Annotated in this window: 36 protein-coding genes and 1 pseudogene (2 of these 37 running past the window's edge); 21 read left to right on the top strand and 16 right to left on the bottom strand. The window is 55.0% G+C overall.

Translation table 11 applies throughout. The features are described 5' to 3' along the window. A protein-coding gene (locus C5Y83_RS10455) for a PQQ-binding-like beta-propeller repeat protein (protein WP_158262317.1) crosses the window boundary here: on the bottom strand, window positions 1-439 show its beginning. Its footprint begins 896 nt before the window's first position; 439 of the gene's 1,335 nt are visible here — the first part of the coding sequence; its start codon is at window positions 437-439; the stop codon falls past the left edge of the window. A gap of 500 nt (window positions 440-939) precedes the next feature. On the opposite strand from C5Y83_RS10455, the gene C5Y83_RS10450 reads away from it, so the two are divergent. Then, on the top strand, window positions 940-1,977 hold the full coding sequence (locus tag C5Y83_RS10450) for a bile acid:sodium symporter family protein (RefSeq protein ID WP_105329612.1): 1,038 nt from the start codon (window positions 940-942) through the stop codon (window positions 1,975-1,977). Window positions 1,978-2,274: 297 nt separating this feature from the next. After that, window positions 2,275-2,538, top strand: a complete 264-nt coding sequence (locus tag C5Y83_RS10445; protein WP_105329611.1) for a hypothetical protein — start codon at window positions 2,275-2,277, stop codon at window positions 2,536-2,538. A gap of 500 nt (window positions 2,539-3,038) precedes the next feature. On the opposite strand, the gene C5Y83_RS10435 is transcribed toward C5Y83_RS10445, so the two are convergent. Continuing rightward, the gene (locus C5Y83_RS10435) at window positions 3,039-4,268 is read right to left on the bottom strand and encodes an MFS transporter (protein WP_105329609.1); all 1,230 of its coding nucleotides are present in this window, start codon (window positions 4,266-4,268) and stop codon (window positions 3,039-3,041) included. Window positions 4,269-4,294: 26 nt separating this feature from the next. On the opposite strand from C5Y83_RS10435, the gene C5Y83_RS10430 reads away from it, so the two are divergent. Continuing rightward, window positions 4,295-5,062 carry a DeoR/GlpR family DNA-binding transcription regulator gene (locus C5Y83_RS10430; RefSeq protein ID WP_105329608.1) on the top strand — a complete coding sequence of 256 codons (768 nt, stop codon included), beginning with the start codon at window positions 4,295-4,297 and terminating at the stop codon, window positions 5,060-5,062. A gap of 12 nt (window positions 5,063-5,074) precedes the next feature. On the opposite strand, the gene C5Y83_RS10425 is transcribed toward C5Y83_RS10430, so the two are convergent. The 9 genes from C5Y83_RS10425 to C5Y83_RS10385 form a co-directional block, all read right to left on the bottom strand. After that, window positions 5,075-6,367, bottom strand: coding sequence for an aminopeptidase P family protein (locus C5Y83_RS10425; protein WP_105329607.1), 1,293 nt, complete (start codon window positions 6,365-6,367; stop codon window positions 5,075-5,077). 167 nt (window positions 6,368-6,534) lie between these two features. Further along, a complete protein-coding gene (locus tag C5Y83_RS10420; protein WP_146117734.1) occupies window positions 6,535-6,876 on the bottom strand; it encodes a hypothetical protein in 342 nt (113 codons plus the stop codon). A gap of 151 nt (window positions 6,877-7,027) precedes the next feature. Then, entirely contained in the window at window positions 7,028-7,432 is a 405-nt protein-coding gene (locus tag C5Y83_RS10415; RefSeq protein ID WP_105329605.1) for a hypothetical protein, read from the bottom strand. A 56-nt stretch (window positions 7,433-7,488) separates the two neighbouring features. Next, window positions 7,489-7,959, bottom strand: coding sequence for a hypothetical protein (locus C5Y83_RS10410; RefSeq protein ID WP_105329604.1), 471 nt, complete (start codon window positions 7,957-7,959; stop codon window positions 7,489-7,491). Between the two features lie 38 nt (window positions 7,960-7,997). Continuing rightward, the gene (locus C5Y83_RS10405; protein WP_105329603.1) at window positions 7,998-11,135 is read right to left on the bottom strand and encodes a bifunctional serine/threonine-protein kinase/formylglycine-generating enzyme family protein; all 3,138 of its coding nucleotides are present in this window, start codon (window positions 11,133-11,135) and stop codon (window positions 7,998-8,000) included. A 125-nt stretch (window positions 11,136-11,260) separates the two neighbouring features. Further along, window positions 11,261-11,899, bottom strand: coding sequence for a sigma-70 family RNA polymerase sigma factor (locus tag C5Y83_RS10400; RefSeq protein WP_105329602.1), 639 nt, complete (start codon window positions 11,897-11,899; stop codon window positions 11,261-11,263). 144 nt (window positions 11,900-12,043) lie between these two features. After that, window positions 12,044-15,172: a DUF6493 family protein gene (locus tag C5Y83_RS10395; RefSeq protein WP_105329601.1), complete on the bottom strand. Its 3,129-nt coding sequence runs from the start codon at window positions 15,170-15,172 to the stop codon at window positions 12,044-12,046. A 54-nt stretch (window positions 15,173-15,226) separates the two neighbouring features. Further along, a complete protein-coding gene (locus C5Y83_RS10390) occupies window positions 15,227-18,418 on the bottom strand; it encodes a DUF6493 family protein (RefSeq protein WP_105329600.1) in 3,192 nt (1,063 codons plus the stop codon). Further along, window positions 18,418-19,815: an SWIM zinc finger domain-containing protein gene (locus tag C5Y83_RS10385; protein ID WP_105329599.1), complete on the bottom strand. Its 1,398-nt coding sequence runs from the start codon at window positions 19,813-19,815 to the stop codon at window positions 18,418-18,420. Before C5Y83_RS10385 ends, C5Y83_RS10390 begins: the two co-directional genes overlap by 1 nt. A gap of 528 nt (window positions 19,816-20,343) precedes the next feature. On the opposite strand from C5Y83_RS10385, the gene C5Y83_RS10380 reads away from it, so the two are divergent. Both C5Y83_RS10380 and C5Y83_RS10375 read left to right on the top strand, forming a co-directional pair. Beyond that, the gene (locus C5Y83_RS10380; RefSeq protein WP_105329598.1) at window positions 20,344-21,411 is read left to right on the top strand and encodes a DUF1559 domain-containing protein; all 1,068 of its coding nucleotides are present in this window, start codon (window positions 20,344-20,346) and stop codon (window positions 21,409-21,411) included. Window positions 21,412-21,576: 165 nt separating this feature from the next. Continuing rightward, window positions 21,577-22,008, top strand: a complete 432-nt coding sequence (locus tag C5Y83_RS10375) for a hypothetical protein (RefSeq protein WP_146117733.1) — start codon at window positions 21,577-21,579, stop codon at window positions 22,006-22,008. A gap of 55 nt (window positions 22,009-22,063) precedes the next feature. Here C5Y83_RS10375 and C5Y83_RS10370 read toward each other — a convergent pair whose 3' ends face one another. The 3 genes from C5Y83_RS10370 to C5Y83_RS10360 all read right to left on the bottom strand — a co-directional run bounded on the left by C5Y83_RS10370 (window position 22,064) and on the right by C5Y83_RS10360 (window position 25,522). Further along, entirely contained in the window at window positions 22,064-24,217 is a 2,154-nt protein-coding gene (locus tag C5Y83_RS10370; RefSeq protein WP_105329596.1) for a serine/threonine protein kinase, read from the bottom strand. A 3-nt stretch (window positions 24,218-24,220) separates the two neighbouring features. Further along, window positions 24,221-24,859: an RNA polymerase sigma factor gene (locus C5Y83_RS10365; RefSeq protein ID WP_105329595.1), complete on the bottom strand. Its 639-nt coding sequence runs from the start codon at window positions 24,857-24,859 to the stop codon at window positions 24,221-24,223. A gap of 243 nt (window positions 24,860-25,102) precedes the next feature. Next, on the bottom strand, window positions 25,103-25,522 hold the full coding sequence (locus C5Y83_RS10360) for a hypothetical protein (RefSeq protein ID WP_105329594.1): 420 nt from the start codon (window positions 25,520-25,522) through the stop codon (window positions 25,103-25,105). Window positions 25,523-25,847: 325 nt separating this feature from the next. Between C5Y83_RS10360 and C5Y83_RS10355 the strand changes: the two genes are divergently transcribed. From C5Y83_RS10355 to C5Y83_RS10345, 3 genes are read left to right on the top strand one after another with little or no spacing between them, the layout of a single operon-like run. Continuing rightward, entirely contained in the window at window positions 25,848-28,877 is a 3,030-nt protein-coding gene (locus C5Y83_RS10355; protein WP_158262316.1) for a PSD1 and planctomycete cytochrome C domain-containing protein, read from the top strand. 17 nt (window positions 28,878-28,894) lie between these two features. Further along, the gene (locus tag C5Y83_RS10350; RefSeq protein ID WP_105329592.1) at window positions 28,895-30,343 is read left to right on the top strand and encodes a DUF1501 domain-containing protein; all 1,449 of its coding nucleotides are present in this window, start codon (window positions 28,895-28,897) and stop codon (window positions 30,341-30,343) included. Window positions 30,344-30,398: 55 nt separating this feature from the next. Beyond that, on the top strand, window positions 30,399-31,724 hold the full coding sequence (locus tag C5Y83_RS10345) for an alpha/beta hydrolase family protein (RefSeq protein ID WP_105329591.1): 1,326 nt from the start codon (window positions 30,399-30,401) through the stop codon (window positions 31,722-31,724). Between the two features lie 14 nt (window positions 31,725-31,738). On the opposite strand, the gene C5Y83_RS10340 is transcribed toward C5Y83_RS10345, so the two are convergent. Then, the gene (locus tag C5Y83_RS10340; protein WP_105329590.1) at window positions 31,739-33,295 is read right to left on the bottom strand and encodes a sulfatase family protein; all 1,557 of its coding nucleotides are present in this window, start codon (window positions 33,293-33,295) and stop codon (window positions 31,739-31,741) included. A 360-nt stretch (window positions 33,296-33,655) separates the two neighbouring features. Between C5Y83_RS10340 and C5Y83_RS10335 the strand changes: the two genes are divergently transcribed. From C5Y83_RS10335 to C5Y83_RS10280, 12 genes are all read left to right on the top strand, one after another. After that, the gene (locus C5Y83_RS10335) at window positions 33,656-36,472 is read left to right on the top strand and encodes a tetratricopeptide repeat protein (protein ID WP_233207181.1); all 2,817 of its coding nucleotides are present in this window, start codon (window positions 33,656-33,658) and stop codon (window positions 36,470-36,472) included. Further along, window positions 36,469-37,314: a DUF4159 domain-containing protein gene (locus C5Y83_RS10330; protein ID WP_105329589.1), complete on the top strand. Its 846-nt coding sequence runs from the start codon at window positions 36,469-36,471 to the stop codon at window positions 37,312-37,314. Before C5Y83_RS10335 ends, C5Y83_RS10330 begins: the two co-directional genes overlap by 4 nt. Window positions 37,315-37,375: 61 nt before the next feature. After that, window positions 37,376-38,389 carry an AAA family ATPase gene (locus C5Y83_RS10325; protein ID WP_105329588.1) on the top strand — a complete coding sequence of 338 codons (1,014 nt, stop codon included), beginning with the start codon at window positions 37,376-37,378 and terminating at the stop codon, window positions 38,387-38,389. After that, complete coding sequence (locus tag C5Y83_RS10320; protein ID WP_105329587.1) at window positions 38,389-39,369, top strand: DUF58 domain-containing protein; 981 nt, start codon at window positions 38,389-38,391, stop codon at window positions 39,367-39,369. The genes C5Y83_RS10325 and C5Y83_RS10320 overlap by 1 nt, the downstream gene beginning before the upstream one ends. Further along, window positions 39,366-41,474, top strand: a complete 2,109-nt coding sequence (locus tag C5Y83_RS10315; RefSeq protein WP_105329586.1) for a BatA domain-containing protein — start codon at window positions 39,366-39,368, stop codon at window positions 41,472-41,474. The genes C5Y83_RS10320 and C5Y83_RS10315 overlap by 4 nt, the downstream gene beginning before the upstream one ends. Continuing rightward, window positions 41,471-44,842 carry a hypothetical protein gene (locus C5Y83_RS29390; RefSeq protein WP_158262315.1) on the top strand — a complete coding sequence of 1,124 codons (3,372 nt, stop codon included), beginning with the start codon at window positions 41,471-41,473 and terminating at the stop codon, window positions 44,840-44,842. The genes C5Y83_RS10315 and C5Y83_RS29390 overlap by 4 nt, the downstream gene beginning before the upstream one ends. 20 nt (window positions 44,843-44,862) lie before the next feature. Continuing rightward, a complete protein-coding gene (locus C5Y83_RS10305) occupies window positions 44,863-45,255 on the top strand; it encodes a hypothetical protein (RefSeq protein ID WP_105329585.1) in 393 nt (130 codons plus the stop codon). Beyond that, window positions 45,252-47,630 carry a glutamine amidotransferase gene (locus C5Y83_RS10300; protein WP_105329584.1) on the top strand — a complete coding sequence of 793 codons (2,379 nt, stop codon included), beginning with the start codon at window positions 45,252-45,254 and terminating at the stop codon, window positions 47,628-47,630. The genes C5Y83_RS10305 and C5Y83_RS10300 overlap by 4 nt, the downstream gene beginning before the upstream one ends. A 1-nt stretch (window position 47,631) precedes the next feature. Next, window positions 47,632-48,693 carry a hypothetical protein gene (locus C5Y83_RS10295; RefSeq protein WP_199195016.1) on the top strand — a complete coding sequence of 354 codons (1,062 nt, stop codon included), beginning with the start codon at window positions 47,632-47,634 and terminating at the stop codon, window positions 48,691-48,693. Between the two features lie 118 nt (window positions 48,694-48,811). Further along, window positions 48,812-49,420 (top strand): sigma-70 family RNA polymerase sigma factor, encoded by a 609-nt coding sequence (locus C5Y83_RS10290; RefSeq protein ID WP_105329583.1) that lies wholly within the window; start codon window positions 48,812-48,814, stop codon window positions 49,418-49,420. A gap of 4 nt (window positions 49,421-49,424) precedes the next feature. After that, a complete protein-coding gene (locus C5Y83_RS10285) occupies window positions 49,425-55,526 on the top strand; it encodes a serine/threonine protein kinase (protein ID WP_105329582.1) in 6,102 nt (2,033 codons plus the stop codon). A gap of 47 nt (window positions 55,527-55,573) precedes the next feature. Further along, window positions 55,574-56,383: an SDR family NAD(P)-dependent oxidoreductase gene (locus tag C5Y83_RS10280; RefSeq protein WP_105329581.1), complete on the top strand. Its 810-nt coding sequence runs from the start codon at window positions 55,574-55,576 to the stop codon at window positions 56,381-56,383. A gap of 3 nt (window positions 56,384-56,386) precedes the next feature. On the opposite strand, the gene C5Y83_RS10275 is transcribed toward C5Y83_RS10280, so the two are convergent. Then, complete coding sequence (locus C5Y83_RS10275; RefSeq protein ID WP_105329580.1) at window positions 56,387-57,400, bottom strand: zinc-dependent alcohol dehydrogenase family protein; 1,014 nt, start codon at window positions 57,398-57,400, stop codon at window positions 56,387-56,389. Window positions 57,401-57,600: 200 nt separating this feature from the next. Here C5Y83_RS10275 and C5Y83_RS30065 point away from each other — a divergent pair. Then, window positions 57,601-57,671: pseudogene (locus C5Y83_RS30065) on the top strand (N,N-dimethylformamidase beta subunit family domain-containing protein); it runs 1,471 nt beyond the window's last position.

The raw sequence follows: 57,671 nt of genomic DNA, 5'->3' as shown, positions 1-57,671 counted from the left end.
CCAGCCCTCCTTCAAAGTAGGTGACAAATCCAGCGGCATCGGCCACGCCCGTTGGGGCGGCTCGACTGACGTACGACGTGTTTTCGACAGGGCTGGGATTCTTCAGTTCGACCTGCCACAGCTTCTCGCCGCTGGCCAGATTGAGCGACGTCACAAAGTACGCTTCCTTATTCGGTCCGCTGGTCGAAGTGACGACGATTTGCCCGCCTGAAACGATTGGTGTCGATTGACCGTAGCCTTCGATTTTCGCCTTCCAAGCCAGGTTGGCGTCGGCCGACCACTCTTGGGGCAGCGCCGCGCCGGTGATCACACATTGGCCACCGTTTTGGAAAGTGGGCCAACCGCTGCCGGACGTCAGCTCCGCAGCCGAAACGGTAACGCTAAGGCCGCAGAGCATGACAAGGGAGAACGCAAATGAAGTCAGTCGAATGGTATTCATGGATTTAAAGCCTTGGGCTGGTGTTCTTAGTCGATCCGATGGCGGCGCTGGCAAAGCGAGATGCCAATGCACTAATCGTACGAAACTTCCCAGGATGGGAGGTAGAAAACACGGCGGCCTTAGGTGGAATGCGAGGACAGGGCGAAGCAAATCACTCAATCTGCCCGTGGCAGGGAGTACGCCCGAATGCTGGCAGAGAAGGCTGGCCGGCGCGGAAATGGAATTGAGATTAAATCTCATTACTAGCTCAGGATACCAATCTAACTTGGTTTTGCAAGGTGAACGGTGTGAATTTCCGAAACTTCGCGCACAAACGGTCTCGCCACGGCGCGAATCGCCGCAAGGAACGAACGCTACCTGGCAGCGGCTTTCTAATCAGGAAATAGAATTCTGGGGCAACCCTTTGAAATATCAGGGTTTACGTCACTACCTAAGAATTCGTAGATTTATTTTGGCCGCTCGCTGCGTCGGCGCTCGCTGGGTAATTTGGACAACACCCTGTGACACACACGCAAGGACCTTTCGTCATTAATCATTCCACCGTGATCTCGACTCCCACCCAACCTCTGGCCAGCCTGGCTCGCAAGCTCGACGCCTACCTGTTGGCCTTGCTGTTGGTGGTGTACGCCTTGGCGGCATTTCTGCCGGGGCCTGGGATGGTCATTCGCACGCAAGAAGTCTTCCACTGCCCGGTGACTGTGCTGATGCTCAGCGTGATGCTGTTTTTAGCCGGTCTGGGAATCGAAGCTCGTGAAGTGCGTCAGGCCATGCGATCGTGGTGGCACGTGTTGATTGGTTGCGTTTTGCTAGTAGCTGCTCCGTGGGGGATCGTGGCAGCGCTGGGGGCCTTGCCGTTGTTGTTGCCAGTTGGGTTGTTGGCCGGGCTGGGGTTGGTCGCCCTGATGCCTTCGGCAGCATCGTCGGTCGCGTGGACGCAGCTTTCCCGAGGCAATGTGGCGATCAATGTTGCGTTGATCTTGCTCAGTACGATCCTGACACCGGTCTTGCTGGGCGTGATCACGCAACAAACTCACGCGAGTTTTGGTGAAGCAGGCACGTCGATTTTGGAAATTGGCATGTGGATCGTGCCGTCGGTTTTGCTGGGAGCCCTGGTGCGACACTTGGTCGGCGAGGCCCGCGTTCATGCCGCCAAGCCGATGTTGAAGGTCGGAAGTGCTTCGATCTTGCTGCTCTTGAATTATGCCAACGCTTCGGCTGCGTTGCCGAAGATCGTCGGCGACTTCCAACCGATGGTGCTGCTGGTCTTGGTGCTGACCGTGTGGGGCATGTGCGGGGGGATCTTCGTGTTGAGCTGGTTTCTGACCCGTTGGTTGAACGTTGGTGATTCCGAAGCTCGCTCGCTGGTGTTCGGCATCGGGATGAAGAACACCGGCATGGCGTTGGTCTTGGCCGGCTTGTGGCTCGAACAGTTTCCCTTGGCTTTGGTGGCGATCATCATCTACACGTTCAGCCAACACTTGTTCGCCGCTGGCTTCCACCAATGGAACCTCCGAACCGGTGCCGTCTCTGCCGACTAGCAGAGAACAAGCTTCCAATTTCAGATGCTCGTCGGCACTAACTTCTTTTGACGGTTGCCAGCCGCCTCCTTCATCAACCAAGTCTCGGTGTGCCCCGGACCTCTGGTCCGTGTCTTCCGTCGTGAAATATTGGTGATCGTATGCTTCGATCACATCGCTGGACTGGTAGGTCGCACTTTTCGAAGACGCGGTCAGGATGCCTGGGGCACACAGATTTTCTGCTTCGGCCAGGTTGATTGAAGGGCTGATTCCTTCGACCAAATCATTCGGCGTCTCGAGGTTCACTTGTGGAGGGGAATGCGAGCGACGTTGCTTGGGCCCCGGTGTTGGGCCTGGCGGGCGCCACGACCAGAGGTCTTTCTCTTCCTGCTCGCGTTGTGCTTGATAACGTTGGCGGCGATCTTTCTCTTGGCGGGCATCTTCCTGTTCGTCGTTGACGCGTTGGATCATCCGGCGCAGCCGCTTGCCGATTCTCGACCAGGAGAACTTGCTACGCGTGACCGGTCGGGTGACGCACAGCTGGATGTCGTCAAGAATCTCTTTTGGTGTTTGTGGGGGTAGGGGTTGATCGTTGCCCGTTTGTTTAAGCTGTTTCTCTTTCAACGAAGCGTCCAAGGCTCGCAAACGTCCCGACACGTCGACCAGCGTTTGATCGACATGCGAGATCAGCTCGCGGACCGAATGTTTGATCTCGTCTCCTGTTGGAGGCTTCGACCGGCGCAACGGCGGCAAAACGCCTGCGGTGTACGCGTCGAGTTCGGCAGCGAGTTGGAGATACGTGTCGGACATGAAATCGGAACGAGTGCTGGCACCGCATGAAATGTTGACTTGTGGCTTCGGTTATCCAGAGATCGTGTAAACCTAGCAAGCAATATTTTGGTGAGTCACCGCATGGGACACGATAGAGACGCTGTTTGCCCAGCGATGGGACGCATCGAGACTCGCACGCAAAGCGGAATCGGTAAGCGCGATCGTCGTGGAAATTCGCGGAGATTTCCTTGACGCGTCCGATCAATGTCCGACAACGTCTTGCGCGTGTCCGGCAAGAGAAGTGCCGATTGTTACGCTTCGGTAGAGGGAGCCATCGACATCTCGGAGGGCGATGGCTGATTCGCGGCGGTTCTGGCTTCGACCTTGCGGGCCAGGCCGACGATTGCCAAGCCGGCGAGGAGAACCAAGCCAAGGGCCCAGCGTAAGGTAATCACTTCCGAAGCGAAGCCGATCAGGGGTGGGCCGACCAGGAAGCCGAAATAACCGACCGTGGAAACCGTGGCGATGGCGACCGCAGGCGTAATGCCGCGAATCTTGGCGGCGGCACTGAAGATCGTTGGGACCATGGCCGAGGTGCCTGCTCCGACGAAGCTGAAGCCAACAATCGCGACGGCCATGTGTGGCACGAGCACCGCGAGAGCGATGCCCAGGATGGTCAGCGTGCCGCCGAGGCGAACCGTGTTGATCGCTCCGATCGCGGTGGTCACGTGATCGCCAGCCAAGCGGCCGATCGTCATCATCGTGGAAAATGCTGCGAAGCCCATCGCCGCGTAAAAGTCTGGGGCGGCGGAAACCTGGCGGAGGAATACGGCACTCCAGTCGGCCATCGCCCCTTCGCTGAGCATCGCACAGAACGCCAACAGACCGAGCAGCAGGCAGCGGCTTTTGTGTCCTTCGCTGTCGATGAAACTGAGCGTCGGTTCTTCGACCAAATCAGAAGCCAACGCGCGGGACAATAACAGCGTGAGGATCACCGCCAGCGTGCCGACTAACGAGAAGTGAACCAGCGGCGAGATCGACTGCGAAGCGGCCACGCCTCCCAGCAATGCGCCGGCGATGCCGCCCAAGCTAAACGCTGCGTGGAACGACGACATGATCTTGCGGCGATAATGTCGCTCGACCGAAACGGCCTGGGTATTGATGGCAACGTTCATCGCTCCGAAGCCAGCCCCGAAGACGAACAGCACCAGCGAAAGCAGAATCACACCACCTGGCAAGGCGAGCAAAGGAAGCGACAAGCCGAACAAAAGGGTTGCCAACAGCACACCCCAGCGACTACCCAGGTGAGCCACCAGCCAGCCGGCCAGCGGCATCGCGACGAGCCCGCCGACGCTCATCATCAGCAATGCCATCCCCAGGGCAGCGTTGTCGAGTTGGAGCTTCTCCTGGATTTGAGGGATGCGCGTCACCCACGAGGCAAAGATCAGCCCGTCCAGCAAAAAGAAGGTCTTTGCGGCGAATCGTGCAAAACGAAGCTGAAAATGTGGCGAATTCGGCGTCATGCGAGGTATATTATGCATGATTCGTCATATCGACAAGTGCGGAAATGGGCAATCGAATGAGCGTCGACGAGCGAAAAAACGAGATTCTCCGGATCTTGGAGGAGAACAACGCCATCCGAGCGGGGGAGATGGCTGCACGATTCGGCGTGTCGGAGGACACCATCCGGCGTGATCTACGCAGCTTGGCGGATGAAGGGCTGATTCGCCGGGTTTACGGCGGAGCGGTCTCGCCGACGCATACTTCCCAGGTTTTCGCCGATCGCTTGAACGAATCGGTCGGAGCGAAGTCGGCCATTGTCGAGGCCGCGGTCCAGCTTGTTCAGCCGCGGCAAACTCTCTTTCTCGATGCCGGCACCACGGCGGCTGCCTTGGCGGCGAGCTTACCCAACAATATTCCGCTGACGGTGCTGACCCACAGCTTGCCGGCAGCGATGGCGCTGGTCGGTAAACCGATGATCGAAGTGGTAGTACTCGGAGGGAAGCTGTTGCAGATTTCGGCGGCCATGGTCGGGACCGAAGTCGTATCGGGTTACACGCAGTGCCGGGCCGATCTGTGCTTCTTAGGGGTGACCAGCGTGAGCGCGGAAACCGGCGTCAGTGTCTTCGACTTTGAGAATGCCGAGGTGAAGCGAGCGATGATCGGTGCGGCGCAGCAAGTCGCCGTGCTGGCCGCGGCAGATAAGCTGGGGACGAACGCGCCGTTTCTGGTCGGCGCGCCGTCGGCAATCGATTGGCTGATCACCGACGCCCCCTCGAATTCGTCGCAAGTGGAAGCGATTCGAGGCGCAGGCGTGGAAGTGATTACCGCCTAGGCCGTGGCCGACTTACTTGCCGGCCGCCATCAGCGCTTCGATCTCTTCGACTTCGACTGGGATGTCGGCCATCAGATCGACCGGTCCGTTCTCGGTAACCAGGATGTCGTTCTCCAGGCGAACGGCGAAACCTTCGTCGGGCAGGTAGATGCCCGGTTCGACGGTTAGCACCCAGCCTGGGGCAAACGGGGCATCGACCGGGGCAACATCGTGCACGTCGAGACCGAGCGGGTGGCCCAGGCCGTGCATGAAGTACTTTTTGCAGGCCGGCTGGTCGCGGGTATGCTTGGCGACGTCTTCCTTGGTGAGCAAACCTAAGCCGACCAGTTCTTCGTTGATCATCTCTTGGGCTTCATGCTGCCAGTCGCGATGCAGCTTGCCGACAACAGCCCCTTCGATCGAGGCTCGCATGGTGCGGAGGACGGCGTTGTAGACATCGCGCTGCCGCTCGGTGAACTTGCCGTTGACCGGAATGGTGCGCGTCATATCGGCGTTGTAGTTGGCGTAGTTCGAGCCGACATCCAACAGCAGCATGTCGCCATCATTACAGACTTGATCGTTGTCAATGTAATGCAGGCCGCAGGCATTCTTACCGGAAGCAACGATCGGCGTGTAAGCGAAACCGCCTCGGTTGCTGATGAACTCGTGCGCGAGTTCGGCTTCGACTTGATGTTCGGTCACGCCTGGTTTAACAAACTTGAGAAGACGCTCGAAACCTTTCTTGGTGATGCTGACCGCTTCGCGAATCAGATCGACCTCGGGCCCGGATTTGACCGCTCGCAGTTGATGCAGCAGTGGAGCCAGGCGGCGATAGGTATGCAGCGGGTATTGCTGTTGGCACTCGAGTAAGAAGCGATCGTCGCGGGTTTGCACGACGGCAGCGGCTCGACGATGTTCGTTCCGGTTGAGGAAGACCTGATCCGCGCCGAGCATGCAATCTCGCAGCACTTGCGGGAAGTCTTTGAGCCACTTCACGGTGGTGACGCCAGATGCGGCGGTGGCGGCTTCCTGGGTCAGCTTTTGCCCTTCCCAGATTTGCAGCAGTTCGGTCGGTTCGCGGAGGAAGAGGATTTCGCGATGTTTGGGCTCGAACGCGTCGGGGTAGATCAGGAGGATCGATTCTTCTTGTTCGACTCCTGAAAGATAGAACAGGTCGGTGTTCGGGCAGATCTTCAGGCTTCCGTCCGCGTTGGTTGGCAGCACATCGTTGGCATGAACAATCGCCAACGAGTTGGGGGGAAGCATCTTGGCCAGCTTGGCACGGTTTTCGACAAAGAGGTCAGAGCTTATGGGCAAGTGTCGCATCGAATGGCTTTCCTACGAAATGAAGGGGGTGCGGCATCATTCTATTCGCGGGATCGATCTTATCCCGCCAGCACCCAGCAACACAATTGTAGCAAATCGCGCACGTTGCGACCTCCCTCCCCACGCCGAGATTCTCGGCGTGGGGGAGGACGAATGTTCATTGGATATTAGTCGAGCACCATACGGACGACGATCGGAGTCTTCTTGCCAGAGAGTAAGTTTTTATGAGTGCCTTGCCATAGTTTGGGTTCTTTCCCTACCAGGACGAATTCCCAGATGCCGTTAGAGGCGACATGAGCCGGGTTTGTGATCTTATCGATTTCGAGTTTGACCTCTTCCTCGGTTCCTTTCCATTTGCCCAGTACCTTTGGCTTTCCTTCCGAAGGTACGTCCCAAATGTTGCCGTTCGGTGTAGCCCGAAATTTTCCATACCAGGCTAATTTCCCCTTTTTGTTTTTCATGCCCCATTGCCAAATGATGCCAACAACTTTGTCCTCGGCCTGAGTCATTTGAAAATCCACAGAACAAACGATCAACGCAAGGCTGAAGATGAGGATTCGTAAGGGATAAGCCATAGTGCTCTCATTAAAAAAGGATGTATCCGATTAATCTATCTCGCCTTACCATTAGTTCGGCGATAACGTGACTTGCTTCTATTCGCTAGTCTTCTATTAAGCGAATGACGATTGGAATTTTGACGCCACTTTGATGCTTGAATGTGCCTTCCCAGACCTTGGGTACTTTCTTGACCAGGACGAACTCGTACTCACCAATAAATCTCTGCATCCTCGGGTCTGAATGTGGAGGGACCTTCGCATTCGTTTTCTCTTCGTCACCGCTCCATTCGCCAACCACTTCTGGGGCATCCGCCTTTCCCATGGACCAAAGTTTTTTATCCGGCGTAGCGCGGAACCTTGCCTCCCATTTCACTTTGCCATTCTTCTGTTTGCGGCCGATTTCCCAGATGATTCCCACAACGTTGTCTTCGGCCTCGGCGGGCTTTAAGGAGAGGCAGATGGTGGAAAGAGCAAAAGCAACGATTAGCAGGCGAGACCAAGTTTTCATGATGTTTTCCTTACAGTGCTGTGAATAAACGAAACAATTGATGGGATACGGCAGCTTTATTCACGCACGCGGTGGCATGTGAATTTCCAATGTCGACCGTCGCCCGCGATCAGCAGGCCTGACCAATGTCCGGGCTTTTCCATCTTCATGAATACACTGCCCTGGATTCCTTCAGTGGGAGTGTGTTTGCCATTGACGTTTTTCTTCGGTGTGAATGCTCTAAGATCGGTGAAATTCAGTCGGGTACGTGGCGAACCATTGCGAGTTTTTCCACCGACGTGGATCTCGTTGCCCGCAACTTTCTCTTCATGATTATCCGGACCTGGCGTTACCTTTTGGTAGATGACTTTATTGTTCACGCGAAAAGCACCAGACAATTCGCCCAGGTTAGGATTCTTAGGAGTCATCGTGAATCGCCAGATCGCGCCCTCAAAGGCTCCCAGATCCTCGGCCCGGGCATCGCTGACGGTAAACGACGCGACAGATATCATCAGCAGTGCGAGTGTCAAAGGTCGTATCAAGATCATTTAAGAAACTCCGATTCATGAAGGTTGTGGATTATTTCTTACTGGCCGAAGGCTCCAGGATCACGTTGAGGCGGAGGCGGGGCTTGATCGGCGGTTGCCAGTTTTTCCCAAGCCACCAGGTAGTTAGCGATACCATCCTGCATGTAGGAACCAACACAGGTCGGATACCAGCCAGCAAAACGACGTCGGATGAGTTCTTGTTCGTACTGCGATTGGGTCAGTTCGAACGATACGTCCCAAGCAAGCTGGTCGAGGTTCTCGCGAAAGACGCACGAGACCTTTGGCTCGCTGGTCCCGACTTGCATTTGGAAGACATGAAGGCGCCATTTGCGGTCACGGAACTGCGGGACTTTCTGTTGAAATTGTGCAAGCGTGAGACCGACGAAACTTTGATTACCAATGCCTGGGAAGTGATGGTGGACGTAGGCACTGTTTTTACCTCCACCTGACTCGGTGTAGGCGAGTGACATTGGTAACCAGCCATCGCGTTTCGATTGATCGACGGCTGGCTGTAGTTCACGCTGCATCACGTTCCAGGTAGCTGAGTCTTGCAAGGTTCGCCACCAGATTTTCAGGCCTGGGCCTTGAAGCGGTGGTGTGTCAGCCGACGGGAAAAGTACCTTCCAATAAATGTCGTGCGTGCGTCGCATTTGGTTGAAGTTGCGTCCGGCACCACGATCGTCGTCGAAGAAGTCGACTTGCCACCGAGGGTTTCCCGAATCGTTGATCGCGACGGCATCGAATTTCGTTTCTGGCGACCCCCAGCGAACATTGATCCGCTGCGGAACGAACTTGCCATGCAGCGAATCGAGCCATGTTTTCAGTTGATCGAGCGACGCTGCATGGAGCTCAGAGAAGTCGGTCACAGGGGCCGTAGCAATCGTCGGTTTCACCACAGCAGGGTAAGCTTCGATGTCGCAAGCCAGGCGAAAACCGATGGTGTAACCAGAGCGTTCTTTTTCATCGACATAGATGCGGTAGGCGGAACGGGAGTGATAGGCCCACCACCAGAAATCACCTCCGCGGGCAACACGATTGGTCAGATTCTCGTTTGTAGGACCAAGCGGATCGATCGTTGTGGGCCCGTCCGGCGCAATGTCGTAACGTGAATCCCAACGATCTTGGACGTATTCGTGAACATTGCCAGACATGTCGTACAGTCCGAAGGGATTCGATTGAAAGGATCCGACATCGGTAATGCCGCCGGCGTAATTGGAATGATTTTCTTGGTCGAACAGCGAGTCAATTTGATCTCCGGTCCAATAAGTCGTTTGGGTACCGCCTCGACAGGCGAATTCCCATTCTGCTTCGGTGGGGAGTCGATAGGTGGGCTGATCTGGCGTGATGCCAAGTCGCCTTGCCAGTCTCCGGAGGAACTGCTGCGTTTGCTGCCAAGTGATGCCCTCGACCGGAAAGTTGAGGGTCACCGCTGCGGGATTGGACAGAAGTTCCTGCTTCTCGCCCCCGGCTTGAAAGTAGGAAGGATTCTGCGACATGATCGACTCGAACTGATTCTGCGTGACCTCGGTGGTGGCGAGGTAGAATGGTTTCGTCAGGGCGACGTGATGCTGCGGTGCTTCGCTGAGCAAGCAGGCCTTCCAGAACACTTCGTCCTCGACATGATGACGGCGACTTTGAATGTCTTGAGCCGACGTTCCCATCATAAACTCGCCGGGCGGGATCAAGCGGAATTTGATTCCGAGGGCGTCGGTGAACTCGACCGGCACGCCCAGGTACTCGGCCCATTCGGTTTGGTGCTTTAAGGCCGCTTCACGGTCGAAAGGTGTGATGGCCGGAGTAGGCGCATCGGCAGCAAGATGTTGCCAGTGGGCTGCCAGCGGTTCTTTCTTTTGTGGCGAAGGTTCAGGGGTGGCTGCGGCGACGACAGCTTCCGGCGGATCAGGCGGTTGGGTTGAAGAGGCCTCCGCGGGATCTTGTCGGTTAAAGGCCAGCAGGCCAATCGTCAAAGCCAGAATCGACATCGCAGCGATCCCACCACCAATGAGCAGCTTGTGGTGCGAGCTTGGTGTGGCTTGTTCCACGGGCGAGGAAACTGGCTGCGGTGTTGGTCGAGGCGTCGATGACTTGCCGCGGCTTTCGATGATCTGGCGAAGCTCGGTGGCAGACTGAATGCGATTGTCGCGTGACTTTTCATGCAAGCGATTGACGAGTTGTTCGAGCCAGGGCGGGCAATCGGGAGCGAGCTCGGAGATTGGCCGGGCCTGATTTTGGACGACGCGCTGTAAGACACCGACGGTACTGCGCGAACGGAACGGCATCCGTCCGGTAATCATTACGTAGAACACACTGCCAAGGCTGAACAAGTCCGAGCGATAGTCGAGTGTCTGGCCTTGGGCTTGTTCGGGGGACATAAAGATCGGTGTGCCAGCCAGGACGCCAGATTGCGTTAAGCTGGCATCATCCACCGCGCGAGCGAGACCGAAGTCGGTGAGCACTACGCGGAGCTTGATCCGATTCTCGATCAGGATGTTGCTGGGTTTGATGTCGCGGTGGATGAGGCCGACGGCGTGGGCCGCTTCCAAGCCAGAGGCGAGTTGTTCCGCGATTTCGATAACTTCGGCGATCTCCAGCGGACCGGCGTCATCGATCCGATCTTGCAAGGTCTGTCCTTCGATTAGCTCCATCGCGATGAACGGAGTGGGCTTGCCGGTGATATCGTACAGATGTACCACGTTGGGATGACGCACCTTCGCACAAGATTGCGCCTCGCGAATAAAGCGTTTGCGCGGAGGCGACGTGGTCGCGAGTTGCGGGGCGAGAACTTTGATGGCGACTTGCCGATGGAGTCGCCGATCGAACGCTTTTAGTACGATGCCGAACGCCCCGTGGCCAAGCAAACTGATAATGTCGTAATACCCCAGCTTGCCGATGAACTGCTTACTGGTAGGTGGTTCCAAAAAGTCGAGCGAAACCGAGGGACTCGCTGGATTGGCACGTACGTTCGTTTTCTGAGCGGAGCCTCCTTTCTCGGCCGATGCCGCTTCGGAAGAAAGGGCGGGCTCAAGGAAGTTGCCGATGCTGTCGGCTGCGGCTAACAACGCATCGATTCGTCGACGGAGCTCGCTGTTTCCTTGGCATGCTTGGCGCAGAAAGCTGGCCCGCCGCGCAGGATCGGCGATGTCGATTGCCTCGAAAAAGAGCTTCTTCTCACGCATGTGGAAGGTCCCTAGGTCGCTATCGCGCCAAACGCACCTCGGCCGCTCGCCAGAGCATCGAACCGTTCGATGCCACAGAACCTAAGCGCCAGTCGCGAATGGGGACTGCCAAAGTTTTCTAAGAATTATGGTTCTTTTCCCGAAATCCTGTCGTACAGCCAAGCTTTCGCGAAATTCCAAGTCCGATGAGCCGTTCGCTCGGATATTCCCAAGGCCGTCGCGGCCTGTTGAACCGATAGGCCTGCGAAGTAACGCAGGTGTACCAGTTCAGCCGCGGTCGGATCGACTCCGGCAAGTTTGGTCAGGGCTTCGTCGAGCGAAAGCAAATAGTCGGGCGTATCGAGCCGATCGGTTTCCGCTGGCAACTGATTCAGGTCGATTGGAACGCGCGACCACGCAGCGCCTCGTTTTAGACGCTTCTTGTGTCGTGCGTGATCGACCAAGATTCGCCGCATGGCTTGGGATGCGGCCGCGAAGAAATGCGATTGATCGGCCAGTGGGGCATTGAGATAGCGTATCGCGGGATCTTGCGGCTGAGACGAGGAATGCCCATTTCCATTCTGGCTGTTTCGTTCCGGTCGGATTAGCCGAAGGTACGCTTCATGGACAAGGGCAGTTGGTTGGAGCGTGTGAGCTGATGATTCCCCTTGCAAATGTTTCGCTGCCAGCGCTCGAAGTTGATCGTAGACCAACGGGAATAATTGGTCGCCTGCCTTTTGGTCCCCTGCGTTGATCCTCTCCAGCAACTCGGTGGCGTCGGCCATGTACGGAATCCATTAACTCTGTCCGTTTGCCGAGACTTTCCAGGGTAAGACTGTTACGGCGGGTCGGTCGATTACTGATCAAAAGACTCCGTTTTATAGTCATTCTGGGTGAAAGTCAAAGGTTCCCGCATCGGTGTACGCAGGTTACCGTTCGCCAAATCTCTCCGCACGGGCCAGGCGAGCTTCGAGGGCCTGAGAAAGAGCTTCCGTTCGCTGCGGAGTGGGTAGGTCTTCACGGCCGAGAAGCGATTTGGCGAACGATTTTGCCTTTCCGCTTTTTACGGTGAGAAGCTTCTCGCGGAGCGAATCGTCGATGGCCAGACCGAGGCGTTGGTGGCATTCGTCGAGAAGTTCCAAGAGCTTGGCGGACTCTCGGGGGAGATTTGTTTGTCGAGCGAGGAAGGTGGCGATCAACTTGGCCGAGATCCACGCCGGCAGCGGCCCGGCAGAGGTGGCCTCAGTAAGGACGTCAACCACGCGGCTGAGCTTCATCCACCCGCCAGCGTAGACATCGTTCCAGGCATCGACGAGCAATTGGATGTGGCATCGATCGCTGTTCATCAGCTCGACCCAGGCTTCGATTGCCATGGCCTTGGCGTTGGTGTCTTTGCTGGCGGTGGCAATCCACAAGGCCCGCGCAGCCATCGTCGTAACGCAGCGATCGGGCTCGAACAAGGGAAGCAGGAACTGGGCATATCGTTCTTCGACGCTACTGCCGCTTTCGATTCGATCGACCAGGCAGAGCGTGCTGCGACTCCAGTACCAGTCGAGCTTCATAGGCCAGATGGTAGCGAGATAAGCGTAGACGTACATCGGCGCATGGGCGACTTTCAGATCGTTGAGCTTTGCGGTGAGAAATCCGAAGTGGCGCCCAAGTTGGCTTTCCGCGTTGCTGATCTCCATGATGGTCTGAATGTTCTCGGGGCTGATCGCCTCTCCGCTGAGCGATTCTTTGAGTTGGTTGATTTCGTCTTCGAGAGGATTACGATCTTCTTCTGCCATCGCCGACCATTTGATCGGACGGAGGTAACGTGCGCCCCCTTTGGTCGCTTCGACCGCTTTCCACTGGTAGTTGGCTGGCTTCAAGACGTCGGGAAGTCGCCAAAGTTCAACGGGCACTTGAGCGATCTCTTCAGCAGGAAGATGGTTCTTAAGATCAATCCACGGATCACGGGCTCGAATCGCGGCAATCCAAACTTGAATCGACCAGCGATCGTCGAGCTTGAGATCGTCGAAGGTATCGGTCGGTTTGATCGCAACGTTGACCAACTGTTTCATGCGTGGCGATAAGGGACTGGCATCGTCGTCAACCAACTGCCAGGCCTCATCTCGACGGTCGGGGGCCAGGCGTAGGAGGGAACGAACCATGTCGCTGTCCATGATGTCGGCTTCGCTCGCTTCGACGGTTTCCAGCCGGCGAACCCATGCCACCGGATCGATCCAGCCGCCGCGGTGCGTGGGCGTTGAGAGGAGCGGATAAATCGTGTTCTGGCGAAGCCGCTCGGAGACTTCCCACAAAAACTCAGCCGGCGGGAAGCCATTGGGTTCCATCAATTCACTGAGTACCCCTTTCTCTTTCAGCCAGGCGACGATCAACCGCGTCATCGACTCACCGCTGTAACCTCCCAGCATGCCGCGTAAAGGGCGTGACATGATTGGTTGGCAGGCCCGATTGCGAAGCGACTTGGTAAGGGCAGGGAAGTGCTTCGGTTTCTCTTTGTGTAAACGAATGATGCCATCAACGATTCGATCGAGTGTGTCGGGGCATTCCAAGGCTTCAACTGCGGCCGAAGTAACTTGCACCAACTCGTCGACCGTTTCAATCGGCGGGATCGCTTCGTAGTGATCGAGTACGCGGATTTCGTTCATCCGCCACTGGCCTGGCTCGGCCAGCTGATGCGAGTCGAGGGCTGCCACGGCTTGGGGCAGCGCGAACCGTTGGGCTGAGGTCTCATCGACGGCAGCGATTCGCTCCGCTTGATCTCCCAGGTCTTCTGTGGAAGGTGCCTCGAGTGTGCTGGTGCCCACCGTTTCCGTGCTCGGCAAAAGAGTTTCGAGGCGAGCGCGAAGTGTGGGGGCGACCGTTTCGAGATGCAAGCGAATTGCGTCGAGGGCATCTTCGTCGGAGTTCTCCAGGTGCACGGCCAACCCTGCGATGGCATCCTCTTGCACTTCCTTGGCTGGGTGAGCCAAGGCGAACGTTAAGCCACGTACGGCCTCGACACGTAGATCGGCCTGCTTCGCCAAGCGATCCAAGAGGGCGACGGCCTTTCGAGCGTGCCCCTTGGGTTTGTGTTGGAAGATGTTGGGAAGCTCGACGACGACTTCCGCGCCGTTGAGCTTCTTCTCCTTCTCGATTTGCAGCAGTTGATCGAGTGCAAAGCCAGCGACCACCGCTTGGGCGTCGGAAAGAAGTCCGATCCACTGCGGCTGGAAGAGAAGCGAATCCTTGCGGCTTTTGGGGTTTGGTTTGCCCATTGCCGATTTGGCAAAGATGATGCAACTGTTGCGTTCGGTTTTGTTGAGTGGTTCGTTGAGTGCTTCCAAGCAGGCCGTCGTCATTCGAGGGCGATCGAGCAAGCCTTCTTCGTTAAGCCAGTGAATGAGTGGTTCCCAAGTTTTCGGCACCGAAAGAGCCCATCGACTGCTGGGGACTTCGTAGAGGTGATCGATGACGTCTGGGACTTCACGTAGCAGTTTCTGGGTTGCTTCTGGTTGCTTCTCGAAAGCATGTGGCAAACTGTTATCGGTCCAGTCCATGACGAGGAACTTCCGATCGACGCGGGACAGCAAGCCATGCTGATAGAGAAGTACCCAATAGGAAGCGCTGACGGTTCTCCCTTTATCGCGGCCTGACGGACTGGTGACTTCTTCAGTCCACTGCTCAAGCCACGGGGGCTGTCGATCGGCCATGATCTGGGCGGACTCGGCCTCGTAATCGGGAACCGACGAATAGATGCTACAGTGCGCTTGATCTGCTACTCCAAACCAGGCCAGCCACGCAATGTACCCGAGTTGGTAATCGTAGTTGCGGCTACGCTTGTCCATCGGCGTGAGCTTGTATTGCGCACGTTTCTTGAGAACATCGGGATGCTCTTCGTTCAGATCGGTATGCACACTACGAAGAATGTAAGTGTCGATTCCCTTGGCTAACCACAATGTCTTAAGGGGACGCTGCGCCTCGGCTCGTTCTTCTTCCCTGGCCGTAGAAAGGATCTCGACAATCTTCTGAGGATCTTTGTTTAGAACAGCAGTTTCCAGGGCTTCGATCATAGTAAGGCGTCTCTGACGAGGATTTAATTAAGGGAAGATGTGCAAGCATTGGTCCTAAAGGATGTTTCGTTCGGCACGTGCTAAGCGAGCATCCAAGACTTGGAGGAGTGCGTCGGCTTGATCAACGCTTGGTTGGTTCTCGCGAGCCATTAACGTTTGCACGCTTTGCTTCGCTTTACCGCTTTTGATGGCGGATAGCTTTTCATGGAGCGTATCGGTCACGGCCAAGCCAAGTTTCTCGTGGCATTCGTTGAGAGCGATCAAGACTTGATCGACATCACGAGGAAATTTTGCTTGTCGCACAAGGAATTCGGCTAGCAGGTGCGCGATTCGCCAGGCAGCGAGTGTACTGGTGGCGGCCACTTGCTGCAGCACTTCGGACAAGTGGTTGAGATTCATCCAGCCACCGGCTAACACATCTTCCCAGGCATCGATCAACGTCTGGGTTTCGCAGCGATCGCTGGCAATCAGTTCGAGCCAAACTTCGATGGCGATGGCCTGGTTACCAGAATCTTTGTTGGCGGTGGCGATCCACAGAGCCCGAGCCGCCATCGGTGTGACGCAGCGATCGACCTCAAGCAGCGGAAGCAGAAACTGCGAGTAGGCTTCTTCCGGCTTTCCATTACAGGAGATGTGGCGAGCCAAAGCGATGGTTGCGGCAGACCAATACCAATCGAGCTTCATTGGCCACTCGCCGGCCTGGGACGCGTAGAAGTGAGAAGGAGCCGCCGCGTAACGGACGTAGTTCAGCTGCGCCGTGAGGAAGCCATGTTGATGAAAGAATTCTTTCTCTGCTTGAACGACTTCTCGAAACGCACGCGACGCTTCCTTAATGTCGGTCGATTGTTCGCGGATACGCGCTTGGAGGTCGCCATGAACTTCGGAGAGTCGCGTCAGTTCGGTTTCGCGGGAATCGCGATCCTCCGTGCGAACGGGGCTGCTTTCAATACGGTTGGCTCTCGTACCACCTCTTGTCACGGGAATAGCCTGCCAGTGGTAGTTCGCCGGTCGCCAGGCGTCAGGCAGTTTCCAAAGTTCGGTGGGAACTTCCGCAATTTGCTCGGAAGAAAGAACGTCGGCCATGTCCATCCACGGATCACGGGCACGAATTGCTGCTATCCAAACGGTCAACGGCCAAGTGTCATCCGCATGATAAGCCGCCAAAGACTTGCCTGGCTCCAGCACGAAGCTGGCCAACTTTGTCATTCGTGATGAAACTTGGCACGTATCTTTGACGACCAACTGCCATGCTTCGTCTCGGCGGTCAGGTGCCAGACGCAGCATACTTCGGCATAGGTCTTGTTCCAGAATGTCGGCTTGATCGCCTTCGAGCGTTTCCAGACGTTGCACCCAAACACGTGGATCGATCCAGCCACCATGGTGCGTCGCCGCTGAGAGAAGCGGATAGGCGGTATTGGACGCCAGTCGCTCGGATATTGCCCACCATAACTGAGCCAAAGGGAACTCGGTGCTGGAAGTGACGTCGGACGAATCTCGCGTGGCGTTAAAGCTCAGCTTCAGTCTTCCCCCTAACCAAGCCGCAATCAGACGTCCGAGTGCCTGGCAGGCGTAGTTTCCGGTGATGCCTTGTTTGGGCCGGAGGGTGTTTCCCTGGCAAACGCGATCACGTAGGGAGGCTGTTAACGCAGAGAAATGCGCCGGTCGATCGTCACGTAGACGTGTGATTGCTTCGACGATGCGATCTGCCAAGTCTGGATCGTCATACGTCTCAACGGCGGCGGAGGTAATTCGCACCAATTCTTCAAGTGACTCAATCGGTGCCAGCCGCGGATATTGATCCAGAACGCGAACGTGCGTCATCCGCCACGTACCTGGTTCGGCCAGTTTTCCAGATTCCAGGGCCGCGAGAGCTTCATTGAGGCGGAACCGCTGAGCAACGGCTGGAGGTAAGGCTCGGATACGTGCCGCACGATCTCCCAGGCCAAGCGATGACTTTTTTGCTGCCGCACAGGTAGTCGCCGACGAGGCGATTGCAGATACGGGAGCCACGGGAAGTATTTCTTCCAATTGTTTTTGCAGCGTCGGTGGAATCGTTTCTTGCTGTCGACGGATCGCTTCGATCGTTTCGGTATCGCAGTCACCGAGCAGATTCCCCAAGAGTTGGCTCGCGGCCTCTTGGACTTCGCGGGCAGGATGCGTCAAGGCGAAGGTAAGCCCGCGGACTGCGTCGTTCCTAAACGGTACTTTCCTGGCAAGACGCCCCAGGAAGGAGACCGCCTTCTTGGCTAACGGCTTGGACTTATGGTGGAAGATCTGGGGTAATTCCAGGACGGCATTGGCGTCATCGAGTTTGTCATTCTTTTCCAGTAGGAGAAGTTGTTCGAGCGCCCAGCTCGATGTGGCTGCTTGCGCGTCGGCCAGCAAGGTAAACCACTGAGGCTGACAAGCAGCAAGGACCGCAATGCTTTCCGCGTTGGAAGGACGGATCGCGGCGTTGACGAAATAGAAGCAGTGTTGCCGATGTGCTCTGCGAAATGGGGTGGAGAGCATGGCATTCAAAGCGTTGGTGACGATCCGTTTTCGATCCAGCAAATTCTCTTCGACGAGCCAATCGATAATCGGCTCCCATTCCTCACGCCGCATCCATTCTTCCGAGTCGCCAGGTACGTCGTAAACTTGCTCCAAGACTTGAGGTAGCTCACGAAAGATGCGCTCGGTTGCCTCACGGTTCTCGGCGTAGGCAGGCGTCAGGCCCAACCGATGATCTTCGCGTCCGACAAATCGTCGATCGAGTTGTTTGAGGAAGCCTTGTTCGTACAGCGCGACCCAATAGGTCGTCGGAACAGGCGTAATCTTGTAAGGTGCCTTCGTCCGTTCGACTTCCTTGATCCATTGGTCGAGCCACGGAGGACTGCGGTCGGCCAAGATCTGGGCACACTCCTTTTCAAAGCGAAGAATGTACGGCTCCTGCGTACAGTGTTTCAGATCGGTCAGACCGAACCAAGTGAGTTGTACCAAGCCGCTGGCCGAATCGCCTTGACGAGGATTGCGATCGAAGACTTTCTTAGCCTCGAATTCGCCTCGTTTCGTCACAACTTCCGGATCATCGGAGTTCAAATTGAAGTCGCAGTATTGCGAAGCGTTCAAGGTTTGGTTGAGGGCCAACCAGCGTATCATGACCGGACGCAACGCCGCGGCTCGCTCCTCTTCACTGGCTGAGGCGAGAACCTGGACGACTTGTTGTCGATCGCCGCTGAGGATGGCTGTTTCTAACGCATCGATCATTAGGGAACTTGTTCTCGATGCGTCAGGATACGGGCAGCGAGGACATGTTTGCATGGGCCGCGGTCTCCCTGATGGCGGCTGAACCACGGGCACGTGCAGGTGTCCCCAGTTGAGGTTAGGCGAACGAAGTAGGTCAGATCGCCACTATCGACCTCGGCGCTCCGCACATTGTTGGCCGGATCGCCGGTGATGCGAACGGCTCCGTCGGCAACCAGCTTGGCGGCGTGCTTGAGCCGTGGTTGATCCTTCTCGATGCGTGAAAGATCGATGGGGAGTTTACGTTGAAAGTAGTAGCCAGTTGCCGCGTCAAAGCCGGCCAGGCCACTGGAAGCCAATGCGGCCAGGGTCGCTTCCGAATCGGCGACGCTCCAGCCTAAGGTGCTGGCGATTTCCGCAGGGTCGATCGTCTCGGCGGGGCCTGCTGTACTGATCGAATTTGTACTGCGACCGGCGAGCCAATCTTCAAGCGTCGCGACACGATCTTCCCAATCACCGGTCGCCAAGAGGGAAAGCGTCTGTCCTTCGCCTGAGAAACCACGATAAAGCTCGGGGGAAAGCACTAGCCAGTAACGCAGCGCCTCGGCTTCGCCAAGCCAGGCATGGACGCCGGAATCGGGATCGGCGTACAGATGGACTTCGCGCAGCAGCGGCAAGATCGAACGGAGCGTATCGAGCCGCTGCATGCCGCCGACCTGGATCGAGCCAGGCGTTTCTCGTGGTGACAAACGTGGTTTGCCGGCGGTAACAGTCAGGTAGGCGGGATGCTTCGCGTTACGGCTGACTTGCTGCAACAACGGCATGATCAGCCCCGGAGAGAATCGATGGGCGAGCCGCAGCCGAGATTGATAGACCTGAACCTCGCACAGTCCCTTGATCCACCGCCGGGGAAGAGTGACCTGTTTTTCGACCACGCGCTTGTTGTCGTGTTCGACGGCCAAACTTTCGGGTGAGATGTCGAGTGCAACGTCACTGGCCTGACCAATTTGATCGAGATGACCAATCATCTGAGCATTGAAATCGACATTGGTGGTGCCGAATCGAATCTCTTCGGCATTTAGTGCGGCTCGGTCGAGATCGAGACGAACGTAGGCTCCACAGCAGCCGCTGAAGCCCTCGAAGCGAAGTGTATTGGTACTCGCGGTCGCGATCGGATCGAGCTGGGGAGGGCGGGCATCGAAGTAGTGCGTCCGAACCACGCGACTTAAAGCTCGCAGCATTCGAGCCGTTTGCCGGGGATAGACCAGCTTGCTTTGCAGGAAGAGACCATGTTTAGCTGCCGTAGCGGATGAAATCTTAGCTTGCGCCATCTGATCGCATGCAGCTAATTGAATCCCGGCGTCGGTTGCGGCGGACGCGAAAGGATAGTGGTAGCCAAATTGATCGAGGTCCGCAGTCATGCTGGTAGGGGCTTCGTTGCATCAGGCAGGCGTTGCCCGGAGGAGAATGAGGGAGGAAGAGTTGTCGGGAGAAGTTGTTGGATTCAATTTGTAACAACTAGATTTTCGGTTTGCCAGAAATTTCCTGAGGCCTTCCTTATGCCAAAAGCGTTGAGTCGATTCGGCGAGCTCTGGGATGCAGCGATTCAGGTTGCCAATTGGGCCTCTGCCGCAGTTCGGGCGGCACCTAAATGGGTTGCGGTTTCCCGTTGTGCGGGCTTGCGGCGGTGTGCTTTTCATTATCAGCAGTTAAGGGGTAAATGCCGGGAAATTCCGATGTTTTGCCATCAATAAAGTGAAGATGTCTTGAGGTCTGTGGCGAGATTCAAGGCAAATTTCCCGGGGCTAATTTGCAATTTGTCATCCGCAGATTTCTTGTTTCTGCCAATTGAACTTGACTCCGTTGAGCAAATGAGCGCTGCTATCTAGGATTCGAAGAGTTGTCTTATTTCTTCTAGATTCTTTGCCTAGGTTTTTTCGGTTTTTACCATGACATCACGAGTTGCCCGGAAGGGATTTACGTTGGTGGAACTGTTGGTGGTTATCGCCATTATTGGGGTTCTGATTGCTTTGTTATTGCCAGCCGTGCAGCAGGCCCGTGAGGCCGCACGACGTATGAGCTGCTCGAACAATCTGAAGCAACTCGGCCTGGCGATGCACAACTTCCACGATACCTACGGCGCCTTCCCAGTCGGTACGACCGACGACGATATGAACAACTGGGGTTGGGGTGTTTACTTGCTGCCGTACATCGAGCAGGACAACCTCTACACCGCGATGACGACTCGCTCGTCGGCTGGTTTCCCACCGGCGTTCCTAGTTTACAAGTCGGGTACGCACGTCAACGTTGATACTTACGACAGCACGAGCAGCACCTCGAACCCAACAGCCGTAGTGAACGCCAACACCGGCGGAACGGTCGCAGGTCAGGGTGGGGCAACGGTCAAGCTGGAAGCGTTCATCTGCCCAAGCGATGTTCTGCCGGCTGAAGAAGATCAGGGTTTTGCCAAGAGCAACTACCTGGGATGCATGGGATCGAACTACGGTGGTAACGCCCCAAACATGCCGAACGCTTACTCGTGGAACACGGGTGTCGAAGGTGGTCAATCGCCAGGTTCGCTCGGACGTAACTACTGGGGTTCGTCGATGAATGGTGTCTTCGGTGCTGACAATAACAACACCGAAACGTGGATGCGTCGCTTTGCTGATATTACCGACGGTACCAGTAACACGATCGCGATTGGCGAAGTGACCGTTTCCGAACACGTGACCACTTCGAGCGTCAGCGATACGCGTTTCCCGATCTGGGCTGGTGGTAACGGCTTCTGCTGTGCAATGCGTCGTCTGGGTGGCGTACTTCGCATGGCGAACAGCCAGTTCTACATCAATCGTCGTGTGGGCGATGCTTCTGATCAGAGCTTCGGTAGCCAACACCCAGGTGGTGCTCAGTTTGTGTATTGCGATGGTTCGGTTTCGTTCCTGAGCGAGAACATCAACACCAACGCCTACAGCTACTTGGCTGGTCGTAACGACGGCAACGTCATCTCGAACAACTAGGTCAGGCTGACTTGAGCCCACAGTTCAAGTCGTTGGAATGACGTTTCGGTGGCATCGCCTTGATCGGCCGTGCCACCTACTTGATTGAACGATCACGCAGGGCAAGATTGTCGGATCGTTTTTCTGCATCATTTGTTTTCGCTCTCCTACTTGGGGTGTTTTAAGGTGTATCGTCCATTATTCGCCGGTTTGTTTTTGTTAGTCGTCACGGTTTCGATGGGGTGCGGTTCGCAGGGTGCGTACGACACCTCGCCCGTTCACGGCACCGTGACCTTTGAAGGCGAACCTGTCATCGAAGGAACCATCGACTTTCTGCCGATTCCGGGTCCCGGTTCGGAGGAAATGGGCAAGCCAGGTGCAGCTTCGATTGCTGAAGATGGCACCTACACGGCCAGCACTTATGGCGACAGCGATGGCATTGTTCCTGGTCGCAAACGCGTTCAGTACAGTGCCCCGCTGCCGGAAGACACGCGTGAGAACGCCAACAAGAAGCCAAGTCCTTACGTCGGTTTTGAGATCGAGCCTGCCGAGATCGACGTGAAAGATGGCGACAACCAGATCGACTTCGTGCTTACCAAGCCGAAGAAGACTCGTTAACGCGATGGTTTCATCAGGGCTGGTGTGCGTAGCTCGATCCCAGCGAGCACGCACACTACTGCCCGACTTTCTCTTGGACCATCACGGCCCAGCCCGGTGTTCGGTTCGGACCCCGGCGTCCCTCGACAACCAGCTTTTCGATCGCCACATTCCAATGTTCTTTGGTGATCGGGTCGAGGTAGTCGATCAGCCGTAGCGAAGTTTCTTCGGCGTCGACTTTCTGGAGCGTGTCTTGATCGATCCGCGTACTGCGGCGTTGTCCGGCAAGCGATTCAAACGCTGGATGATGCAAGATAAGTCCTCGCTGTGATACGTCGTCGATCGTATCAGGACGAAGATCGATCAGCACGACCATCTGGTTTCCGCTGATATCGGTATCGAGAATGCCAAAGTCACCCAGTTCGACCGACATGCCGAGCACGCCGATGACTTTGCGTTGGGCTCCGGTACCGGCGAAGATTGGCACCGAGAATGCGACTTTCAGCGTATCACTTGTATCGCTGGAATACGTCGCCGAGAGGTTCGCTTGTTGTATCGGAGCGACGTCCATGCTTGATTCTTCAAGGTCGTGCCCTTTGCCGTGGAAATAATCGCGGAACGCGTACAAGTTACCAATCGTGTTGCTCATCGGAGCACGAGCAACTTGTCGGCCGTCCACATCCAACAAGAACAGACTGTTCACATCGAGGGCGTTCTCTTCCTGCAGTTGAATGAACTGTTGGTTTAGCCAGGCCTGGGCTCCTTCCCAGCGAGCTACGTCGTCTGGTTCTTCATTGATGGTTGCCATGGCCTCTTTGATTTGCGAATCACGAACGGCCGCTTCCAAAATTCGCCAGCGTAGGTCGATCTGGCCAGCGATTGTTTTCGCCGCGAACTTCGCAGAAGTCTGCAAGCTTTGCTGTTTCGCGAGTTCAGCGGTCAAACGCGCATCATGCTCGCTACGGGCCATGTAACCCAGCCACAGCGCGGATCCGGTAATGATGGCCATCAGGATGGCCGTGCTGATAAGCATGGTGCCCACCAACGATCGGTGTCGCCGCGACCAGCGAGCCACACGACGGGTCGAAGGTTCGGCATATGCTTGGACAGGTTCGTCGGCCAGGTAGCTTTCGATGTCGTTGGCCAGATCGAGCGCTGTGGCATATCGTTTGTTGGGATCGAGCGCCATCGCCTTGAGGCAAATTGCTTCGATCGCCTTCGACAAGCGGCGTTGGTGTTGTGTCGGAGGAGGAAAGTCACCACTGAGAATCTGTTGGCGAATCTGTGGGAAGCTGCTCCCGTTGAAGGGAGCTACGCCAGTCAGGATTTTGTAGAGCGTACCACCGAGGCTATAGATATCGGTCGCGGGACTGAGCACGAGCGCTTTCTCGGCGACTTCCGGACTCATGTATGCAGGCGTACCAGCCCCATGGTCGGAACCTTGGCTCGAATCGCTGTCGCTGGGCATAAGGGTCTCTTCACCAGTCTGGCGAAACTGTTCGTCACGACCAAACGGCTGCGCCAATCCCCAGTCGACGACCAGCGTTTCTCCATACTTGCCGAGCATGATGTTCGACGGTTTGATGTCGCGATGGATGATGCCGCGATTGTGGGCGTAGGCAATTGTTTTGCAGACCGTTACAAACTGCCCCAGCAGTTTGTGGAGCTGCGATTGATTGAAGTTGCTGCCACCTTGATGCAAGCGAGCGATCGCTTCGTCGAGCGTTTCGCCTTGAATGTAACGCATCACATAGAAGATACGTCCATCGAAGCTTTCGCCCAGGCCGTACACCGGTACGACGCCAGGGTGGTCCAAGCGGCTGGTGACTTCCGCTTCGCGACGGAAGACGCTGCGATGCTCTTCGCTCTCGCTAATGTGGCGATGAATGAACTTGAGAACCACTTCGCGATGCAGCATGTCATCTTGAGCGCGATAGACTGCACCGAGGCCTCCTTGGGCGAGCCAACGGAGTTCTCCGAAACGGGACGAAGTGAAATACTCAGGCTCTTCCCGAGGTGTGCCCGCTTTCGTGCGACACTGAGTGGTTTCTTCTGAGTTTTGCAGACGCTGGTTCATCGCCTTGAGGGCCTCGATCTGCCGCTCGAGATCTTCCTTAAGTTCAGGTGCGTCAGCGCAAAGCGAGGCAGCGTCGAGATCTTCACCTCGTTCGGCGGCCTCCTCCCATTGATCAAGCATCTGAGCCAGGCGGCTTTGTGATGTCTCGCTCATCGCTTACACATCCTCTTCATGGTTGTCCACTGCTGTTCCTAACAGCACGTCATGCAGCATCAACCTCGCCGAACGCCACCGTCGGCGAATGGTGCGAACACTGGTATCAAGGACATGAGCCGCTTGTTCCTGGGAAAGATCGTGATACCAAAGTAAGTCAAAGACTTCCTTTTCTTCCGTAGGAAGCTGATCTACGCGGCTATGAAACTCTTGCCATTCGGCTAAGTGACCCGGGTCGTTGGTCACTTCGGCATGTTCGTAGCCTTGCGGACGCTCGTTGTCTTGTTGGTCGACGAATTGCGTTTGATGGTTGGCTCCCATCCCTTGGGGACCTTGGTAACGCCGCGCCATGTCGACCAATTCGCGGCGGATCTGCAAGGCAGCCAGGCGAAAGTAATGACGGGCGTCGGTTAGCTGTGTTTCTCGCAGCGCCTGAAAGAAGCGAAGCGAGGCATTTTGGAAGACGTCATCGGTTTGTTCCCAGCGAGCCACATTCGGAAAGTTCTTTAGCATACTACGCGTTAGCCGCGTTAAGCGTTCGCAAGTGATATTCAAAAGTTCCGATGCAGCGGTCGGGTCTCCCTCGTTCAAACGGTTGATGCATGCATCGATCGTTTGCCCAGGATCGTGGTGGTCGGTCATGGCAATCTTGTTCCCATGTAGGAACTCTCCCCCTATTTGTGTTGCAATGTCAGTCTACTGAGACAACCAGAGTGTCGCAATCAAGAACCCGCTGAGGGTGGGGCTTCGGAGGGCGACTTTTGGCAGATTGCTAGATGCTGGTCTCGCGGTCGATTCATTCGAGGGAGTCGCATACCGATGGAGATATAAAAAAAGCGGCATGATTCAGTTCATGCCGCTTGATTTGATCTCGACTTTTTGGCGTTAGATACGCTGGACCGAAACGCGTCCCGCTTTGACGTACTGCTTATTCAGGCCCAAGATTTTGAACTTCGGCTTGTAACGATCGGCGGCCGAGTAGCTGCTGAACTGCTTGGAATGGGTGGGTTCGCCGATGCCGTTGTACTTCCAGATCTTCCAGTGCTGACGGCGGTAAGTATCGGAAATGCGGTCGGCGTCACGCTGCGAGTTGGCGACCGAGGACCAAACCACGCCACCACTGAGTGGATGGTACAAGGTGACGCGATAGCGATGATGCGGAACTGGACGTGGTTTGGGCTTGGGTGGGCACCAGCCAGGAACGTCGATTTGGATCGGACCGACCTGGAAATCTTTGGCACTGACTTGGTTGGTAACAGCGGCGAATGCGACGGCCACGAGCAGGAGGGCGGTGAGTCGTTTCATGGGACTGGCTCCGGACTTCGGTAGGATGGTTGTGGCCGTTGTTGATGGCCGGTGAGTGTCTTGCTTATTGAGCTCAGCGAATGCCAGCAGCAATAGCGGCCACAATTTCGGAAAGTTTTTCTGGTAGCCGCCGAGAATGCCGACATTTGGGCGTTTTCATCCCCAGTTCCGCAAAGCTGGAAGTTTGCCGAGAGGGGCGGCGGAGAGTACCATGAGGGTGACTAAAAGCGTCTTGGTCTGCCGAGCGAAAATGGTCAATTCCTGCCTAATCGATACCATCCCACCTCCTTGGTTCCGTCCCCCTGCGTGCGAGGAATTCCTGAAGATGCGAATTGGCCTGTTTGCCATTCTGCTGATCCTGTCTCCCTTGGCTGTGACCGCCTCCATGGTTCAAGCCGAGGAACCGGTCGATTTCAATCGCGACATTCGTCCAATCTTGGCTGGCAAGTGTTTTGCTTGTCATGGTCCGGACGAAGGGCATCGGGAAGCGGACTTGCGGCTCGACGACCGTGACGCGGCAATTGATCACGGCGCGATTGTGCCGGAATCGGCCGAAGAGAGTAGTCTGATCGAGCGGATCATGACCGATGACCCAGACATGGTGATGCCGCCTCCGAAAGCGAAAGATACGCTCAAGCCGGAACAAAAAGAACTGCTGCGTCGCTGGATCGAACAAGGAGCGGAGTACGCCAAGCATTGGGCGTTCGTCGCACCCACTAAGCCAACGCCTCCAACGGTTGATAACAAGGCCTGGCCACGCAATCCGATCGATCACTTTGTGCTGGCAAAGCTCGAGGCCGCAAAGCTCTCGCCATCGCCGGAGGCGGATAAGTACGCCTTGGTGCGTCGTATTTACCTTGACTTGATTGGCCTACCACCGACTCCGGAAGAAGCCGATGCGTTCGTGCAGAGTGATGATCCGGCGGCCTACGAAAAGCTGGTCGACAAGCTGCTTGCTTCGCCACGCTACGGCGAACGCTGGGGACGCGAATGGCTCGACCTGGCACGTTACTCTGATACCAATGGCTATGAGAAAGATCGTGAACGATCGATCTGGCCGTATCGCGACTGGGTAATCCGAGCGATCAACGATGACATGCCGTTCGATCAGTTCACCATCGAGCAGATCGCTGGGGACATGCTTCCTGATCCGACTCCCAGTCAACGAATTGCGACCGGGTTTCATCGCAATACGATGCTAAATGAAGAAGGGGGTATCGATCCGCTGGAGTATCGCTTTTATGCAATGGTCGATCGGGTTGCCACTACAGGAACGGTCTGGTTAGGCATGACCACCGGCTGTGCGCAATGTCACACACACAAATACGATCCGATAACCCACACCGATTACTACGCACTGATGGCGTTGATGAATAACGCCGACGAGCCTGACTTGGTGCTCAAGCCGGAAGAGCTGGTCGAACGCACCAAAAAGCTGGAGCAGGAAATTCGTTCGCTGGAGGACTCCTTAGTTAACGATTTTCCTCCTGAGGAAGGGGAAGGAGCCGAGGAAGAGCGTCGAACCCAAAACTTCGAGAAGCACTTCCAAGCCTGGCTGCTAAAGCTTCAGGATGAGGCGGTTGATTGGAAGTCGCTGAAGGCCACTCATTTAAAAACCAATTTGCCACTGTTGGAACAGTTGCCCGATAATTCGATTTTCTCGACCGGCGATATTACCAAGAGAGACGTTTTCACGCTGTTTTTCCAATTGCCCGAACAATCAGAACCCGTCACGGCGATTCGCTTGGAAGTACTGCCTGACGAGCGTCTTCCCGCCGGCGGACCGGGAAGGGCTTTCTATGAAGGACGCAAAGGAGACTTCTTTCTAAGCGAGTTCTCGATGCGAATTGATGGGAAATCGATTCCGCTGAAAGATGCGTCGCACGACTACGGCAAGATTGCCGTGGGCAGTGGCTCGGCCGATGCGGCGAATGTGATCGACGGCGAAGGTTCTACTGGTTGGTCGACTGCGCAGGCAGAAGGGCAGCCGCATCAATTGGTGCTGAATCTGGCCGAGCCAGTTACTGGCGGACGGGAGCTACGTGTTGAGCTTCTGTTTGAACGCCACTTCGCGGCTAGTCTCGGTCGTTTTCGAATCTCGGTGGCTCATGCGGACAAGACGGTGGCCGCCAAGCAGATTCCTATGCAGCTGGAAGAGATCCTGGCTCGCAATGCCACGTCCTGGACCGAGGAAGAGAAAGATCGCTTGAAGCGTCAATTCATCCAAGACTCTCCTGAGTTGGCGGAAGCTCGCAAACCGATCGACGCCCTCAGAAAGAAACTGCCCGACTACCCGACCACGATGGTGCTGGAGGAACGCCCCGAGGAAAACCCGCGGGTTACCCATTTGCATCACCGCGGCGAGTACCTGAGTCCTAAACAGGAGGTCGATCCGAACATTCCTGCTTTCCTTCGGGAGGGGGAGGAGGCTGGTCCGAAGAACCGACTAGAGTTCGCTCGCTGGCTGGTCAGTTCCGAGAATCCCTTGGTCGCTCGTGTCACCGTAAACCGTGCCTGGCAAGCAATCTTTGGAAAAGGATTGGTCGAATCAAGTGGTGACTTCGGGACGCAATCTGAGCCCCCTTCGCACCCAGGCCTGCTCGACTATCTTTCCGTCAAGTTCATGGAAGAAGGCTGGTCACGCAAGGAGTTGCATCGTGCGATCGTGACCAGTGCAACCTATCGGCAAAGTTCGGTGACCACGCCTGAGCTGAAAGAGCGTGATCCCTCCAATCGATTACTGGCACGGGGTCCCCGTTTCCGGGTCGATGCCGAACTGGTCCGCGATACGATGCTCAAGTCGAGCGGGCTGCTTTCCGACAAAATGTTTGGCCACGGCGTTTACCCTCCCCAGCCCAAAAGTGTGACAGCACTGGCTTATGGCAATGTTCCTTGGAAGCCATCGACGGGTGAGGATCGTTATCGTCGTTCGATCTATACGTTCAGCAAGCGAACCGCTCCGTTTGCTTCGTATACCGTGTTCGATGCTCCGACCGGTGAAGTTTGTACCGCGGGCCGTGACCGCAGCAACACACCGCTGCAAGCGCTGACGCTACTGAACGATGAGATGTACCTAGAACTGGCGCAACACTTGGCAGAAGTTTCGATCACGACCAAGGCTACCGAAGAGGAAATCGTCACGGCCATATTCCGCCGGTTGCTGACGCGTCCTCCTGAACCGGCGGAGGTTGAAACGTTGCTTGATTACTATCACACGCAGCTGGAACGTATCGAACGTGGCGAGTTGGAAGCGTCGCTGGTCGCCGGTAGCGATCAAGCCTCGCAGCAGCAAGCGGCTTGGGCGATGGTGGCCAGAGTGCTGATGAATGTCGACGAAGCGATTGCAAAACCATAGAGACGGAACCGAGAAACATGAGTTTGAATCCTCTACAGCGGCAAACGCGACGTCACTTCTTTCAGAACTGCGGCGTCGGTATCGGTAAGATTGCCTTGGCATCACTGTTGGCTCAATCGTCTTCTCCCAGCCAGGCTGTGGCGAGCGAGGCGGCGGCGAGTCCGTTCGCGCCGAAGGAAGGTCACTTTCCAGCGAAGGCGAAACGGGTGATCTACTTGTTCATGGCTGGTGCGCCGAGCCAGTTGGATATGTTTGATTACAAGCCGAAGCTGGCCGAACTTGCCGGAAAACCGATTCCTCCGTCAGTCATTCAAGGCCAACGGTATGCGTTTATCCAGCCAGATGCCGCCGTGCTAGGTCCGCAGTTCAAGTTCGCCAAACATGGGCAGTCGGGGGCGGCAATCTCGGAGGTGCTGCCTCACTTGGCGAACGTCGTAGACGACATCGCGATGGTTCGATCGGTCCACACGGACTTATTCAACCATTCGCCCGCCCAGCTCTTTTGTAACACGGGCAGCGGTGTCCCCGGCCGGCCAAGTATGGGTTCCTGGCTGAGTTACGGGATTGGTAGCGAAGCGAATGACTTACCTTCGTTTGTGGTGCTGAAAAGCGGCGGTAGTTTGAGTGGTGGAGCCGCGATGTGGAACGCGGGCTTCTTGCCGTCGGTTCATCAGGGAGTTCCCTTTCGGGGGCAAGGCGATCCGATTTTGCATGTCTCGAATCCGGCCGGTTACGACAAGCAAGCCCAGCGTGAATCGATCGATGTCATTCGCCAGTTGAACCAACGCCGCTTCAGCGAAGTTGGCGATCCTGAAATTCAAACGCGGATGGATGCCTATGAAATGGCCTTCAAAATGCAAACCCGCGCGCCTGAACTGATGGACTTCTCGCAGGAGTCGCAAGAGACGCTCAATTTGTACGGAGCGAATCCCAGCGATCCTGGTCAGGCGTTTGCCAACAATTGCTTGCTTGCCCGTCGCTTGGCAGAACGTGGCGTCCGCTTCATTCAGGTGTATCACGCCGGATGGGATCATCACAGCAATGTGAAAGGTGGCGTTCAAGGGCAATGTAAGCAGACCGATCAGGCATGTGCGGCGCTGATTCAAGACCTGAAGCGTCGCGGCTTGTTGGATGACACGCTGGTCGTCTGGGGTGGTGAATTTGGCCGAACGCCGATGGTCGAAGCCAGTGCCGCCCTAGGTCGAAGCCAAGGACGTGACCATCATCCGCAAGCATTCACCATGTGGTTCGCCGGTGGCGGGATCAAGCCGGGTATCACGTTGGGGCAAACCGATGAGCTGGGCTTCCATCCGGTCGAACAACCCGTGCATGTACATGATGTTCAAGCTACGATCCTTCGTTGTTTGGGGATCGATCATGAACAGCTCACGTTCCGGTTTCGCGGTCTTAATTTCCGACTGACGGGTGTCGAGGAACATCACCCGGTTGATGACTTGTTGGTCTAACCATACCCTGCCTGTTTATTCCCTCCTTTCCCCATCCCACCTTCAGGATCTACTAATGCGCACTTTGCTTTTGCTATTGGCGATGGCTGCGACGACCGTCGCCCAAGATGCCCCTTACGACGTCATGCCTTCGGTCGAGTCTCCGTATTATCGCGTGCGTTACGAAGCGAATACCGAGGAAGGAAAACTGATCTATCCGGTGAGCTACACGATGTGGTTGCCACCGGGTGTCGATAAGCTGCGTGGTGTGATTGTGCATCAACATGGCTGCGGGGTTGGCTCGTGTCGCTCGGGTCAGACTGGAGCGTTCGATTTACATTGGCAGGCCTTGGCCAAACAGCACGATTGTGCCCTTGTCTCGCCGGTATACGAACAGCCTGACATGGCCGATTGTCAGAAGTGGTGTGATCCTCGCAACGGATCGGACGAGGCGTTTCAGGCAGGCCTAAGTGATCTGGCGAAGCTTTCTGGGCATCCTGAACTTACCAGCGTTCCGTGGGCCTTGTGGGGACATAGTGGCGGAGGACATTGGGCTGGCGGCATGTTACTGCTGCACCCGGATCGCGTAGCCGCCGTTTGGCTGCGTTCGGGTGTGCCGATGATGAAAGAGAAGGAGGGACGCCCTAAACCGTACGAAGTGAACGAAGCTGCTTGTGGCGTGCCAACGATGTGCAATCTGGGCACGAAGGAGGGGTTCACGGTCACCGATGGCCGTTTCTCGGGGGTGTGGCCCGGAGTGGAAACCTTCTTTACGGCGATGCGAAATGCGGGAGGCCTCGTGGGTATCGCAGTCGATCCGCTCACTAGTCACGAATGTGGCAACCAGCGTTATTTGGCCATTGTCTGGTTGGATGCTTGCTTGACGCTTCGTTTGCCGGAGAATTCGGGCGAGCCACTTCGTCCGATCGCCGCGAATAGTGGTTGGTTGACGCCACGCTACGAACCAGGTGAAACACCCGCCGAGCCAGTCAACGTCAGCAAATTTTCACAGGAGGTCGCCAACTCGATTTGGCTACCAACCAAGAAGATTGCCACCGCTTGGCAGCAGTATGTGAAAGACACGAACATCGACGACACTACGCCGCCGCCAGCACCTTCGAGGCTGCGTGTCGAGGGTAATGTGTTGACCTGGGACGCCGAAGCGGATCTCGAAAGTGGGCTCGCTAAGTTCGAGATCGAACGGGATGGCAAAGTGATCGGTCAGGTTCCTGCGAAACTGAAAAATCCATTTGGCCGACCAATCTTTCAGGGGCTACAGTACAGCGATACACCCGCTCAGCCGTTGGTCGAAATGCGATTTATCGACGAGTCGGCTGAACCGAGTAAGTTGTATTCGTATCGCGTAATCGCCGAGAACACCGTGGGCTTGAAGTCAAAATAACGGAATGTCGCTGATTACTTCGTCGTCGGACGAGTGATTGAAGCAGCTTTCAATTGAGCAAGTCGCTTTCGCAAGCGATCGGCGATATCAGGTTGCTCGCGGACAAGATTGGTACTCTGCGAGCGATCTTTCTGAAGGTTATAGAGCTGCGAATTCGGGGCATCGGGTTTGAACTTGCCGTTCTCGATGTCACTGTTTTCTTCACCAGCAAAAAGCAGAGCAGGGGGACCGCCGAGGCCATGGCCGGCTCGGGCCGTGAATCCGCCACCTCCCTTGGCACTGATATAGACCCAGTCGCCTTCCCTTAGCGTTAAGTGGTTGCGATTGCTGGCCGCCAGAACCAAATGATCGCGAATCGGTTCGCTTGACTCTTCTAGCAGGGCTGGCAAAATGTTGTAGCTATCGGGGCCTTGTGTTTCGCCCAGCGACTGCGAAGTCAGCGCGGCGAGCGTGCTCAGCAGGTCGACGTTCGAGATCAATTGATCCGATTGGCTACCGGCTTTGATTTTGCCAGGCCAACGCGCAAGAAACGGGACACGGTGTCCACCCTCCCAGGCATCGAATTTGAAACCAAGGAGTTCTCCGTTTAAGCGGTGACCACTTTTCACCGCGTGCTGTCCGCCGGCGTTGAGCATGCCACCGTTGTCGCTTGTTAAGATCACCAGCGTGTTCTCTTCGAGTCCTTCCTCTTTCAAGGTCTTCATTAACTCACCCACGATCCAGTCAAGCTCGTGGACGAAATCTCCGTACGGTCCCGTCTCGCTGGTACCTTGAAAACGACGTGCCGGTGTGAAGGGGTGGTGAATGTTGGTGGTCGCATGATAAAGGAAGAATGGTTCGTCCTTGTGGCTTTTGATCCATGCTTGTGATTTTTCGAGAAGCTTGGTGCCGACCGATTCGTCCTGGTAAAGAGCATGTGCTGCTTTTGCTCCACCGATCTGGTTCAATCCAAACTTCTCAGGAAAGGCTTTTGTTTCGGCTTTCTGGTTGTAGACCAACGGATCGTCTGCGACCAAACCGACTACGTGATGATCCTCCACGAAAACAAACGGCGGGTGGCTGTTTACCACCGGCACGCCAAAGTAATAGTCAAAACCAAGTTCCAGCGGGCCAGGCTTCAGTTCGCCATTCCAGTCAGGCGTCTTCTCGCCGAAGCCAAGGTGCCACTTGCCAATGCAGGCCGTCGCATAGCCAGCTCGCTTCATGACATCTGCGATCGTGGTGCGATCAGGATCGACGATCAGCTTCGAGCGTAGAAAGACCGGGTTATAGACATCGGCTCGGAATGGATATTGCCCCGTCAGCAAAGCATAACGCGAAGCCGAACAGGTTGCCGAAGCTGAATGGGCATCGGTAAAGCGACGCCCCTCTTGGGCCAAGCGGTCGATGTTCGGCGTCACATGTTTAGTGGCTCCGTAGCACCCAATGTCTCCATAACCCAAGTCGTCGACAAAAATCAGGACCACATTGGGGGGCGAGTCCGCGGCTTGGGAGGGTGACGTACAACAGGCGAGAGCGAACGCACAAACCAGGCAGGCCTGCCAAGCAAGGGGAAATGGATTAAAAGGCATCGGAGGGAATTCCCCTGGAGGTCGATTGCGGAACAAAGAACAGCGGGCGGGGTACTTATAAGGAGTGGAACTAGGAGAAATGTGTTTGTAATCGACACAGCCTGTCAGGATCAAGTTTTCTGACGGAAAAGCACCGATTAAGCTTGTTTGTCTTTTCTAGTTAAGGACGGATCGTCCCCATTGTTGATAAATAATTCTTGTCTATTGCGAATCAAGCTCTCTACAATGGCGTGTGCGCGGAACCTCGGTTGTCGATCTAAGAAGGAGCCGGTTTTGCCAGAATTGCGCCGTAGGCAGAGGTCGCGATCCACTATTTCTCGTTCAGTACTTACTCAAACGTTGGTTGGGGTAATTGTCTGCGTGGGAGTTCTTTGCGGCATCCGCTCAACCGCCGCGGCCACCTTGTTGGAAACACGCGAACTGTTTCGTACCGGGCAATACGCCGAGTGTGCCGAACTATCCGGGCAAGAGATTGAAAAAGGTTCGTATTCGCTCGAATGGCGTTTTCTGAAACTGGAAAGCGAGATGGCCCTTGGCCGTTACGCCGACGCTGCTGTCACGTTGGAAGAAGCGAAGAAGGTTTCCTCCTCCAACATGAAGCTCATGTGGATCGAACGGGATGTCCGTCGCTTTAATGGGCAGTCCGCCAAAGCGGATGAGGTTCTCGCTGATATCGGAGCACGCGTCGAACGATCGAGCGGAACCTATCGCGACCTGGAAACGATGATTGTCATCGGCAAGTTCTTTCTCGAGATCGGTGCCGATCCTAAGCAAATTCGTATCGACGTTTACAAACAACTACAAAAGCGTGCTCCCAGTTTTGTCGGCTCGTACTTGGCATCGGCTGAATTGGCTTTGTCCAAAAACGATTATGCCCTTGCTGCGGAAGACTATTTAAAAGCGCTTGAAGCGGACGACGACAATCCAGAAGTGATGTATGGTCTGGCGCGTTCGTTTGAATCAAGCGACGCGGAGAAAGCCGAGGCTTATCTTAAGCAAGCCCTTGAGATCAATCCGAATCATGTGCCCAGCTTACTGCTCGTTGCCGAGAATCATCTGCTTTCCGAGAGCTACGACAAGACGGAGGAGGTGCTTGAGCAAATCTTTAAGGTCAATCCAGCCGAGCCGCGTGCTTGGGCGATGCAGGCGGTGCTCGCTCACTTGGCCAATGATCATGAGAAGGAAAGTTATAGTCGAGCGAAAGCGTTAAGTCACTGGACGGACAACCCGGAGGTGGACTATCTGATCGGCAAGTACCTTGCGCAGAAGTATCGTTTCGCTGAGGCGGCTGAATCTCAGCGAAAAGCGTTGGCGTTCGACAGCGATTACCTGCCGGCCAAGATGGAGCTGGCAAACGATTTGTTACGTCTTGGTGAAGTCGACACCGGTTGGCGGTTGGCAGAGGAAGTGTTCGACCGCGACAACTACAACGTGGTCGCCCACAACCTTTCGACCCTGCATGAACACATGCAGAAGTTCCGCACACTTCAAAGTGACGGCTTTGTTGTACGAATGGATGCCAAAGAAGCCGAGATCTATGGACCACGTGTACTGGACTTGCTTCGTGAAGCGAAAAAGGTTTTGTGCGAAAAGTACGATGTCGAGTTAAACGAAACGATTGCTGTCGAGATCTTTCCGAAGCAGCAAGACTTCGCGATTCGGACGTTTGGCTTGCCTGGCGGAGCTGGCTTTCTGGGCGTCTGTTTTGGCAACGTCATTACGATGAACTCGCCAGCGTCGCGCGGCGATAATCCTTCCAATTGGGAAGCGGTGTTGTGGCATGAGTTTTGTCATGTGGTCACGCTGACCAAGACACGCAACAAGATGCCACGCTGGCTCAGCGAAGGAATCTCGGTCTACGAGGAAGGACTCAAGAATCCAGCTTGGGGTCAATCCATTTCGCCCGCGTATCGCCAGATGATCTTAGGTGACGACCTGACACCGGTCAGCGAACTAAGCAGTGCGTTCCGGCGGCCTCCCAGTTCCCAGCATTTGATGTTCGCTTACTACGAATCGGCGGTCGTGGTTGAGTTTATTGTTGAGCAGTTTGGGATCGAGTCGTTGCGTGCCATCTTGGTGGACCTAGGTAAGGGATTGCAGATCAACGACGCCTTAGCACGCCATGCGGCTCCCTTGGACGGGCTGGACGCGGTCTTCGAAAAATACATCCGCGAGCGTGCCAATGAGTTCGCATCGGACGCCAGCTTCGAATCCGAAGAGCTTCCCCCGTTTACCAAGTCAGCGGACTGGAAGGAGTGGATCGGTGAGCATCCAGACAACTTCCTTGCGCTGCAACAGTACGCGATGACCCTTTTGCGGGAAGAACAGTGGGAAGCTGCGCAAGAGCCGATAGATAAGCTGCTGGAATTTGCGCCAAATTACGCAGGAGAGGGGAACGCGCTGCGGATGAAAGCGAAGATCCATCAAGAATTAGGCGAAACCGAGCCCGAGATCGAGGTGTTAGAACAACTAGCCGATTTGAGTTCCGATGCGCTGGACGTCTATCGCCGCCTCGCAGAATTGCATTCGGCAGAGAAGAACTGGGCATCGGTGGTAACCAATGCTCAGCGAATTTTGGCGGTCAATCCGTTAACGTCTGAACCTTATCAGTTGTTAGCGACCGCTGGCGAGCGGTTAGACGACCGCGAAGTAGCCCTGTCTGGTTTGCAAATATTAACGCTGATGGATCCCTACGATCCCGCGGATATCCACTATCGCGTGGCGTTGATGTTGAAAGAGACCGGCAAGCTGGAAGAAGCTCGCAAGCACGTCCTATTCGCATTGGAGGAAGCCCCTCGTTATCGAGACGCTCACAAGTTACTCCTTTCACTGGCTGATTCACCAGTTTCTAAGCCGGAAGATGCCACGAGCGACACCCCCATGACGCCAGGCGAAGGAAAGGAAGCTGAGAACAAGGCGGAATCCATTAGCCCCGAGATGGCATCCTCAGAATCGAAAACATCGGAGACTCCATCTACTGACAAGCCGTCCTCTCCTGAAAAGGAGAGCCTCAAGGACGAAGTACCAAGTACAAAGACGATGAATCCCACGCCTCTGGGAACTGGGGCGGAAAAAGCCGCTCCCAACCAAGGCCCCGCCCCGGACAATAACCCATCTGCCGACACTCCTGATTCCGCTATTCCCGCTTCCTCGCCGCTTCCGGACGACAACGAATGATCTTGAAATCGAAACCGGCAAGGTTACTGCTTTTGGTTGCCTGTCTCACGCTGATTACTGGGGTCGTCTTCGCTCAATTTGGTGGAGGGGGCCGACGCATGCGCGATAACTTCGGTGGTCGCGGATATCGCAGTAGTCCGGAACGGGGCGCGAAGAATGACTGGGAGATCGACGAGCGTTTTCAGCACGATGCATTTCGCTTTGCGCGAGTTAAGTACACCTCGTACGGTTGGCGAGATAAGTGGGCAATCGACTTTCCGGAAAGTGATTTGAATTTACCGCATCGCTTGCGGGAGCTAACTTCGATGGAAGTCCACCCAGAGAGTGTCATTGTCGAATTGACCGACGATGATCTTTCTGACTATCCATTCCTATACATCGTTGAACCGGGCGATATGAATCTCTCGCAAGGCGAAGTTGAAGGGCTGCGACGTTATTTGCTCAACGGTGGTTTTCTGATGGTCGACGACTTCTGGGGCGAGGACGAGTGGTATACGTTCTACCAGAATATTAAGCGGGTTTTTCCCGATCGTGAACCGCAAGAGTTGCCGCTCGAGCACGATATCTTCCACTTGGTGTACGACCTCCAAGAGAAGCCGATGATTGTGAGTATCGGCACTTGGATGCGGGGCAGTTCCACCGAACGCTCTGACGCCCAAGAACCGCATTACCGAGGCATCTTCGACGACGACGGCCGCATGATGGCAATTATTTGTCATAACACCGATCTGGGTGATGGATGGGAAGAGGAAGGGGTCGATCCTACCTACTTCAAGCAATACTCCGAGCGATTCGCTTACCCCCTGGGAATCAACATTATTACCTATGCCATGACCCACTAAGACTTGCCCTGACGCCGTTTGGCCAATCCTCCGTTAGCACCAGCGAGAAAGATCAACCATCGTGAGTACTGAGACTGAAGGCCATGATGCCGAGCAACAAGTTGTCGAACAAATCCGTGTCGGCCGCGAACAGATTCTAAGCGAACTCTCCAAGTCTGTGATCGGTCAGCACGAAGTGATCGAACAACTTCTCCTGTGCTTGTTTGCTGGCGGGCACTGCCTGATCACTGGTGCCCCTGGCCTCGCAAAAACGTTGCTGGTCAATTCGATCTCGCAGATTTTCGATCTTGAGTTTCGTCGTATCCAGTTTACGCCCGACCTGATGCCAGCCGACATCACCGGTACCGAAATCTTAGAAGAAACCGAAGAGGGGCGTCGTAAGCTGCAATTCGCCAAAGGGCCAATCTTTGCCAACGTAATTTTGGCCGACGAAATCAACCGTACTCCGCCGAAAACGCAAGCTGCCTTGCTGGAGGCGATGCAGGAACATCAGGTCACCGCCGCCGGGGTTCGCTACAAACTGGAAGAGCCGTTCTTTGTGCTCGCGACCCAAAACCCGATCGAAATGGAAGGGACCTACCCGCTTCCAGAAGCACAACTCGACCGGTTCATGTTTAACATCTGGATGGACTACCTGCCCGAGGATGACGAAGTTGCGGTCGTTAATCAAACGACCTCTCGCTCCAACGAGCCGATTAACTCTCTGTTCTCGGGTGAAGATGTTTTGCGTTTCCACGGTATTGTCAAGAAGGTGCCGATCGCCGAGTCACTGGTGCGCTACGCGGTCCGCATCGCCGATGCCTCACGGCCAGGTCGGGCAAACACGCCTGATTTTGTCAACGAATGGGTCACTTGGGGAGCCGGGCTGCGCGCGGCTCAGTACTTAGTACTGGGGGCGAAAGCTCGTGCCTTGCTGCAAGGTCGGCCTCATGTTGCAGCGGAAGACATCAAGGCGTTGGCTCATGTCACACTGCGACATCGAATCTTGGTTGGTTATCGCGCGGAAGCGGAAGGCGTAACCGTCGAGAAGGTGATTGATCGCTTGCTGAAGACTATTCCGGTACCGGGGGCCTGATGAGTAACGGATCGACTTCTTCAGCCAAAACTGCCGCCGGTAAACGAGGTTCGGCCGCGTTGATCGACCCCGGTTCGCTCATGCGCATCAAGAACTTGGAATTGCGGGCCAGCGCGATCGTAGAAGGTTTTCTCACTGGATTGCATCGCTCGCCGTACCACGGGTTCTCGGTTGAATTTACTGAGTATCGCCAATATTCTACCGGCGACGATACACGTTTTCTCGATTGGAAACTGTATGCCCGGTCCGATCGCTACTTCATCAAATGCTTCGAGGACGAAACCAATCTACGATGTCACTTGCTAGTCGATCTCAGTCGCTCGATGAGCTTCGGTACGGTCGGCTACGACAAAGCCGAATATGCCAAAACGGCTGCTGCCACGATTGCTTACTTTCTTTCGCTGCAGCGTGATGCCGTCGGTTTGCTGACGTTTGATGAAGCAATTACCGACCGCATACCGGCCCGCTTTCGGCCTGGCCACGTGCATCAATTGATGATGAGTCTCGAACGAGCACCAGCGGGCAAAGCAACCGACATTGAAAAGCCGCTTGAGCAGATCGCGGCGACGGTTGCCAAACGAGGCGTCGTGGTGTTGATCTCGGATCTCCTGACTCCCATTGGTTCGCTCAAGAAAAACCTCAGCTATCTTCGAGCTCGTGGGCACGAGGTGGTCGTCCTGCGTGTCCTTGATCCTCGTGAGATTGATTTCAAATTCGATCAACCGGCGATGTTTCATGATGTCGAATCGGGACGAAACTTGTACATCGACCCGGACGCAGCCCGCGAAAACTATCTTGGCCAGTTCCAAGAGCACGCCAATGCCTTGCAGACGATCTGCAATAATCTGGGAGTTGACTTACATCAGATTTCAATCGATCGACCTCTGGAATTGATACTGTTCGATCTGCTTGCGGATCGAATGAAGCGGGGCCGCGGGACGGTTCGCCAACGGACACCCATTGCAGGAAGTGGCTCATGAGTGTTCTTTCCGGATTCTTTTTATTGGGAGCGGCTGCGATCGCAGCGCCGATCTTGTTTCACTTGATCCGGCGAACGCCAAAAGCCCATTACGAATTCAGTTCATTGATGTTCCTTAAACCATCTCCGCCGAAATTGACGCGACGGAGTCGGCTCGATCAGTGGTTCCTTCTCTTGCTTCGTTCGCTGGTGATTTTATTGCTGGTGATTGCCTTCATGCGGCCCTATTTCCGCAGCGAAGCACAACTATCCCCTGAGGATGTGGCCCAGCGGCACATTGCGATTCTTGTCGATCAAAGTGCCAGCATGCGAAGGGGTGATTTGTGGCAGCAAACAATCGACGAAGCCAAGTCTACCGTCGACAATTTGGAACCGACCGATGAGGTGTCGTTGTTTACTTTCGACGAAACACTTCACACCGTGGTCACCCCGGAAGAGACTGGCCAACTCACACGCAGCCAACGGCGTGAATTGGTGCGTGAGAAGCTCGACGAATTGTCGCCTACGTGGGGAGCGAGTAACCTGGGCGGCGCCTTGTTGAGCGTGGCCGAGCGTTTGGAAGCGACCGACGACCTTCGTCAGACGCACGCGGCACTACAAATTGTGCTGGTAAGTGACGTTCAATCAGGCTCGCAGTTAGATGCCCTGCAAACCAGCCAGTGGCCGGAGTCGGTCCGGTTAGACGTTCGCACGATGGCTCCGACCGATGGATCGAACGCCCGTGTTCGAATTCTCGCCAGTGAAGAGGATTCCATTGATGAACAACGGGCCCCGCGAGTACGTGTACGGAACGTTGCCGATGCCAAGATCGAACAATTTGAAGTCGCATGGAGCGATGGTTCAACCGATCAGTCCCGCTCGGTGGCGTTTTATGTTCCCCCTGGCGAAAGCTTGGTCCTGGACGTTCCCTACGATGTTGGCGGGGCGAAACCAGATCGGCTGCTACTTCGCGGCGATGGTGAAGGAATGGAGTTCGACAATACGTTCTTCGTAGTTCCGCCGCTTCAAGAGCAGATTCAAATTGCTTATTTCGGATCGGAAGCAGAAGACGATGCGAACGAAATGCGGTTCTATCTGACACGGGCATTCGGCGAGACACCGGCCCGCAAAGTCGAAGTACAAGCTTACGACGCGGAAACGGGTCCCAAGTGGGAATTTGACGCCGCGCCACGTTTCGTGGTGATCACACAAGCACCAAGCACAGAGCAGCAAGCCGAGATCGATCGCTATCTGAATCACGGCGGACATGCGTTGGTCGTCTTGAAGAGCGATGAGATGGTCAACCAGGTCAGTGAATGGTTGGGGGGAATCAGTTTGTTTCCCAGCCAACAGGCAGATGACGATTCCCAAGAGGACTACGCGATGCTGGGGCACATCGACTTCCGGCATCCGCTTTTCGTACCGTTCGCAGCGGCACGTTACAACGATTTCACCAAAATTCGATTCTGGGATCATCGTAGGGTGAACTTGGATGGAGTTGACGGTGCGAATGTAATAGCTCAATTCGAAGATGGCACACCTGCCCTCTGGTCGATGCAACGTGGCGTGGGCAATCTATACGTCATGACCGCTGGCTGGAATCGCAGTGATAGTCAGTTAGCTCTTTCGACCAAATTTCTCCCGCTGTTGTCCCGTTGGTTGGAACTGGGGGCCCGTGGTCAATTAGCGTCGCAGTCCTATGTTGTGAATCAGGCCGTGCCTCTGCCGGATGCCAACGGAAAACAAAGTGTGCGAACGCCAGATCGTAAGACATTAGAACTGACGGACGCTGCGGAAACCTTCGCCGAAACAACTGTGCCTGGCATTTACACGCTAATCCACGATGGTCATGAGTCGTCATTTGCGGTGAACCTGGCCGACGCGGAAAGTGAGACTGATTCGCTACCGCTCGAACGATTGGAACAGTTCGACATCGCCATGGGGACGACCCCCACCCAAGCCGAGCAGTTAGAGCAGATGCGACAACTGCGCGACGTCGAGCTAGAGAGCCGCCAGAAAATTTGGAAGTGGCTGGTCGTGGCAGTCTTGGTGCTCTTGGCTGTGGAAACTTTGCTCGCCGCTCGGCGAACGCATCAACCCGCTCAGGAATTGGGAGACCTCGCATGATTGATCGCGAACTCACCCGTCAGCTCGACCGTGTCGCTCGGCGATTACGGACATTCCGTTTCTGGAGCGGTATGGGCATTGTCTGGATCTTGGGAGCGATCGCCGTTGGCTTGCTCTACTTCGCCAGCAAGTCGACCGGTTACATCGTCGAAGGAGGCATCTATTGGGCGACCGGGATTGCCCTGGTGGGTTCGTTGGCCGTTTACGTGATCAGTATGCGATCGGCCCGCAATGTGCGCAACGTGGCTCATCGGATCGAAACCTTCTACCCTCAATTAGATTCCGCTTTGGTAACGGCCGTTGAGCAACAACCCGATAAGGAGACTGGCCGGGTAGGGTATCTTCAGCGAGAAGTCATCAATAAAGCGGTGTATCACGCGCTAAGTCATAACTGGGAGATGATCGTTTCCCGCGGGAAAATGGGTCTGGCCCGGTTCTCAGCTTACCTTGGTGTGGCATTAATGGCCCTGGCCGCGATTGCGCTCGGATCGCTCAATTCGGAGCTTGCCGCCAACCTACCCGACTCCGACCTTAGCTTCGACGACGTCGTTCTCAGTGGAACGCAGTACGAAGCGACGATCGAGCCGGGGGATACCGAAATCGAGCGAGGTACTAGTTTGCTGGTGTTGGCTCGCTTCGCCGATCGTCTCCCTCCCGACGCAACGTTGACCTATACGACGGAGGAGGGTCAGGAACATAACGTCAGCATGTCGCAGTCGCTCGACGATCCTTTGTTTGGCGGAAGGATTGCGTCCGTGACGCAACCACTCAGTTATCGTGTGGCCTTCGCCAATCAGATGACACGCGATTTCGAGGTGACCGTCTTCGAGTATCCTTTGCTTCTACAAACGGATGCCAAGCTGGTGTTCCCGAATTACACCGATCAGGAAGACAAGTTTATCCAAGACGTCCGTCGCGTTTCGGCCGTAGAAGGATCCGAGCTAACTCTGTTTTGCAAGGTCAATAAACCACTAGCCAGTGCTAAATTCGTCGAACAAACGAAAGAGGGCGAACAGACAATCGAGTTAGCCGTCGATACTACCGATCCGCTGACGTACAGCACCACGTTTGTGGTCGATCGATCGCGTGAACTTACGCTGCACCTGACCGACGATGCTGGCCGAACCAATAAGCATCCGCCCGAATTGCGGATCACAATGATCGCCAATTTGCCACCTGATATCAAATTGGCTCAACCGACTCGCGATATTGAAGTGTCACCGATTGAAGAAGTCGACTTGGCTGCTTCTGCCTGGGATGACTTTGGCTTGAAACGCGTCGGCATTAGCTACTCAATCCCCGGCAAGCTCGATCGCGAAGTCCCGCTCGGCGACACTTTCCCCACGAAAGAACGGATTGAGACGGCCCACCTCTTGGCGTTTGAAGAACTCGCAGCCGAGCCGGACGAATTGCTTTCTTGGTATTTCTGGGCCGAAGATATCGGGCCAACCGGCGAAGTACGACGAACGTCCAGCGATATGTTCTTTGCCGAAGTACGACCCTTCGAGGAAATCTTTCGCCAGGGGCAACAACCACCTGATGGCTCGCAGCAACAGCAACAACAGCAGCAACAACAAGGCGGCGAGAACGCTCAGCAAGCTCAGCAGTTGGCCGAGCTTCAGAAGCAAATCATCAATGCGACCTGGAAGATCATCCGTCGTGAAACACGAGCGGAACCGACTGATACATTTGCGGACGATGTCACCCTCATCGCTCAGTCGCAAATTGATGCCCTGACGCAGTTGGAAGAACTGGAGCAGAACCTGCAAGATGTCGAATCGATCGAACACGCGATGTCGGTACGCAAGAATATGTCCGAGGCCCAAATCACCTTGGAAGATGCTGTCACAGAAACGGCAATCGAGAAGCTGAAGCCTGCCTTGCAATTGGAGCAAGCCGCCTACCAAGGTCTGCTTCGGCTTAGAGCCCGCGAGCATGAAGTTGTTCAATCGCAGCAATCCCAGCAGCAGTCTCAACAGTCTCAGCAATCGCAGAACAGTCGCTCGCAGCAGCAACTTCAGCAGTTGCAACTCAACGAGGACGAGAATCGCTATGCCCAGGAACAGCAAGCCCAAACCGAAGAGCAGCAAGAGGCACGTGAAGATCGCCAGATTCTTAACCGCCTGCGGGAACTCGCCCAGCGACAGGAGGACCTAAACGATCGGATCAAAGAACTGCAAGGAGCCCTGGAAGCCGCTGAGACCGAAGAAGAGCGGGCGGAAGCCGAGCGGCAACTTAAGCGCCTGCGCGAAGAGCAAGAAGAAATTCTTCGCGATACGGATGAACTGCAAGAGCGGATGGAGCGGCCTGAAAACCAGGAACGCATGGCCGAGCAGCGTCAACAATTGGAAGAAGCTCGCGAGAATACCCGCCGTTCTTCGGAAGCATTGGAACAACAGATGGTCACCCAAGCCGCCAACGAGGGAACGCGTGCCCAACGTGGCCTAGATGAACTAAAAGAAGAGTTCCAAAAACGTGCCTCCGGCGAGTTTGAAGAGCAAGTCCGTGAGATGCGTCAGCAAGCCCAAGACTTGGTCCAGGAAGAAGAGAAATTGGCCGAGCAACTTGAGAATTTAAACAGCGGCTCGAACGAGAACAACAACTCGCTTCGAGAATCAGACGGTCAAGACGAGACCGAGCAACAACTGGCTCAACAACAAGAGCGACTTGAACAGCTGCTAGAACGGATGCGAGAAACGATCGAGCAAGCAGAAGATTCACAGCCTCTCTTGGCGGAGAAATTATACGAGTCGATTCGTAACACACGTAAAGCCGATCCCAAAGAAGCGTTAGAAAACACCGAGATGCTGCTGGATCGCGGTTTCCTGAACGAGGCGGCTCAACAGGAACGCCAGGCCCGTGAAGGGATTAATCAATTGGCAGAAGGGGTCGAAGAGGCGGCGGAACAGATCTTGGGTGACGAGACCGATACCTTGCGTCGCGCCTTAAGTGAACTGGAACGCTTAAACGATGATCTGGAAGGAGAGTTGGCTCGCGCCGAAGGTCGCCAATCGAATCGACAATCAGGCCAGTCGTCTGATAATGAGCAAAACGGTGAGCAAGACCCTGACGGCACGCCCCGTCAGTCAGCTCAGCAGCAGGGTCAGCAGCAGGGTCAGCAGCAGGGTCAGCAGCAGGGTCAGCAGCTCAGCAGGGTGAGCAGCAGCAGGGTCAGCAGCAGCAGGGTCAGCAGCAGCAGGGTCAGCAGCAGCAGGGTCAGCAGCAACAGGGTCAACAGCAACAGGGTCAACAGCAACAGGGTCAACAGCAACAGGGTCAACAACAACAGGGTCAACAACAACAGGGTCAACAACAACAGGGTCAACAACAACAAGGCCAACAACAACAAGGCCAGCAGCAGGGTGTAAGTCGTGGTGGACTGAATGATATGGCGGGTGGTGGACTCGATCGGTTCCTCAACCAAGGCGGCCTAGATCCAACGGCGCCGTTCTCTGGCAACGACTTTGTCGACTGGTCTGATCGTTTGCGAGATGTCGAAGAGATCGTCGACGATCCTGAGCTTCGTGCGGAAGCAGCGCGTATTCGTGACGAGGCCCGGGAGATTCGCCGAGAAATTCTTGATACGTCGGCACCACCTCAATGGGATATCATCAAACAGCGGATTGCTCGCCCATTGACGCAACTGCAAAATCGCGTTGCCGAAGAACTTCTAAAACGTACCAAGGATGACGCCAGAGTACCGATCGATAAGGATCCGGTGCCTGTCCAGTACGAGAATGCCGTCCGTCGCTATTACGAACGTTTGGGGAGCAGTGAATGAGCGACTGGATCCAGGAGCAACTAATCCTTGAATGGCCCAATGTCTGGGCGGCTCGCAACTGGATTGTTCCCGCCTGTTTACTCGGTGGGAGCGTCTTCCTGCTCGTGCTATGGGCCTACCGAAGCATCGAGGCACCTTTGTGGTTGAAGGCCTGCTGCGCCACATTTAAGTCGCTGGCAATTGTTCTTCTGGCCATGATGTTGGTCGAGCCGATGCGTAGCGACTCGAAGCCAGTCCCTGGGGCAAATCTGTTTGCTGTAGTGGCTGATCGTTCGCAAAGTCTGCAAGTCGCCGATCAAGACGAGGCAAATACTCGGGCTGAATTACTGAAAGAACAACTCGAGCGAAGCCAACCATGGCAAGTTCGTCTCGGTCAGGAATTCGATGTTCGTCGCTACGAGTTTGATCAGCAGCTTGTTCCGGTAGGTGAATTTGAGGAATATGCGGCGGAAGGAAGTGGTTCCGCGATTGTCAATTCGTTGACCTCGATGGCCGAGCGGTACGCGGAACGTCCCATTGCTGGGATCTTACTCTTCACCGATGGCAATGCAACCGACTTTCCCGAAGTGGACATCGATTGGAGCAGCTATCCACCCATCTTTCCTGTGATGCTTGGCAGCGAAGACACGGCCAGTGATATTGGTGTGCAGCGCGTGACGGCCAGTCAAACCAACTTCGAAGCCGCCCCTGTTACAGTCACCGCAGAGATTGAAGGGAAGGGCTTCGCAGGGCAATCAGTAGTGGCGGAGCTTCTCGATGAAAAGGGGGAACTACTGCAAACGCAAACGGTAACCGATATCCGTGACGACCAAGCTTTCTCGGTTCGTTTTCAGGTCAAACCTGAGCAGCGTGGTGTGTTGTTTTATCAGGTTCGTGCCTACGCCCAATCGCAGAAAGGACTTTTCACCGATGCGACCAAGAGTACCGAGTCGACGCTGCTGAACAACAGCCGGATGGTGATGGTCAATCGCGGGCAGGGACCGTACAACGTGCTTTACGTGTCAGGACGGCCGAACTGGGAATTCAAGTTTCTCAATCGCTCGTTGGCCGACGATATCGAAGTGGAACTACACGGTTTGATTCGAATTGCTAAGAAAGAACCAAAGTTCCAGTTCCGAGAAAAGGACTCAAACGCGAATCGTATCTTTACTAACACGGATGACGAAGATAAAGAACAAGTCGAACAATACGACGAAGCTGTTCTGCTGCGGGTCGGTAATTTAGAAGAAGGAGAGCTGTCTGGGGGCTTCCCCAAGTCGGCCGACGAGTTGTTCGAATACCATGCGATCATCCTGGATGACCTGGAAGCCGATTTTTTCACACAGCAGCAAAAGTCGCTTGTGCAGCAATTCGTCAGCTTGCGTGGAGGCGGGCTGTTGATGCTAGGTGGAATGGAATCTTTCGCGGAAGGTGACTACCACCGATCCCCGATCGGCGAATTGTTGCCAATCTACTTAAGCAGCGTGAAGTCACCACCACAACAACAAGAGTTCGGATTGTCACTCACCCGCGAGGGGCTACTGGAACCTTGGGTCCGCGTGCGAACGACGCAAGAGGAAGAATTACAGCGGCTCATTGAAATGCCAAAACTACGAACGCTGAACTCGGTCGGTTCGCTGAAGCCCGGGGCAAGTGAACTGCTGTCGGTGAAGACCTCCCAGGGAGAACAGCGACCAGCCTTGGTAACGCAACGGTTCGGTAAAGGACGCACTGGCGCGCTATTCGTGGGTGACTTGTGGCGGTGGAAGCTGCATCAAGCTTCGCCCGATAATGAAGATCTGGAAAAAGCTTGGCGGCAGACGATTCGCTGGTTGGTGGGCGATGTCCCGCAGCGCGTGCGGGTGGAGGCAATTCGTCAGCAAGACGATCCCAATCATCCCCTGGAAATTGCTGTCGAGGTCAACGACGAGAACTTCAAACCGCTTGATAATGCCAGCGTTTCGATCGAGGTCAGCACGCCGACAGGGGAAACGTTGACGCTGACGGCTGAACCGAAGGATGCGGTCTCGGGGCAGTATGCCGCGAACTATGTTCCGCGGACGCCAGGTGCTTATCGGGCGAAGGTAACAGCACGGAATCCAGATGGAAGCGAAATTAAACAAACCGAGACCGGTTGGGTTTCCGAGCCGGCCGGTGATGAATTCTTTACCTTGAAACCGAATCGTGACTTTCTCGAAACGATGGCCCGCGAATCGGGTGGCGAGATGGTCTCGCTCAGCGGTCTCGAATCATTTGTGCGAACCCTCTCTAATCGCGACATCCCTGTGGTTGAGCCGAAGATTCATTCGGTGTGGCACACTTGGGCTGTGTTTCTATTGGCGGTTGGTCTGCTGGTATTCGAGTGGGGACTGCGGCGCTGGAAAGGACTTGCCTAAGATGTTGTGGCTGGTTGCCTGTTTCGCCCTGATGGCCGAAGTAGAATCACAAGCGGAAGTTGCGGCCTCTTCCACGGCGGTGATTGTTGTCGTGGGAGAACCTGGCGAAGCGAAATATGGCGAGATGTTTACCGAGTGGGCTGCTCGCTGGAAAGAAGCTTCAACGAAGGCCAAGAGTCGCCATGTCGAAATTGGATTGGCTGAGCGAACGGAAGGGGCAAAAACAGATCGAGAGATTCTTTTTGAAACTCTGGCGTCTCTCACCGAAGAGCCGCCTGAGACGATTTGGCTCGTATTAATCGGACACGGAACCTTTGACGGTAAGAAGGCGAAGTTCAACCTCCGTGGGACTGATATTACCTCTGCCGAACTGGCCGAACAACTTCAGCCGATTTCTGCTCGAACGGCAATTGTCAACTGTGCGTCGGCCAGTGGACCGTTTGTCAGCGCGATTGCGGGCCCGAACCGGGTAGTCGTGACGGCGACTCAAAGCGGTTACGAATACAACTTCGCGCGCTTTGGCGATTACCTTTCGCGAACGATCGGCGACGCTTCCGGTGACCTCGATAAGGATGGGCACACCTCGTTGTTGGAAGCGTGGCTTGCAGCTGCAAAACAGACCCAGCAGTATTACGAATCAGAATCGCAATTAGCGACTGAACATTCGTTGCTGGATGACAACGGCGACGGCAAGGGAACGCCGTTTGATTGGTTCCGTGGAATTCACATTACTAAGACCGCCAAAGATGGGACGCTGCCTGACGGTACGTTCGCGAATCAGTTCATTCTGGTCCCAGGCGAAGATGCGACCATCCTTTCGGATGTGCTCCGCGAAAAAAGGGACGAGTTGGAACGCCAACTGGCTGAGCTTCGCCAGCAAAGGCAAGACTACTCGGAAGAAGACTATCTGAAGCGGCTGGAAGAGATTCTAATCCCGCTGGCCAAACTCTATGAATCGGCCGACGAGTCAGCTACGCAACCCACTGAATCCGAGCCTGCTAGTAAGGAAGAAACGGCAGGGGAAGGGGACAGTGAAACGAAGGGTGACCAAGAGGAATCGTAGTCGCTAACTTTTCTTTGGTGGCGAATCTTCGGGCATTGCTTGAAGTTTCTGGCTAAAATCTGCTTGCCTGCTGTAACACATGTCCATCGCGTGTGTGTAAACGGGTAGGAGAAAGCTTGTGCAAGGACCAGAAACGCGAAGATCACTGCTCGTACAGATTCAAGACACATCGCAACAAGCGGCGTGGCAAGAGTTTGTGACGATCTACGAGCCGCTCGTTTATCGCTTGGCTCGTGGAAAGGGGATTCAGCATGCCGATGCCGAAGACCTGGTGCAGGACGTGTTCGCTGCGGTTCAAGGAGCGATCGAACGTTTCGACCCCGAATCAGGAAAAGGCAGCTTTCGTGGCTGGCTGTTTCGGATTTCGCGAAATCTGATGATCAACTTTCTGACCCGTCAGAAGGAGCCCCAGGGTAGCGGTGACACGCGCATGTTGCAGTTGCTGCATGAACATGCCGCTGAAGATACCGAATCGGCCACGCTATTCGATCTAGAATATCGCCGTGAGGTTTTTACTTGGGCCGCCAACCAGGCTCGTGAGTATTTTACCGACGACACGTGGCAAGCATTCTGGCGAACTGGTGTCGAAGGGGAATCAAGCGAAAAGGTCGCTGCTGATCTGCGCAAAACACCTGGGGCGATTCGCGTCGCGCGGTGTCGAGTTCTAGCCAAGCTGAAAGAGTATGTCCAGCACATGGACCCACAGTCCCTTTCTGCGAAAGGCTAACGCGATGGTAGCCCGATTTCATTACGAAGACACGGTTCTCGAACGGCTTCTGCACGATCAACTTCGTCCACAAGAGCAGCAAGACGTCACCAAGCATATTGAAACGTGTACCGAGTGTCAGTCAAAGCTAGAAACTCTGGCCGAATGCGGTGTCGATTGGAGCGAGCTGCGTGGCTATCTGAAACCGAATGAAACGGCCACTTCGCACGAGGGATCGAACTCGAAGAATTCGATCTGGATTGGCTTCCTCCAGCCGAGCGATCAGCCAGACTCGCTCGGGCGGTTTGGCCGCTATGAGATTCTAGAGATTCTAGGTCGGGGCGGCACTGGCATTGTGATGCGTGGGTACGATCCATCGCTCGATCGCCAATCGGCGATCAAAGTTCTCTCGCCGGAGCTTGCAGCCAGCGCGGCGGCACGTAAGCGGTTCTCGCGCGAAGCAAAGTCAGCCGCGGCAGTGGTTCACGAGCATGTCGTACCGATTCAAACGGTCGATCAGGAACAAGGATTGCCCTACTTGGTGATGCCGGTTTTGGAAGGGCGTTCGCTGGAAGATCGGATTCGAGAAAGTGGTCCTCTCGAAGTGAAAGAAGTCCTGCGAATCGGTCGTCAGATCGCCGCAGGCTTGGCCGCCGCGCATCAGCAAGGGCTTGTTCACCGTGATGTAAAACCAGCCAATATCTTGCTGAATAACGGCGTCGAGCGAGTGGTGATTACCGACTTTGGCTTGGCTCGCACCGTCGACGACGCCAGTATGACACAAAGCGGGACGCTGGTCGGCACACCGCAGTACATGTCCCCAGAACAAGCCTGCGGCGAAACGCTGGATGCCCGCAGCGATTTGTTCAGTCTCGGCAGTGTGCTGTACGCGATGCTGGTGGGGCATTCCCCGTTCCGCGCGGAAACAACCATGGGCGTTCTCAACCGAATCACGAGCGACCAGCCCCGCAGCCTGACCGAGCAAGACTCGGAGATCCCAGTTTGGCTCGATCAGATTGTGCGGCGATTGCTGTCGAAACAACCAGATGCACGCTATCAATCGGCAGCTGAAGTCGAAACGCTGCTTGGCGATTGGCTGGCCCACTTGCAAGACCCTACCGGCATACCACGTCCGACCGAACCACCGTTGACCGAAAACGATGGAGGTGCGCGGCGTCGGAATCTTGTCATGGCGGCGCTTGGCGGTTTTGCGCTACTGCTGGCTGGTATCTTCGTTGTGCTGGAAACCAACCAAGGCACAATCACCATTCAAAGCGACTCCGACGATGTTTCCATACGAATTACTCAGGGAAACGAAATCGCCAAGCAGCTAACCGTGGTCAAAGGAGAAAACGAAGTCCGCCTGGCTGCCGGGCAATATGTGGTCGAGATCGAAGGAGAGCACGACGGGCTGGACGTCAAGAATGGCGAAGTGATGCTGACGCGGGGAGATCAGAAGCTTGTTCATATCGTCGAATCAGCGAAGTCCGTGCCTGCGAATGAGAAGCTGTTTCGCAATATCGGAATCGGGCGAAACGGAAATGAAACAGGTGTACCGGTCGACGCAGTCGATCCGACGAAGACCGACACTCGTGTGCCGATTCAACGCGACCTCAGTAACTACCGCTCTGGCGAAGCCTTGCCGTTTCCGATCCGGGCACTGCAAGGAACCTGGACGGCGATTACTCCGATCGGTGACGAACTGAAGGCGTATCGCGACCCGTTGGCGAGTGTCCGCTTTCGGTTCATCGGGATGAACGTAGGGATGCAGGTAGTTGATCCCAACCAAAACGTCATCGACGAAATTTGGGGAACGATGAGTGACCACGGCTACGTTGAGTTTGCGTTTCGCGATCAGCCGAAGTTGAAAGTCAGTTTTCAATCGCGGGGGAACGAGCTGACATTGGATGTTGAGAGTGATGATGCGAAGACGTTCCGCTCGATCGACTTGCCAGCAAAGTGGCAACTGCAGCGTGGTGTTCTGGTACGGGATCCTGGTGATGACGGGAAGGTTGTTACTGCCGAACCTAGTGTTGACTTGAACGAATTTCAGGTCTTTGTCCGGAAGCGAGACAATCTTTATTTCACTTACACAAAGACATCCGATACCTGGCATCGGTATCAGTTTTCCGCCGGTTTGAAAGTCCAGGAAGTCACAACCGGCGACTCGCCTGCCGAGACCGGATTTGTTGGTTTTAACATTTCTGGAGATCCGATTGCGGAATTGGTGGCGACAGATATACAAGGCAACTTCTGCCCGTATCGACCAGCACAACCTCTGATAGGCGAACTGTATGCCATGACGGCCGGTCAGGGCGTTGGTTACTATCTCGCCGATCAGCGTTTGATTGCCTTCAGTGCCGAGACTGGCACATGGGACGAGTTGGCAGTGCCGCACTTACCAAATATTACGCGTGATGGAACGGGAACGCTGCATGTCCCGCGTTACGAGAGCGGTTTCCATCCGGATGCTGTTGACGGTTTGGAAGTAGAGTTCGCTGACCATCGCCAAATCTTTTCGGTGGAAAGCGGCAAGTGGGTTCGTATGCCGTTGTCGCCGAACGAAAACACACCGAGCCAAGACGTTGAGCTTCAAAAGGCGATTGGCGAGAGAATCCTCAAGAAATTCAATGACCAAGAACCGATTTCGGATGCCTTGGCAAAGCTAAAGGGGACGTGGTTTGCCGTGGATCAGCTGCGCGGCGGAGAGGCAGATCTGCCGATGCCTGGCAAAGCATATCTTACGGAGTTCATTCTCACTGAGAGAAACGCGAACCTGGTCTGGAAGACCGAACGTGACAGTCCAACCCGCTCGATAATGCAGCGATCGTTTATTGGAACAATGGTTGATATCGAAGTTGGGAACGGCGGTGCTCCCAGTCGCATTATGTTCCACCGGTTTTCCCGCCAGGAGCAACCGCAGACCTTGATTGGCACCTACCAACAGGCAGAGGACGATCTTGTTGTCACAATCGATCAGGCGATTAATCCTCCAGACGAACTCGGCCCTTTGCCGGTGACTTGGAAGCTAAAGAAAGCCCGCAGCATTCAAAGTCCTAGTGGTGCCAGGGAGAATCCAAACTGGATAAAGGAACTCCCTCGCATCTATCCGCCGCGCCTAGGAACGAAAACAGAACTATCCAACTCAAAATCCAATGGGTCGCAGGAGGCCAACGCTGCCTCTGAGAGCAGTTCTAAAAATGCGGAATTGAAGCCTGAGGAAATCGCCGAGCTGAACCGTGCCTATGCGAAGCGAGTAGAGAAGATCCAGCAGCAGCTTCATTCGGAGACAAGAATTCAGTTCGTTCGCACACCGCTGGTCATGGTCGTTGGCTTTCTCGAAAAACTGCACGGTATCAGTATCGTGTTTGATCATACGGCACTGAATGCAGCCGGAATTCGAGAAACGGTGGAGGTGAGCTGTGATGTGAACGAGCTGACCCTAGAGGAAGGTTTGCGCAAGTTATTGAACCCACTCAAGCTGCGGCATGTCATCCGTGATGGCGACTTGTTCATTACCACCCAAGCTGATGTTAAACCAAAGTTTACCCGAACGGGACCTGTGTCCCCGGAATTGCAAGCCATGCAAGGGCATTGGCAAGCCGATGGGTGGCGGCTTATCGTCAACTTTAATCGGTTCGAGTTTCTGCAAATGAGAAATAACGGTGCGCATATCACCGGTAGAGTTCTCCTCAATTCCCCAAGCGAAAAAGTGATCTTTGAGGAAGAGGTAAGCGGACCTCAAGCAAACCCATTCGGTTCAACAAATCAAGGACGATTGCTTGCGGCCAATATCGACTTTGCCGAACTCGAAAAGGGACGCTTAAACTTAACTGCAATCGATATTCCCGATGATTCGTCATTGGCCGGGCAAGTCGCTGATACCTGGTCGTTCACCAAGACGAAACCGGCCGCTGATCCGTTTGCCGATCCCAGTCAAAAGCCGACCATCGTAATCGAGGGTACGAGTAGAACGATTCCGGATGGGACGATCATGTTTCGGATTCGTCTCTTCAACAACGGTGCCGTCATGCTTTCCAATATAAAGGTCGAAGCCAAAGTCGATTCCAACTTTGAAGTCATTTTTCGTACCGATCCTGCAAAGGATATCGAAGGCGGCATCGTTTGGTCGCTTCCGAGAATTCTTCCCCGTCAAGAAGCTTTTCTGGAGATCGTCTGCAAACCGAAAGATGGTGTCAGCGAAGGAACGTGTGAAGTAACGGTCACGGCGGATGATGGTTTCGAGCGAAAGATTACGATACAGGGAGATAAAAGCCAATCCCAACCGGAGGTCGACTCTTCATCGTTGTCCAGGACTGGTCCAAGTCGTTCTAATTCACAGAGACGGATAGCACCGCCAGAGATCCTCCTGCCTGAATTGACTCCACTTCAAGGCGTTTGGCAGAGCGAAGATTGGACGCTTAAAGTGCAGTTTGATCGATTCTGGCTTCAGGCTACCGGCAAGCGGGCGGGAAGGATCATTACTGGATGGGTTTCACGAGATGTACGGGCGAGTACGATCACTTTTGATGAAGAAGTCGCCGTTGGTAAAACGATGGATCCGTTTGGCCCGACTGAGCGTAAGCGAATCTTCACTGCGACTTGCGATTCTACGAAACTTACGGAAGGGCGTCTGCAACTATCCGATATCGACATTCCCGCTGACTCACCTCTTGCCGAAGACCTGGCGAAGTCATGTACATTGATCAAAGGGAATGATATCAAAAACCCGTTCATGAATGTTTCCGAGCAGCCACCCACCTTCGATCTTGATGGTTCCGCCAGGAGCAAGGATGATGGGACGCTGCTGTTTGTGATTCGTGTGAAGAATAACGGATACTCAGCTCTGAAGAATTCAAGCGTTAAAGTATCGATCGATCCAAATCTGCAAGTGGTATCCCGGACCGATCCTGCCAAAGATGGTGATCGAAGTGTGGTGTGGTCACTTCCGCTGATACTTCGCCATCAAGAAGCGGTTCTGGAAGTGGTTTGTAAGCTAAAAGACGGTGCTAGTGAAGGTACCAATGAAGTTGTTGTGACGGCGGATGGAGGTGTCGAGCGGAGGATGAAAGTTAAGGGTAAAGTAGAAGCTGAGATACTTGGCAACAAGGAGCAAGATTTCCGTTCTTCGCAAGACCATACGAATACAAGAGAATTGAGTGAGAGTGAAAAGGGATTGGTGGAATCTCCTTTGATAAACTTCCTTCCGCTACAAGGTCGCTGGCGAGAAGTCAGAGGGAATTCCAAGGAAGGAGGAGCGGCCCGTTTCGGAGGACGTGAGTTTCATTTTCATCGCCAAGGCTATACGCTGCAGCAGCATGATTTCGATCAAGGTGTCGATCAGAAGATGATGGGCATGCTAGAGATTGGTGCTTCGGAGGGTGATCAGCCAGTGCCCTTGGTGTTTCAACGGATCATCGGGAAGGAAGCGACCGCTCATCCCCAGAACGGAAAACCGTACCCGTTTCGCGTGACGACGATTCAAACAGTGATGCAGGGCGAATATCGTATCGAAGGAGATCGCTTGAAAATCATCATAACTAAGGTTCTGCAGCCAAACGAATTCGTGGACTTAGCCCCGACAACTTGGGAATTTGAACCGGCCGAAGAGATACACCTTGCAAGGGTAACCAATTCGACACGAACACAGGTCGAAAAGGAAATCGAACTTTGGAAGCGTCTGCAAGGTAATTGGAGAGAAGTTTCTGATTTCAAGTTCCAGTCGGATGATTCCGCCACGAAAAACGAACATACGCGAACCCGACTTTGTTTTGAGAAGTCGCTGTTTACCTGGCAGCGATTTGAAGTGGAGGAACGTCACGGCAAGGCAATTGTGGGTTCGTTTAACCTCCGGGCCAATTCTCTGGAGACAGGACCAACAATTGAGTTCAATGGTGAGTCGATTCCTCTGGCCGCGAATGAATTGTTGCCCAACGATCAGTTCGCCCAGTACAACGATCGGACGCTATGGGGACCTGTTACCATCGACGGCGATCAACTGACCATTCGTCTGACCGATGCAACGCGGCCACCCGAGTACTTGGGACCTCTGCCCAAAGAATGGAAATTCGTCCGCATATCTCGGACGGCCCGGATGCCATCCTCGGAGCAGCGAGACACTGATTAGAATAGATTTGCCAATTCGGTTAACACGGCAACGAAGGAGTTCACACATTGAATCTTGGCATCGACGGCCACACGGCTTTGATCACGGGTGGGGCAAGTGGCATCGGCTTGGCTACCGCGCGCGCGTTTGCTGCCGAGGGATGTTCCGTCGTGCTCTGGGATCTTTCATCCAAGGTTGGTGATGTCGCCCAGGAGATTGAACAAGATTTTGGCGTGCGCGCGTTAGGCAGCGTCGTCGATATTGTGAATCAAATCACAATCGACACGGCGCTCGATGAACTGGCAGCGATGGAAACCTCGATCGATCACGTGGTGCACTGTGCTGCGATGGGATCAGGTAAGTTTGGCTTTCCCTTTACGAATCTTCAGCCGGCAGATTGGGGCAAGACGCTGCAGGTCAACATTCAGGGTATGGTTAACATCGCGCACGCGCTGACGCCGCAGTTCGTGAAGCGAAAGCAGGGGACATTTGTGTTTCTCGCCTCAGTGGCGGGCCAGATCGGTTCGCAGACGGATCCGCCGTACAGTGCCAGCAAAGCGGCCAATATCAACTTCGCCCAGTGTATGGCCAAAGATCTCGCGCCGCATAATGTTCGGGTGAACACCGTCTGCCCCGGCATGGTGCAAACACCGCTAAATCGATCGGTTTGGCAGGCTTGGTACGACGATGCTTCGGATGACGAAAAGCTGAGTTACGAAGAGTGGGCCGCGGTCAAGATTAAAAACGTCGTTCCGCTGGGACGCTGGCAAACGTGTGAAGACATTGCCGCGATGATCGTGTTTCTTTCGTCAAAGAAGGCGGCCCAGGTCACGGGCCAGACTGTCAATGTGGACGGCGGTTTTGTAATGCACTGGTAACGATTACTTGTCCATCACCAGCACCTTTGCTCCTTGAATGCGTCCTTGCTTTAGTTCGACTAAGGCCTGGTTGGCTTGGTCGAGTGAGTAAGTCGTGACCTTCGGACGAATCGGGATTTCCGCGGCCAGCGGAAGGAACTCCCGAATGTCGTACTGCGTGATGTTGGCGACGGTCTTGATCTCACGTTCCATCCACAGATGTTCGTGGTAGCTCAACTTCAGCAGTGATTTTTTGTCGCTTTCTTCTTTACGAATTGCGTTGATAACGAGCCGGCCACCTGGTGCCAGATTTGCGAGACCTTCGACCACTGGTTTCCAGGCCGGTGTGGTGTCTATGATCGCATCGAGAGGTTCCGGTGCGCGCTCTTCGGTGTGGCCTGCCCAGACGGCACCAAGTTCCTGTGCGAACGCTTGTACTTCCGGGTGTCGAGCAAACACATAGACCTTGGTGTCCGGGAACTGATGACGCACCATCTGGAGCACTAAATGGGCAGAACCGCCGAAGCCTGTGAGCCCGAGTTTTTGTCCATTGCGAATTCCACTTAAGCGAACCGCTCGATAGCCAATCGCTCCGGCACATAAGAGAGGAGCCGCCTCGGCCGAACCAAAGCTTTCAGGAATGGGATAAGCGTAATTCGCCGGAACGGTCATGTACTCTGCATAGCCACCATTCACATCGCGGCCGGTCGCTTGGAACTGCGGGCTGACGTTCTCGTATTGGTCGCCGCTGGACGAATGAATCCATCCGACACCAACGCGATCGCCAATGCGGTGCGTGCTGGTGCCGTCTCCGAGCTGCTCGACGTAACCGACGACTTCGTGGCCTGGCACCACAGGGTAGTTAGGAGGGGCCGTTCGTCCTTCGATCTCGTCGAGTTCCGTATGGCAAACGCCGCACGCGACCACCCGAATTAAGATCTCCCCGGCTTGGGGAGTAGGAATCGGAAGGTCAACAAGTTGCAAAGGAGTTTTGTTATCGCTTAGCGAGCAAGTTTCGCGAAGTACCAGGGCTTTCATCTTCTTCTCCTGCACTAGCGATAGGCAGCGTTCGATCGTTCTAGCTCTATCGGAAAGTTTATCGCTCGTTGCTCCTGAGACCAACTGAATAGGCCAGGTGATTCCACGATATATCTGGAATTCGCTTCTGCGTCGTGGCAGGCTATGCTACGCTGAGAACACCCTCCTCATTTTCCTGCCTTAGCCGACGATCATTTGCCATGAGTGACGACACTTCTCCGGTTCCACGGCGAGCGTTCTTGAAGGGGACACTCGCCACGACCATGATTAC

This window comes from Blastopirellula marina (genome assembly GCF_002967765.1).
Lineage (GTDB): Bacteria > Planctomycetota > Planctomycetia > Pirellulales > Pirellulaceae > Bremerella > Bremerella marina_A.
This window is presented reverse-complemented; position numbering and strand designations above follow the sequence as displayed.

Bases quoted from the DNA above. Each gene is read 5' to 3' on its own strand.
- C5Y83_RS10445 (WP_105329611.1), top strand. From the start codon at position 2,275: ATGCGAGCGACGTTGCTTGGGCCCCGGTGTTGGGCCTGGCGGGCGCCA.
- C5Y83_RS10435 (WP_105329609.1), bottom strand. From the start codon at position 4,268: ATGCATAATATACCTCGCATGACGCCGAATTCGCCACATTTTCAGCTT.
- C5Y83_RS10430 (WP_105329608.1), top strand. From the start codon at position 4,295: ATGGGCAATCGAATGAGCGTCGACGAGCGAAAAAACGAGATTCTCCGG.
- C5Y83_RS10425 (WP_105329607.1), bottom strand. From the start codon at position 6,367: ATGCGACACTTGCCCATAAGCTCTGACCTCTTTGTCGAAAACCGTGCC.
- C5Y83_RS10420 (WP_146117734.1), bottom strand. From the start codon at position 6,876: ATGACTCAGGCCGAGGACAAAGTTGTTGGCATCATTTGGCAATGGGGC.
- C5Y83_RS10415 (WP_105329605.1), bottom strand. From the start codon at position 7,432: ATGAAAACTTGGTCTCGCCTGCTAATCGTTGCTTTTGCTCTTTCCACC.
- C5Y83_RS10410 (WP_105329604.1), bottom strand. From the start codon at position 7,959: ATGATCTTGATACGACCTTTGACACTCGCACTGCTGATGATATCTGTC.
- C5Y83_RS10405 (WP_105329603.1), bottom strand. From the start codon at position 11,135: ATGCGTGAGAAGAAGCTCTTTTTCGAGGCAATCGACATCGCCGATCCT.
- C5Y83_RS10400 (WP_105329602.1), bottom strand. From the start codon at position 11,899: ATGGCCGACGCCACCGAGTTGCTGGAGAGGATCAACGCAGGGGACCAA.
- C5Y83_RS10395 (WP_105329601.1), bottom strand. From the start codon at position 15,172: ATGATCGAAGCCCTGGAAACTGCTGTTCTAAACAAAGATCCTCAGAAG.
- C5Y83_RS10390 (WP_105329600.1), bottom strand. From the start codon at position 18,418: ATGATCGATGCGTTAGAAACAGCCATCCTCAGCGGCGATCGACAACAA.
- C5Y83_RS10385 (WP_105329599.1), bottom strand. From the start codon at position 19,815: ATGACTGCGGACCTCGATCAATTTGGCTACCACTATCCTTTCGCGTCC.
- C5Y83_RS10380 (WP_105329598.1), top strand. From the start codon at position 20,344: ATGACATCACGAGTTGCCCGGAAGGGATTTACGTTGGTGGAACTGTTG.
- C5Y83_RS10370 (WP_105329596.1), bottom strand. From the start codon at position 24,217: ATGAGCGAGACATCACAAAGCCGCCTGGCTCAGATGCTTGATCAATGG.
- C5Y83_RS10365 (WP_105329595.1), bottom strand. From the start codon at position 24,859: ATGACCGACCACCACGATCCTGGGCAAACGATCGATGCATGCATCAAC.
- C5Y83_RS10360 (WP_105329594.1), bottom strand. From the start codon at position 25,522: ATGAAACGACTCACCGCCCTCCTGCTCGTGGCCGTCGCATTCGCCGCT.
- C5Y83_RS10355 (WP_158262316.1), top strand. From the start codon at position 25,848: ATGCGAATTGGCCTGTTTGCCATTCTGCTGATCCTGTCTCCCTTGGCT.
- C5Y83_RS10350 (WP_105329592.1), top strand. From the start codon at position 28,895: ATGAGTTTGAATCCTCTACAGCGGCAAACGCGACGTCACTTCTTTCAG.
- C5Y83_RS10345 (WP_105329591.1), top strand. From the start codon at position 30,399: ATGCGCACTTTGCTTTTGCTATTGGCGATGGCTGCGACGACCGTCGCC.
- C5Y83_RS10340 (WP_105329590.1), bottom strand. From the start codon at position 33,295: ATGCCTTTTAATCCATTTCCCCTTGCTTGGCAGGCCTGCCTGGTTTGT.
- C5Y83_RS10330 (WP_105329589.1), top strand. From the start codon at position 36,469: ATGATCTTGAAATCGAAACCGGCAAGGTTACTGCTTTTGGTTGCCTGT.
- C5Y83_RS10320 (WP_105329587.1), top strand. From the start codon at position 38,389: ATGAGTAACGGATCGACTTCTTCAGCCAAAACTGCCGCCGGTAAACGA.
- C5Y83_RS10315 (WP_105329586.1), top strand. From the start codon at position 39,366: ATGAGTGTTCTTTCCGGATTCTTTTTATTGGGAGCGGCTGCGATCGCA.
- C5Y83_RS29390 (WP_158262315.1), top strand. From the start codon at position 41,471: ATGATTGATCGCGAACTCACCCGTCAGCTCGACCGTGTCGCTCGGCGA.
- C5Y83_RS10305 (WP_105329585.1), top strand. From the start codon at position 44,863: ATGGCGGGTGGTGGACTCGATCGGTTCCTCAACCAAGGCGGCCTAGAT.
- C5Y83_RS10300 (WP_105329584.1), top strand. From the start codon at position 45,252: ATGAGCGACTGGATCCAGGAGCAACTAATCCTTGAATGGCCCAATGTC.
- C5Y83_RS10295 (WP_199195016.1), top strand. From the start codon at position 47,632: ATGTTGTGGCTGGTTGCCTGTTTCGCCCTGATGGCCGAAGTAGAATCA.
- C5Y83_RS10285 (WP_105329582.1), top strand. From the start codon at position 49,425: ATGGTAGCCCGATTTCATTACGAAGACACGGTTCTCGAACGGCTTCTG.
- C5Y83_RS10275 (WP_105329580.1), bottom strand. From the start codon at position 57,400: ATGAAAGCCCTGGTACTTCGCGAAACTTGCTCGCTAAGCGATAACAAA.